The organism is Hafnia sp. HMSC23F03 (assembly GCF_001816025.1).
GTDB classification, from domain to species: domain Bacteria; phylum Pseudomonadota; class Gammaproteobacteria; order Enterobacterales; family Enterobacteriaceae; genus Hafnia; species Hafnia paralvei.
Window position 1 is genome coordinate 1 of the sequence record NZ_KV824217.1, and the last position, 57,463, is coordinate 57,463.

At 48.7% G+C, this 57,463-nt stretch carries 56 protein-coding genes and 1 pseudogene (1 of these 57 cut by a window edge); 15 read left to right on the plus strand and 42 right to left on the minus strand.

Features of this window, described 5'->3' with window-relative positions; translation table 11 throughout:
* Positions 1-146: 146 nt before the first annotated feature.
* Positions 147-1,805, minus strand: a complete 1,659-nt coding sequence (locus HMPREF3091_RS09095) for a putative transporter (protein WP_070715411.1) — start codon at positions 1,803-1,805, stop codon at positions 147-149.
* Positions 1,806-2,229: 424 nt separating this feature from the next.
* Here HMPREF3091_RS09095 and inaA point away from each other — a divergent pair, with 424 nt between their 5' ends.
* On the plus strand, positions 2,230-2,880 hold the full coding sequence (inaA, locus tag HMPREF3091_RS09100; protein WP_070715412.1) for a lipopolysaccharide kinase InaA: 651 nt from the start codon (positions 2,230-2,232) through the stop codon (positions 2,878-2,880).
* A gap of 62 nt (positions 2,881-2,942) precedes the next feature.
* Here the strand turns inward: inaA and ghrB are convergent, their stop codons facing one another.
* The 6 genes from ghrB to glnA form a co-directional block, all read right to left on the minus strand.
* Positions 2,943-3,923 carry a glyoxylate/hydroxypyruvate reductase GhrB gene (ghrB, locus tag HMPREF3091_RS09105; RefSeq protein WP_070715413.1) on the minus strand — a complete coding sequence of 327 codons (981 nt, stop codon included), beginning with the start codon at positions 3,921-3,923 and terminating at the stop codon, positions 2,943-2,945.
* 210 nt (positions 3,924-4,133) lie between these two features.
* Entirely contained in the window at positions 4,134-4,256 is a 123-nt protein-coding gene (locus HMPREF3091_RS22495) for a YshB family small membrane protein (protein WP_004096782.1), read from the minus strand.
* A 145-nt stretch (positions 4,257-4,401) separates the two neighbouring features.
* Positions 4,402-5,823, minus strand: a complete 1,422-nt coding sequence (gene glnG, locus HMPREF3091_RS09110) for a nitrogen regulation protein NR(I) (protein ID WP_070715415.1) — start codon at positions 5,821-5,823, stop codon at positions 4,402-4,404.
* Positions 5,824-5,869: 46 nt separating this feature from the next.
* Positions 5,870-6,946 carry a nitrogen regulation protein NR(II) gene (gene glnL, locus HMPREF3091_RS09115; protein ID WP_070715418.1) on the minus strand — a complete coding sequence of 359 codons (1,077 nt, stop codon included), beginning with the start codon at positions 6,944-6,946 and terminating at the stop codon, positions 5,870-5,872.
* Positions 6,928-7,182 carry a hypothetical protein gene (locus tag HMPREF3091_RS22740; protein WP_070715419.1) on the minus strand — a complete coding sequence of 85 codons (255 nt, stop codon included), beginning with the start codon at positions 7,180-7,182 and terminating at the stop codon, positions 6,928-6,930. The genes glnL and HMPREF3091_RS22740 overlap by 19 nt, the downstream gene beginning before the upstream one ends.
* Positions 7,183-7,206: 24 nt before the next feature.
* Positions 7,207-8,616: a glutamate--ammonia ligase gene (gene glnA / locus HMPREF3091_RS09125; protein ID WP_004096786.1), complete on the minus strand. Its 1,410-nt coding sequence runs from the start codon at positions 8,614-8,616 to the stop codon at positions 7,207-7,209.
* A gap of 366 nt (positions 8,617-8,982) precedes the next feature.
* On the opposite strand from glnA, the gene typA reads away from it, so the two are divergent.
* Entirely contained in the window at positions 8,983-10,806 is a 1,824-nt protein-coding gene (typA, locus tag HMPREF3091_RS09130) for a ribosome-dependent GTPase TypA (protein ID WP_004096787.1), read from the plus strand.
* 97 nt (positions 10,807-10,903) lie between these two features.
* On the opposite strand, the gene HMPREF3091_RS09135 is transcribed toward typA, so the two are convergent.
* The gene (locus HMPREF3091_RS09135; RefSeq protein ID WP_070715421.1) at positions 10,904-12,535 is read right to left on the minus strand and encodes a methyl-accepting chemotaxis protein; all 1,632 of its coding nucleotides are present in this window, start codon (positions 12,533-12,535) and stop codon (positions 10,904-10,906) included.
* Between the two features lie 299 nt (positions 12,536-12,834).
* Between HMPREF3091_RS09135 and yihX the strand changes: the two genes are divergently transcribed.
* The 4 genes from yihX to fabY all read left to right on the plus strand — a co-directional run bounded on the left by yihX (position 12,835) and on the right by fabY (position 15,909).
* Complete coding sequence (gene yihX / locus HMPREF3091_RS09140) at positions 12,835-13,422, plus strand: glucose-1-phosphatase (RefSeq protein WP_004096789.1); 588 nt, start codon at positions 12,835-12,837, stop codon at positions 13,420-13,422.
* Between the two features lie 132 nt (positions 13,423-13,554).
* Positions 13,555-14,451, plus strand: a complete 897-nt coding sequence (locus HMPREF3091_RS09145) for a virulence factor BrkB family protein (protein ID WP_070715422.1) — start codon at positions 13,555-13,557, stop codon at positions 14,449-14,451.
* Between the two features lie 9 nt (positions 14,452-14,460).
* On the plus strand, positions 14,461-14,898 hold the full coding sequence (dtd, locus tag HMPREF3091_RS09150) for a D-aminoacyl-tRNA deacylase (RefSeq protein ID WP_004096793.1): 438 nt from the start codon (positions 14,461-14,463) through the stop codon (positions 14,896-14,898).
* A gap of 81 nt (positions 14,899-14,979) precedes the next feature.
* A complete protein-coding gene (fabY, locus tag HMPREF3091_RS09155) occupies positions 14,980-15,909 on the plus strand; it encodes a fatty acid biosynthesis protein FabY (RefSeq protein WP_004096794.1) in 930 nt (309 codons plus the stop codon).
* 51 nt (positions 15,910-15,960) lie between these two features.
* Here fabY and HMPREF3091_RS09160 read toward each other — a convergent pair whose 3' ends face one another.
* The gene (locus HMPREF3091_RS09160) at positions 15,961-17,193 is read right to left on the minus strand and encodes an MFS transporter (RefSeq protein ID WP_039186060.1); all 1,233 of its coding nucleotides are present in this window, start codon (positions 17,191-17,193) and stop codon (positions 15,961-15,963) included.
* 274 nt (positions 17,194-17,467) lie between these two features.
* Between HMPREF3091_RS09160 and HMPREF3091_RS09165 the strand changes: the two genes are divergently transcribed.
* Positions 17,468-18,463, plus strand: coding sequence for an acyltransferase (locus HMPREF3091_RS09165; protein ID WP_070715424.1), 996 nt, complete (start codon positions 17,468-17,470; stop codon positions 18,461-18,463).
* A 50-nt stretch (positions 18,464-18,513) separates the two neighbouring features.
* Here HMPREF3091_RS09165 and HMPREF3091_RS09170 read toward each other — a convergent pair whose 3' ends face one another.
* From HMPREF3091_RS09170 to xylE, 3 genes are all read right to left on the minus strand, one after another.
* Positions 18,514-19,515 carry a lysozyme inhibitor LprI family protein gene (locus tag HMPREF3091_RS09170; RefSeq protein WP_070715426.1) on the minus strand — a complete coding sequence of 334 codons (1,002 nt, stop codon included), beginning with the start codon at positions 19,513-19,515 and terminating at the stop codon, positions 18,514-18,516.
* A gap of 504 nt (positions 19,516-20,019) precedes the next feature.
* Positions 20,020-21,201: a D-xylose utilization transcriptional activator XylR gene (gene xylR, locus HMPREF3091_RS09180; protein ID WP_070715427.1), complete on the minus strand. Its 1,182-nt coding sequence runs from the start codon at positions 21,199-21,201 to the stop codon at positions 20,020-20,022.
* 113 nt (positions 21,202-21,314) lie between these two features.
* Positions 21,315-22,790 carry a D-xylose transporter XylE gene (gene xylE / locus HMPREF3091_RS09185; protein ID WP_070715429.1) on the minus strand — a complete coding sequence of 492 codons (1,476 nt, stop codon included), beginning with the start codon at positions 22,788-22,790 and terminating at the stop codon, positions 21,315-21,317.
* A 377-nt stretch (positions 22,791-23,167) separates the two neighbouring features.
* Between xylE and xylA the strand changes: the two genes are divergently transcribed.
* On the plus strand, positions 23,168-24,487 hold the full coding sequence (gene xylA, locus HMPREF3091_RS09190) for a xylose isomerase (RefSeq protein WP_070715430.1): 1,320 nt from the start codon (positions 23,168-23,170) through the stop codon (positions 24,485-24,487).
* Between the two features lie 77 nt (positions 24,488-24,564).
* Positions 24,565-26,028, plus strand: coding sequence for a xylulokinase (gene xylB, locus HMPREF3091_RS09195; RefSeq protein WP_070715432.1), 1,464 nt, complete (start codon positions 24,565-24,567; stop codon positions 26,026-26,028).
* A gap of 163 nt (positions 26,029-26,191) precedes the next feature.
* Here xylB and lafU read toward each other — a convergent pair whose 3' ends face one another.
* The 10 genes from lafU to HMPREF3091_RS09245 all read right to left on the minus strand — a co-directional run bounded on the left by lafU (position 26,192) and on the right by HMPREF3091_RS09245 (position 34,519).
* The gene (lafU, locus tag HMPREF3091_RS09200) at positions 26,192-27,151 is read right to left on the minus strand and encodes a putative lateral flagellar export/assembly protein LafU (RefSeq protein WP_070715434.1); all 960 of its coding nucleotides are present in this window, start codon (positions 27,149-27,151) and stop codon (positions 26,192-26,194) included.
* Complete coding sequence (motA, locus tag HMPREF3091_RS09205) at positions 27,151-28,014, minus strand: flagellar motor stator protein MotA (protein ID WP_004096831.1); 864 nt, start codon at positions 28,012-28,014, stop codon at positions 27,151-27,153. Before motA ends, lafU begins: the two co-directional genes overlap by 1 nt.
* A 13-nt stretch (positions 28,015-28,027) precedes the next feature.
* Positions 28,028-28,714 (minus strand): FliA/WhiG family RNA polymerase sigma factor, encoded by a 687-nt coding sequence (locus HMPREF3091_RS09210; protein WP_035504297.1) that lies wholly within the window; start codon positions 28,712-28,714, stop codon positions 28,028-28,030.
* Positions 28,715-28,744: 30 nt separating this feature from the next.
* Positions 28,745-29,215: a flagellar basal body-associated FliL family protein gene (locus tag HMPREF3091_RS09215; protein ID WP_070715437.1), complete on the minus strand. Its 471-nt coding sequence runs from the start codon at positions 29,213-29,215 to the stop codon at positions 28,745-28,747.
* A 19-nt stretch (positions 29,216-29,234) separates the two neighbouring features.
* Positions 29,235-30,308: a flagellar hook-length control protein FliK gene (locus HMPREF3091_RS09220; RefSeq protein WP_070715439.1), complete on the minus strand. Its 1,074-nt coding sequence runs from the start codon at positions 30,306-30,308 to the stop codon at positions 29,235-29,237.
* A complete protein-coding gene (locus HMPREF3091_RS09225; RefSeq protein ID WP_004096836.1) occupies positions 30,308-30,613 on the minus strand; it encodes a hypothetical protein in 306 nt (101 codons plus the stop codon). Before HMPREF3091_RS09225 ends, HMPREF3091_RS09220 begins: the two co-directional genes overlap by 1 nt.
* A complete protein-coding gene (fliS, locus tag HMPREF3091_RS09230) occupies positions 30,606-31,001 on the minus strand; it encodes a flagellar export chaperone FliS (protein ID WP_004096838.1) in 396 nt (131 codons plus the stop codon). Before fliS ends, HMPREF3091_RS09225 begins: the two co-directional genes overlap by 8 nt.
* 15 nt (positions 31,002-31,016) lie before the next feature.
* A complete protein-coding gene (gene fliD, locus HMPREF3091_RS09235) occupies positions 31,017-32,339 on the minus strand; it encodes a flagellar filament capping protein FliD (RefSeq protein WP_070715441.1) in 1,323 nt (440 codons plus the stop codon).
* 230 nt (positions 32,340-32,569) lie between these two features.
* Positions 32,570-33,439 (minus strand): flagellin N-terminal helical domain-containing protein, encoded by an 870-nt coding sequence (locus tag HMPREF3091_RS09240; RefSeq protein WP_070715443.1) that lies wholly within the window; start codon positions 33,437-33,439, stop codon positions 32,570-32,572.
* A gap of 189 nt (positions 33,440-33,628) precedes the next feature.
* Positions 33,629-34,519 carry a flagellin N-terminal helical domain-containing protein gene (locus HMPREF3091_RS09245; protein ID WP_070715445.1) on the minus strand — a complete coding sequence of 297 codons (891 nt, stop codon included), beginning with the start codon at positions 34,517-34,519 and terminating at the stop codon, positions 33,629-33,631.
* Between the two features lie 824 nt (positions 34,520-35,343).
* Here HMPREF3091_RS09245 and HMPREF3091_RS09250 point away from each other — a divergent pair.
* On the plus strand, positions 35,344-36,312 hold the full coding sequence (locus HMPREF3091_RS09250; protein WP_070715447.1) for a winged helix-turn-helix domain-containing protein: 969 nt from the start codon (positions 35,344-35,346) through the stop codon (positions 36,310-36,312).
* Complete coding sequence (locus HMPREF3091_RS09255) at positions 36,287-36,754, plus strand: hypothetical protein (RefSeq protein ID WP_083321398.1); 468 nt, start codon at positions 36,287-36,289, stop codon at positions 36,752-36,754. The genes HMPREF3091_RS09250 and HMPREF3091_RS09255 overlap by 26 nt, the downstream gene beginning before the upstream one ends.
* 40 nt (positions 36,755-36,794) lie before the next feature.
* Here the strand turns inward: HMPREF3091_RS09255 and HMPREF3091_RS09260 are convergent, their stop codons facing one another.
* From HMPREF3091_RS09260 to flgB, 12 genes and pseudogenes are all read right to left on the minus strand, one after another.
* Positions 36,795-37,820, minus strand: coding sequence for a hypothetical protein (locus HMPREF3091_RS09260; RefSeq protein WP_004096859.1), 1,026 nt, complete (start codon positions 37,818-37,820; stop codon positions 36,795-36,797).
* 5 nt (positions 37,821-37,825) lie between these two features.
* Complete coding sequence (gene flgL / locus HMPREF3091_RS09265) at positions 37,826-38,743, minus strand: flagellar hook-associated protein FlgL (protein ID WP_071778751.1); 918 nt, start codon at positions 38,741-38,743, stop codon at positions 37,826-37,828.
* A gap of 13 nt (positions 38,744-38,756) precedes the next feature.
* Positions 38,757-40,127: a flagellar hook-associated protein FlgK gene (gene flgK, locus HMPREF3091_RS09270; RefSeq protein ID WP_004096863.1), complete on the minus strand. Its 1,371-nt coding sequence runs from the start codon at positions 40,125-40,127 to the stop codon at positions 38,757-38,759.
* A 137-nt stretch (positions 40,128-40,264) separates the two neighbouring features.
* A pseudogene (locus HMPREF3091_RS09275) lies at positions 40,265-40,546 on the minus strand (rod-binding protein); the annotation flags it as partial.
* 11 nt (positions 40,547-40,557) lie between these two features.
* Entirely contained in the window at positions 40,558-41,652 is a 1,095-nt protein-coding gene (locus HMPREF3091_RS09280) for a flagellar basal body P-ring protein FlgI (protein WP_035504301.1), read from the minus strand.
* Between the two features lie 17 nt (positions 41,653-41,669).
* Positions 41,670-42,335, minus strand: a complete 666-nt coding sequence (gene flgH, locus HMPREF3091_RS09285; protein WP_004096868.1) for a flagellar basal body L-ring protein FlgH — start codon at positions 42,333-42,335, stop codon at positions 41,670-41,672.
* 35 nt (positions 42,336-42,370) lie between these two features.
* The gene (gene flgG, locus HMPREF3091_RS09290) at positions 42,371-43,156 is read right to left on the minus strand and encodes a flagellar basal-body rod protein FlgG (RefSeq protein WP_004096869.1); all 786 of its coding nucleotides are present in this window, start codon (positions 43,154-43,156) and stop codon (positions 42,371-42,373) included.
* A 107-nt stretch (positions 43,157-43,263) separates the two neighbouring features.
* Positions 43,264-43,995, minus strand: a complete 732-nt coding sequence (gene flgF / locus HMPREF3091_RS09295; RefSeq protein ID WP_004096871.1) for a flagellar basal-body rod protein FlgF — start codon at positions 43,993-43,995, stop codon at positions 43,264-43,266.
* Positions 43,995-45,188 carry a flagellar hook protein FlgE gene (gene flgE / locus HMPREF3091_RS09300; RefSeq protein WP_004096873.1) on the minus strand — a complete coding sequence of 398 codons (1,194 nt, stop codon included), beginning with the start codon at positions 45,186-45,188 and terminating at the stop codon, positions 43,995-43,997. Before flgE ends, flgF begins: the two co-directional genes overlap by 1 nt.
* 55 nt (positions 45,189-45,243) lie before the next feature.
* The gene (flgD, locus tag HMPREF3091_RS09305; RefSeq protein ID WP_004096875.1) at positions 45,244-45,939 is read right to left on the minus strand and encodes a flagellar hook assembly protein FlgD; all 696 of its coding nucleotides are present in this window, start codon (positions 45,937-45,939) and stop codon (positions 45,244-45,246) included.
* Positions 45,940-45,941: 2 nt separating this feature from the next.
* Positions 45,942-46,367: a flagellar basal body rod protein FlgC gene (flgC, locus tag HMPREF3091_RS09310; RefSeq protein WP_004096881.1), complete on the minus strand. Its 426-nt coding sequence runs from the start codon at positions 46,365-46,367 to the stop codon at positions 45,942-45,944.
* Between the two features lie 22 nt (positions 46,368-46,389).
* On the minus strand, positions 46,390-46,740 hold the full coding sequence (gene flgB, locus HMPREF3091_RS09315; protein WP_035504302.1) for a flagellar basal body rod protein FlgB: 351 nt from the start codon (positions 46,738-46,740) through the stop codon (positions 46,390-46,392).
* A gap of 100 nt (positions 46,741-46,840) precedes the next feature.
* Between flgB and flgA the strand changes: the two genes are divergently transcribed.
* The 4 genes from flgA to HMPREF3091_RS09335 all read left to right on the plus strand — a co-directional run bounded on the left by flgA (position 46,841) and on the right by HMPREF3091_RS09335 (position 49,759).
* Entirely contained in the window at positions 46,841-47,662 is an 822-nt protein-coding gene (flgA, locus tag HMPREF3091_RS09320; protein WP_083321399.1) for a flagellar basal body P-ring formation chaperone FlgA, read from the plus strand.
* A gap of 164 nt (positions 47,663-47,826) precedes the next feature.
* Positions 47,827-48,099: a flagellar biosynthesis anti-sigma factor FlgM gene (locus HMPREF3091_RS09325; protein WP_070715449.1), complete on the plus strand. Its 273-nt coding sequence runs from the start codon at positions 47,827-47,829 to the stop codon at positions 48,097-48,099.
* Between the two features lie 8 nt (positions 48,100-48,107).
* Positions 48,108-48,545, plus strand: a complete 438-nt coding sequence (locus tag HMPREF3091_RS09330) for a flagella synthesis protein FlgN (RefSeq protein ID WP_004096889.1) — start codon at positions 48,108-48,110, stop codon at positions 48,543-48,545.
* 80 nt (positions 48,546-48,625) lie between these two features.
* The gene (locus HMPREF3091_RS09335; protein WP_070715451.1) at positions 48,626-49,759 is read left to right on the plus strand and encodes a capsular polysaccharide export protein, LipB/KpsS family; all 1,134 of its coding nucleotides are present in this window, start codon (positions 48,626-48,628) and stop codon (positions 49,757-49,759) included.
* A gap of 59 nt (positions 49,760-49,818) precedes the next feature.
* Here the strand turns inward: HMPREF3091_RS09335 and HMPREF3091_RS09340 are convergent, their stop codons facing one another.
* The 8 genes from HMPREF3091_RS09340 to fliF form a co-directional block, all read right to left on the minus strand.
* Positions 49,819-50,643 carry an FkbM family methyltransferase gene (locus HMPREF3091_RS09340; protein ID WP_070715453.1) on the minus strand — a complete coding sequence of 275 codons (825 nt, stop codon included), beginning with the start codon at positions 50,641-50,643 and terminating at the stop codon, positions 49,819-49,821.
* Between the two features lie 90 nt (positions 50,644-50,733).
* The gene (locus HMPREF3091_RS09345; RefSeq protein ID WP_070715456.1) at positions 50,734-51,678 is read right to left on the minus strand and encodes a hypothetical protein; all 945 of its coding nucleotides are present in this window, start codon (positions 51,676-51,678) and stop codon (positions 50,734-50,736) included.
* Positions 51,679-51,716: 38 nt separating this feature from the next.
* Positions 51,717-53,168 (minus strand): glycosyltransferase family 2 protein, encoded by a 1,452-nt coding sequence (locus HMPREF3091_RS09350; RefSeq protein ID WP_070715458.1) that lies wholly within the window; start codon positions 53,166-53,168, stop codon positions 51,717-51,719.
* 16 nt (positions 53,169-53,184) lie between these two features.
* Positions 53,185-53,622 carry a flagellar export protein FliJ gene (gene fliJ / locus HMPREF3091_RS09355; RefSeq protein WP_004096897.1) on the minus strand — a complete coding sequence of 146 codons (438 nt, stop codon included), beginning with the start codon at positions 53,620-53,622 and terminating at the stop codon, positions 53,185-53,187.
* Positions 53,623-53,649: 27 nt separating this feature from the next.
* Positions 53,650-54,966 carry a flagellar protein export ATPase FliI gene (gene fliI, locus HMPREF3091_RS09360; RefSeq protein WP_070715459.1) on the minus strand — a complete coding sequence of 439 codons (1,317 nt, stop codon included), beginning with the start codon at positions 54,964-54,966 and terminating at the stop codon, positions 53,650-53,652.
* Positions 54,963-55,742: a flagellar assembly protein FliH gene (fliH, locus tag HMPREF3091_RS09365; RefSeq protein ID WP_083321400.1), complete on the minus strand. Its 780-nt coding sequence runs from the start codon at positions 55,740-55,742 to the stop codon at positions 54,963-54,965. Before fliH ends, fliI begins: the two co-directional genes overlap by 4 nt.
* Positions 55,743-55,747: 5 nt before the next feature.
* Positions 55,748-56,782, minus strand: coding sequence for a flagellar motor switch protein FliG (locus HMPREF3091_RS09370; RefSeq protein ID WP_004096903.1), 1,035 nt, complete (start codon positions 56,780-56,782; stop codon positions 55,748-55,750).
* Positions 56,754-57,463 carry the 3' end of a flagellar basal-body MS-ring/collar protein FliF gene (gene fliF / locus HMPREF3091_RS09375; RefSeq protein WP_070715462.1) on the minus strand. 946 nt of this gene lie beyond the right edge of the window, so the window shows 710 of its 1,656 coding nt (coding positions 947-1,656); the start codon falls outside the window, past its right edge — the gene reads right to left on this strand; it ends in the stop codon at positions 56,754-56,756. Before fliF ends, HMPREF3091_RS09370 begins: the two co-directional genes overlap by 29 nt.

Below are 57,463 nucleotides of genomic sequence, written 5' to 3' on the forward strand. Positions count from 1 at the left end.
CCTACGCCAGCGGTGTCATGGACACATAAATGCTAACGGGCGGACGAAACCACTCACCATTCTTACATAGAAAGATTCTGACGCATTTCCGTGTTGAAAGAATGCATGATAGAACCCACTTCCACCCTAGCCCCATGCTTATGCCACTACATTGTCCAAAAAATCACTGCTAACAGCTGTGGAGACATAATCCTTAAGAACATCGCCAATGGGTAAACTGTTGCATATGACAGCGCTGCTGCGCCGCTAGTGGGGTGTAGGCCATTAGCAAAAGCCAGCGCCGGAGGATCGGTCATTGAGCCAGCTAACATACCGCAGATAGTCAGGTAGTTCATTTTCGCCATGGATCGGGCCAGAATGCCTGCCGTGAGCAGCGGGATGGCGGTGATCAAAATACCGTAGCCAATCCATGAAACTCCATCGCCGTTAACCAGCGTATCGATAAAGTTCCCACCCGATTTCAGCCCCACAACCGATAAGAACAGCACAATCCCCAGCTCGCGCAGCGCAAGGTTAGCGCTTGGAGGCATAAACCAATACAGTTTACCGATGCTGCCGATACGTCCCAAGATTAATGCCACGACAAGAGGGCCACCGGCCAATCCTAGCTTCAGCGCTGCTGGAAACCCTGGGATAAAAAGTGGGATAGAGCCAAGCAAAACACCGAGCCCGATACCGATAAATACCGGTAGCATCTGCACCTGTTGCAGCTTCTGCTGAGCATTCCCGACGATATCCGCAACCTGATCGATAGATTCAGGTCGCCCTACCAGATTCAAAATATCACCAAACTGGAGGCTGGCATTGCTGCTCGCCACCAGTTCTACACCGGATCGATTAAGGCGTGAAATAACGACGTCATACTTTTGCTTTAGATTCAGATCACGGATTTTCTTGCCCAATACTTTTTCGTTAGTCACCACGACGCGGCTAACCTGAAGCTCCGTACCACGTGTGGAAAGCGAAGCATCGACCTGATCGCCGATCACCAAACGCGCGTTTTCCAAATCCTGTCGTTGCCCTACCAGATGGATAAGATCTCCCAGCTCCAATATTGTATTAGGCATGGGAACCATCAAATGTTCACCCCGTTTTAGGCGTGAACAAACAATTTCATCACTGTTGATAATAGGCACATCACGGATAGGCAATCCCACTAAATTTGGATTTCGCACCGAGATATTCATCGTTTGTAGCAGCTCATGCTTCAATCCATTTTTTGAATCAAAGTCTTTAGCTTCAGCATCAACGCTGATGCGAAATATTAAGCGCAGGATCCACATCACCAGCAAAATGCCACAAATCCCGAACGGATAAGCCATGGCATAGCCCATCCCCATTTTATCGACTAACGCGGGGTCCGAGCCTAAATCGGTCAGGATTTGTTGCCCAGCGCCTAGCGCTGGTGTGTTGGTTACCGCGCCAGAAAATACGCCTAAAATGACAGGCAGAGGAACATCAAAAATCTTATGGACTAACGCAGTGACAATACCGCTCAAAACCACCATAAGAATGGCAAAGCCATTCAACCTCAGTCCAGATACACGCAGAGAGGAGAAGAAGCCAGGACCGACCTGAATCCCAATGGTATATACGAATAAAATCAGTCCGAATTCCTGAATGAAATGCAGCATATCGCCGTTAAGACTGAGATCATACGATTGTGCAAAATGACCAACCACAATCCCACCAAACAGCACACCACCGATTCCGAGCCCCACACCATATATACGCCAATTGCCGATCCACAATCCCAGAACAGCAACGAGCGCCAGCATACTCACCGTAAGGGCGATATCGCTCATCGTACACATCCTTGATTAACAGGTAATAAAAGGCGGCATATGACTTGCTCGCCGGTGGCCCATGAAAATGTCATAACCACTTATAGTTACTGCAGATTCTCGCAAAAGCCGCTGCAGACAACTGTGGTGTAAACCACATAACCGCAGCCATTATGAAACGATTCACCTATTAAAACTGCAAATTGGATATTTGGTGTCCGCTAATTCATTTTCTCTTCCTCCAATCACATGCCTCATGCATTACACAGCGCAAATTATCTACAAGGCCATAAATAGCGAGGACAACACTGGTAAACACCGCTTTTTAAGCTAAGTTAACTATTAGTTGTTGTGATTATTATTTCATTATGGAGTATCTTCCGCGTTGGATTTTGGGATGTCCAAACGGTGATTAAGTGAAGAAAATTTCTCGCAAGGGGCGGGTATGGCATCGAAAAAAGAGTTAGAAGAATTTCAGCGCTGGTGGGCAACCGAAGGTGATTGGGTCGAAGAACCCAACGAACGGCGCAAAGGTATGAGTGGCGTTCAGCGCATCGAACGTGACGGAAAAACACTCTATGTAAAACGTCAGGTAGCGCATCTATTCCACTCGCTACGTTATCCGTTTGGTCGCCCAACGATTGTGCGTGAGATTCAAGTCATCGATGAACTCGCTGCGGCTGGCGTGATTGTTCCCAAAATCGTTTATGGCAAAGCGTTGCAAATTAACGGTGAGTGGCGAGCATTATTGGTGACGGAAGATATGAAGGATTTCGTCAGCATTGGAGACTGGTATGAACAAAATATGCATCTCGACTGCAGTCCTGAAGTAAAGGCAGAAATGTTTAAACAGATCGCCGTTGCCTTCAAAAAAATGCACAGCGTTAATCGCCAGCATGGCTGCTGCTACGTGCGTCATATTTATGTGAAGAGCCGTGGTGAAGTATTGGCTGGATTTTTGGACTTAGAAAAAAGTCGCCGCCGCTGGGTGAGACAAAAAGCAGTGCAGCATGATTTTAAGCAGTTAGAAAAATATTTGTCGCCTATCCCTTCTGAAGACTGGCAGCAGGTCAAAGAGCACTATTATTCTTTATAGATAGCTCGCCGATTTAGGTAAAGCAAAGCGTTATGGGCAGGTTATACCTGCCCTGATGATTTCTATTTTTTATGTGCCGCCTGCGGATTCACGCAGTTTTCCTTTACTGTTCCCGTTAATGCCGCAATCAGGTTATCTACCGCACATTCCGCCATCCCATAACGGGTTTCGTGTGTCGCAGAGCCGATATGGGGTGCTAGCACGACATTTTTGAGCGTCATTAGCTCAGAGTCTTTTGGCAAAGGTTCCCGCTCGAAAACATCTAAGCCAGCCGCAAGGATTGTTCCATCTTTAAGCGCTTCAACCAGTGCATCTTCATCAACCACAGGGCCGCGCCCCGCATTGATTAAAATGGCGCTCTTTTTCATTTTGTCTAATTGCTCACGCCCAATCATGTGGTGCGTTTGTGGCGTCAACGGCAGCGTAATGCAGACGAAATCAGACTGCGCCAACAGGGTGTCCAAATCGCAATGCTGAGCCGCATATTTTTGGTTGGCTTCCAGATTTGGCGTACGTGTGTTGTAAAGTACCTTCATACCAAAGCCAAAGTGGGCGCGCTGCGCCAGCGCCATACCGATGCGCCCCATGCCAAGAATACCGATGGTTTTATGGTGAACGTCGGTTCCGTAATACTTCGCATCCAGGCTGTCATTCCAATGACCTGCGCGTATCCATGCATCCAACTCAGGAATGCGGCGAGCGGTTGCCAACATTAAGCCCATCAGCGTGTCTGCTACGGTTTCAGTTAACACCGTCGGCGTATGCATCAGTAAAATATGGCGACGCGTCATCTCGTCGACATCAAAATTATCGTAACCCACCGATATCGTTGAAGCCGCTCGCAGTTTTGGCGCCTGAGCCAGCAGATCTGCATCAATGCGTCCACCCGAGCCAATCAGCCCTTCAGCATTTTTCAGCGCCTGTAAAAAAGCGGGATAGGTTTGGTGAGAAAGCTCGTCAAAGGCGGTTACGGTGAAATGTTGGTCGAGCTTCTGCCGTAAATCGGCGGGCAATGTTTTATACAACACGATGGCAGGTTTCATGTTCGCTCCTTGGAGATACGCGATTTTATAATGAGGGCCGCGTCAAGATTGTCTGATAATTCAGCCCCTTTTATTTCAGCATAACAGCGAAAGGCACACACAGGGTTCCGAATTACGTCTTAATCAGGGAGCATTTTAAAGATTGTGCCAACAAAAAAGGGCGTTGTTCTAACAACGCCCTTTCAGAGATGGGGAAGAAAGTGAAATTGATTAACCAAAAAAATTAAATAGCGCAGCGCATAATACGGCAGCAAATGCAGTCTGCGAGGTGTGCCCAGCCGCAGCGCTTAATTCAGTACCATGCGAGATCATGGCAAGCAGTGAATCGATCATCATAATCCTCCAAAAACGGTGTCGACGATCATACCGATCCACACGGTGCGGTGAAAGATCTGACCAGCCCTTTTTTTGTGCGCTCGATTGTGTTTTTATTAACCAGATACAGTTCATTAACACACAGCCGATAGATCATGACATATTACTCCATGCCCAACTCTTTTAACTTACGCGTCAGGGTATTACGTCCCCAACCAAGCAGTCTCGCGGCTTCCTGTTTATGCCCTTGGGTGTGGCGCAGAGCCGTTGTTAACAGAATACGTTCCATCTCTGGCTGGGCTTCAGATAACAAATCTTGATGCCCTGAACGTAAAGCATGTTCTGCCCATTGAGCTAATAAGGCTGACCAGTGACCAGAAGGAGACGTTCCGCCCGTGGTTTCCGGTACGCTTGTTTCAAATAGCTCGCTTGGTAAATCCTGAACAAGCAGCTCCTGCCCCGCCGCCATCACCGTTAACCAGCGACAGGTGTTTTCTAACTGACGCACGTTACCAGGCCACGGCAGGCGCGTTAGCGCCAGCTCGGTATCTGGATGCAATACTTTGGCCTCCACGCCTAATTCGGCAGCGGCTACTTTTAAGAAGTGACGCGCCAGACGTGGAATATCCTCACGGCGTTCACGCAACGGCGGAAGATGTACACGGATCACATTTAGCCGATGGAATAAATCCTCACGGAATTTCCCCTCCTGAACGCGCTGTTCAAGATTTTGATGCGTTGCGGCAATAATACGCACGTCCACTTTTACCGGCGCATAGCCCCCTACGCGATAAAACTGACCATCGGCCAGCACACGTAACAAGCGGGTTTGAACATCCAACGGCATGTCACCGATTTCATCCAAAAACAGCGTGCCGCCATCGGCTTGCTCGAAGCGCCCTTGGCGGATTTGATTAGCGCCAGTAAATGCCCCTTTTTCATGGCCAAACAATTCCGACTCAATCAGGTCTTTAGGGATTGCCGCCATGTTCAGTGCAATAAAGGGCGCTTTTCCACGTGGGCTGTGACGGTGCAGAGCATGGGCAACCAATTCTTTACCAGTACCCGACTCGCCGTTAATCAGCACGCTGATGGAAGAGCGAGACAGGCGGCCTATAATGCGGAAAACATCCTGCATAGCAGGTGCTTCACCGATGATATCCGCCGCAGGATCGTTTACGGGTTGGCTACGTGCTGGCTGCTGTTGTTCTTGATAATGACTGATTGCACGTTCAACAAGAGCTACCGCTTCATCAATATCAAACGGTTTTGGCAGATAATCGAAAGCCCCTTGCTGATAGGCACTGACCGCAGCATCCAAATCAGAATGCGCCGTCATTATGATGACCGGAAGCATCGGATGGCGTTGTTTAATTTGCTTAAGCAATGCCAAACCATCCATTCCCGGCATGCGAATATCAGAGAGTAAAACGTCTGGCGTTTGGGTGGCTAAGGCATCTAACACCTGATTTCCGTTCTCAAACGTGACACAGCGCATGCCCGCGCCGGTCAGTGCGCGTTCCAGCACCCAGCGAATGGAACTGTCATCATCTACGATCCAGACGATTCCCTGTTGCGTTGTCATAGTCGTCACCTCTGTTTACAGATGGGCTATACGCCGGTTTTGTCAGTTACTTGCGAATTGGCAAATAAACTGAAAATTCGGTGTGGCCCGGCCAGCTATTAAATTCAATTTTACCCTGATGCTGATCGATAAGATTTCGCGCAATCGACAAGCCAAGTCCAGTACCACCTTCACGGCCGCTGACCATCGGATAAAATAAAGTATCGTGCAGATGAGCGGGGATCCCCGGGCCATCATCTTCAATATCTATACGCGCCGCGAGGCGATAGCGCTCGCCATGCAGCGTGAGTTGAAATGCGGTGCGCGTGCGCAGCGTTATAGTGCCGCCAGCATTACCTAGCGCCTGTAGCGCGTTGCGTGTGATATTCAGCAACACCTGCTCTATTTGTTCTGGATCGTGCTCTAGCTCTGGTAGGCTGGGATCGTAATCTCGCACCAGCGTGACATTATCGGGACACTCCAACGACACCAACTGGCACACGCGTTCTGCTACCTGATGAATACTCTGCGTCACATGCTGACCCGGACGCTGTGGCCCCAGCAGACGATCAACCAGATTTCTCAGTCGATCGGCTTGCTCAATAATCACCTTGGTGTATTCAGTCAGTGACTGATCCGGCAACGCTTTAGCCAACAGTTGTGCTGCACCACGTAATCCTCCAAGCGGGTTTTTAATCTCATGTGCCAAACCGCGGACTAAATCACGAGCGGCAACCTGCTGGGCGTGTTGCAGTTGTTCTTGGCTAAGGCGACGCTGGCTATCCATTGGAGACAGTTCCAATAAAATAAAGTCATCGCTCATTGGCTGGGCGGTCAGCGCCATGATGTGCGCATGCCCGTCGATCACCAGCGTCACTTCGTTATCGGTAAATCCCTGCCCCGCATGTAAGCTGTCGTGCATCAAGCGCACATTCAGTGAAAAATACCCCAACAAATCCGGCAGCGGTGTACCAAATAATTTGCGTGAACTTTGTGCCAGCAGTTGCTGAGCTGCGGGGTTGGCATAGTGCACCGCCAGATTACGGTCGAGCAGCAAAACGCAGGTAATAAGAGAATTGAGGATCTGCCCAGGATCAGGCTGTTTACGTGCGGTTTGCGCATCGGTCAGGGATTGGTCAGCCATACTACGAGCTCCTGCACTGTTTTGGTGCAAATAAGATAAATGCACTTTAGCATGCTTTCAAAATCTTGGGATTTGGCGAGTAAAAATTTCTCTGCTGCCGCCCAGAAGTTGAGTTGCTCAGAAAAGTGGAGAAAAAAACCCATCCGAAGATGGGTATAAAGTTTCCACGGCAACAAAAAATCGACGAACCAATTTGAATCTTTTAACGGCACCTCGCCAAGAGGTGCCAAGCGCATAAACGAGTGTCATTAAACGCTGTTTTAGACGCTGTAATACAGTTCGAACTCAACAGGGTGTGGAGTCATGCGCACACGTTCCATCTCTTCCTGACGCAGTGCAATGTAAGCATCAATCGCGTCATCGGTGAACACGCCACCACGGGTCAAGAATTCACGGTCTGCATCCAGACAGGCCAGCGCCTCGTCCAGAGAACCCGCCACGGTTGGGATCTCTTTCGCTTCTTCTGGCGGCAGGTCATACAGGTTTTTATCCATCGCATCGCCCGGATGGATTTTGTTTGCAATGCCGTCCAAGCCAGCCATCAGCAGTGCCGCGAAGCACAGGTATGGGTTAGCCGCTGGGTCTGGGAAACGCACTTCGATACGACGTGCTTTAGGGCTTGCAACCACTGGAATACGGATAGAAGCAGAACGGTTACGGGCTGAGTACGCCAGCATAACTGGAGCTTCATAGCCTGGAACCAAACGCTTGTATGAGTTAGTGGTTGGGTTAGCCAACGCGTTAATTGCTTTAGCGTGTTTGATAACGCCGCCGATGTAGTACAGCGCCATTTCAGACAGGCCGCCGTATTTGTCGCCTGCGAACAGGTTAGTCCCGTTCTTGGAGAGAGACATATGGCAGTGCATACCAGAACCGTTATCACCAAACATTGGCTTAGGCATAAAGGTGGCGGTTTTGCCAAACGCGTGAGCCACGTTGTGAACCACGTATTTGTAAATCTGAATTTCGTCAGCTTTTTTGGTCATGGTATTGAAGCGGGTTGCCACTTCGTTCTGACCAGCGGTTGCCACTTCGTGGTGATGCGCTTCAACCACCAAGCCCATATCTTCCATAGTCAGACACATGGTAGAACGAATGTCTTGCGAAGAATCGACTGGAGGTACTGGGAAATAACCGCCTTTCACCGCAGGACGATGGCCCTTGTTGCCGCCTTCGTACTTGGTGCTGGAGTTCCATGCGCCTTCAATATCATCGATAGCGACGTGGGAACCACGGATGCTGCTGCCGAAGCGAATGTCATCGAACAGGAAGAATTCTGGCTCTGGCCCAAACAGAACGGTGTCCGCAATGCCAGAAGAACGCAGGAAATCCTCTGCACGTTTAGAGATGGAACGCGGATCACGATCGTAGCCCTGCATGGTGCCTGGCTCAAGAATGTCACAACGGATAATCAGAGTTGGCTCTTCAAAGAAAGGATCCAGAACCGCAGTGCTGGCATCAGGCATCAGCACCATGTCGGATTCGTTGATACCTTTCCATCCACCGATAGAGGAGCCGTCAAACATTTTGCCTTCTTCAAAGAAGTCAGCATTGACTTGATGAGCAGGGATCGTAACGTGCTGTTCTTTACCTTTAGTATCAGTAAAACGCAGGTCTACGAATTTGACTTCATGCTCATTCAGCATTGTTAATACGTGTTCAGCGGACATACTCTACTCCCGGTTGCCTAAGGTCGTCGTGGAACGAATCTGTATATTTAAATGGTTTATTCACCATAAATTTATACAAGCTAAAACCATGCCAACTTTACAAATCGCTCGGAAAGCGCATAATTGGCGTATCTGGTGGTAGGAGACTATGCACTAGAATAGAATTCCGCACCAGAATGGTGCAATGTAAGATTTCATATGCACCATTCCAGTGCAAATTGTTCATTCCCGCGCCGTTTGGCATCGTGAATAGGATCACAAACTCACCTTTTTACGGTTGTTTATAAGAGATGCTTGTGATCTTGTTTAGTCCCTCGCTTATTACGTGTACAATAGCGCGCTATTTCTAATGCCTGAGGCAAAGCTGTGATCGAAAATCTGCGTAACATCGCCATTATTGCGCACGTTGACCATGGGAAAACTACCCTGGTTGACAAGTTGCTACAACAATCCGGTACATTCGGTGAACGTGAAGAAGCAACTGAACGCGTAATGGACTCCAACGATTTGGAGAAAGAGCGTGGGATTACCATCCTCGCGAAAAACACCGCTATTAATTGGAAAGACTACCGTATCAACATCGTGGATACCCCGGGGCATGCTGACTTCGGTGGTGAAGTTGAACGTGTAATGTCTATGGTTGACTCGGTACTGCTGGTTGTTGACGCAATGGATGGCCCTATGCCGCAGACCCGTTTCGTGACCAAAAAAGCATTTGCTAATGGTCTGAAACCTATTGTGGTTATCAACAAAGTTGACCGTCCTGGCGCGCGTCCTGACTGGGTTGTCGATCAGGTATTCGACCTGTTCGTAAACTTGGATGCAACCGACGAGCAGTTGGACTTCCCAATCGTTTACGCTTCTGCGTTAAACGGTATCGCGGGTCTGGACCATAACGATATGGCCGACGACATGACTCCGCTGTATCAAGCGATTGTTGACCATGTATCTCCGCCACAAGTTGAAGCTGACGCACCTTTCCAGATGCAAATCTCTCAGCTGGACTACAACAACTATGTAGGCGTAATCGGTATCGGCCGCATCAAACGCGGTAAAATCAAACCTAACCAACAGGTGACTTTGATCGATAGCGAAGGCAAAACACGTAACGGTAAAGTCGGTAAAGTTCTGACCCATATGGGTCTGGAGCGTATCGAAGCTGACGTTGCTGAAGCTGGCGACATCATCGCAATCACCGGTCTGGGTGAACTGAACATTTCTGACACCATCTGTGAAGTCGGTAATGTTGAAGCTCTGCCTGCGCTGAGCGTTGATGAACCAACCGTGACCATGTATTTCTGCGTAAACACCTCTCCGTTCTGCGGTAAAGAAGGTAAGTACGTGACCTCCCGTCAGATTCTGGAGCGTCTGCAGAAAGAACTGGTACACAACGTTGCTCTGCGCGTTGAAGAAACCGAAGATGCTGACGCATTCCGCGTTTCAGGCCGTGGTGAACTTCACCTGTCGGTTCTGATCGAAAACATGCGTCGTGAAGGCTTCGAGCTGGCAGTATCTCGTCCTAAGGTTATCAACCGTAAGATTGATGGCCGTATGCAAGAACCATTTGAAAACGTGACTCTGGATATCGAAGAGCAGCATCAGGGTTCAGTCATGCAAGCCATGGGTGAACGTAAGGGCGACGTTAAAAACATGGTTCCAGATGGCAAGGGTCGTATCCGTTTGGATTACATCATCCCTGCTCGTGGCCTGATCGGCTTCCGTACTGAATTCATGACTATGACTTCTGGTACTGGTCTGCTGTACTCCACTTTCAGCCATTACGACGATGTACGTCCGGGCGATATCGGCCAGCGTCAGAACGGCGTGCTGATCTCTAACGGTCAGGGTAAAGCGGTTGCGTTTGCTCTGTTCGGTCTGCAGGATCGCGGTAAGCTGTTCTTGGGTCACGGTGCTGAAGTTTATGAAGGCCAGATCATCGGTATTCATACTCGTTCTAACGACCTGACTGTAAACTGCCTGACCGGTAAGAAACTGACTAACATGCGTGCTTCCGGTACCGATGAAGCAACCACTCTGGTTCCTGCGATCAAAATGTCTCTGGAACAAGCTCTGGAATTCATCGATGACGACGAACTGGTAGAAGTTACTCCAGTATCAGTACGTATTCGTAAACGTCACCTGACAGAAAACGACCGTCGCCGCGCAGCTCGTGGCCCTAAAGAAGACTAATCTTCTTTAACGATCGTTAACGTCTGATATCAGGGCACCTTAGGGTGCCCTTTTTTACGTTTAAAATTTAAAACCTCTGACGAAAAATAGGTGGCGCTTAAATCCAGTTTTCTTCTAAATCTGTAACGTCAGTCGCCGTTTGCTTAGTAGTAAGCTTGTCACTCATCCCCTTAATCTGGAATACCGCTACTGCATTGGTTAATGAGCCAGAAAGCTCTTCCACATTGGCCGCCGTCGTTGCCACCTGTTCTACCAATGCGGCGTTCTGTTGCGTCACCTGATCCATTTGAGTGATCGCCACGCGGATCTGTTCTACTCCACGGCTTTGTTCTTCAGACGCATAAGAAATGCTATCCATCATCGTGCTTGCCTTAGTAATGGCGCCTGTCATTTCCGCAATGGTTGACCCGGTTTTGTCTGCCAGCTCCGCACCTTCCTGAATATGGTGGGAAGACTCAGAAATTAGGCTATTAATCTCCTTAGCTGACTGCGCAGACCGCTGAGCAAGATTGCGAACCTCGCTAGCCACCACGGCAAATCCGCGACCAGCCTCTCCAGCCCGAGCGGCTTCCACCGCCGCATTCAGCGCCAGAATATTGGTTTGGAACGCAATACTGTCTATGACGCTAATAATGTCACCCATTTTCTGCGCATTGGTTTTAATCACGTGCATTTTGCTATTCATCTCTTTCATCTGCTGCTCACCTTCATTGGCGATGGTGGCAGAAGCTTGGATCATTGATGAAGCCTGCACGGCGTTATCGGCGTTAAGCTTAACGGTAGATGAAATCTGCTCCATGCTCGCAGCAGTCTGCGCTAAAGCAGAGGCTTGCTCCTCGGTTCGGCTAGACAGATCGGTGTTACCCGCAGAGATCTCTTGAGTGCCAATGTTGATAGATTCCACGCCGTCTCGGATGGATTTCACCGTCTCGATCAATTCATACTGCATTTCTTGCAACGAGGCACACAACCGACCAATTTCATTATTGTTTTCGACTTCAATCGTATGGCGAAGATCGCCTTTACCAATTTGCTCAAAATAGCCAGAAACCTTGCTTAAGGGTTTCACTAAAATACGATCTAGCCAGAAATAGGCTGCCAAGAATAGTAGAGCGACCACCACCAAAATCGCACACATCACCAAAATAGAGATTCGATATGAAGCCTTACTGATGTTGCTGATCTTGACCAGATTCTCCTGCCGCAGCTGTTCATAATTTTTGTATTTTTCATCGTAACCGCTACGAGCCTTCTGGCGAGCATCCTGATAGTCCGCCATGCTCTTTTGCAACTGCTCTGGAGTGGTGAAATTCTCGAAGATACCAATATTGGTTAATGCGCTTGCCACCTGATCCTCCTGAGCTTTTTTCATGATCTTACCCAGCTCGGGTTGCTCCATGGTTAGCCCTGGAATTTTCATAAACAGTTCAAAGTTCTGCTGCGAGGTTTGCAATTCATGACGCAAAGCTTTAACCACTTGGGGAACATTAACCGGCATGCGATTAGTTAACTGAATAAACGTGCTATCGATAATCGATCGCAGACGCAATACGGCATCACGAGAATCGGATAAAGCCTTCTGTTCACTGGCCGTCGTTTCAAGAAAGTTAATATCCTTATCATTTTGATTAATAAAATATATTCCCATACCGCTAGCGGCAAGTTGAAGAATGGAAAATACTGCTAGCAGCAGTAACAATCCTGTTCTGATTTTTAGATTTTTAAACATAGTGTCCTTGCCTTGTCTTGGGTAAAAAATATGCACTCAGATTGGCTATCGGCGTAAGTTAGAAAAGCCTTATACCCACAGTGAGATAAAGGTTTTACTGCTAATGAATTTGGGTTTGGCAGCAAACAATTGTGATCTATGTCCAATTTTTACGCGTTTAGAGACCAAGTTTTGCTATAGGGGTGTTGTGAAAAAGGAGATAACAGTGGAATTTGGGTTAAAGCGTTTATAGTTGGTGTCTATTCCCACCCGCGGTTTCAAGCTAAAGTTAAAAACTCACAAAAAATCAGGAGCGTCACATGTTGTACATCTTTGATTTAGGGAATGTGATTGTTGATATAGATTTCAAACGTGTACTTGGGGTGTGGAGCAAGTACAGCGGCGTACCGTTGGCGACGCTCTCTGAACGCTTCAAGATGGGAGAGGTTTTTCAACAGCACGAACGTGGAACCATTACCGACGAAGAGTTTGCTGAAAAACTCTGTGCAGAAATGGGCATCGCACTCAGCTTTGAACAATTTGAGCTGGGCTGGCAATCGATATTCGTTGGCCTGCGTCCAGAAGTCATTGAGCAAATGAAGAAGTTGCGTAGCTACGGCAATCGCGTTGTCGTGCTGTCTAATACCAACCGACTGCATAGCAACTATTGGCCGAAACACTATCCTGAAGTTGAAGCCGCAAGCGACCACATGTATCTCTCTCAAGATATCGGCATGCGTAAACCTGATGCTGAAATTTATCGGTATGTACTGGAGCAGGAGCACTGCCCCGCAAGCGATGCCGTATTCTTCGATGACAATGAAGAAAACGTGACAGCAGCGAGAACATTGGGGATTAAGTCTATTCTGGTGACGGATAATAAAGTGGTGCCAGAGTATTTTGCGTAACGCGGTATCTACATTTATTTTGTCGATACCGTCGCAATTTTTTGCGCAACCCTAAGAAAACGTTAACATTAAAAGATGTTTAATCGCTCAGGCAGCAATTTCGTTGTCTGGGCGTTGTTTTCAGGAGGGGTTATGTCCCTGTTTTCTCGACAGTCTGCTAAATCCTGCGTCTCCTTTGGGCGTTTGCTATGGGCCAGAGTGAATCATGATCGGGTGAGTATGATGGCGGGCAGTCTGGCCTATATCTCTCTGCTTTCGTTGGTTCCGCTCGTCACGGTTATTTTCTCCCTATTCGCGGCGTTTCCGATGTTTGGCGAAGTTTCCGAGCAGCTAAAGCACTTTATCTTCACCAATTTTGTCCCTGCGGCCGGTGATGTGGTGCAGTCCTATCTCGAACAGTTCGTTGCAAACTCCAGCAAAATGACCGCCGTGGGTGCCGTTGGGCTGATTGTGACCGCATTGCTGGTGATCTCTTCCGTCGATGGCGCACTCAACCACATTTGGCGCAGCCGTACCCAGCGCCCTATTGTGTATTCATTTGCCATCTATTGGATGGTACTTACGCTTGGGCCGATTCTGGTCGGTGCCAGTATGGCAATCAGCACCTATTTATTATCGATCCGCTGGCTAGCCATGACCGGCGTGTATTCACTGGTCGATCAGATACTACGTATCTTCCCGTTGCTATTGTCATGCGCCAGCTTCTGGTTAATTTATTGCGTGGTGCCGACTCAAAGAGTCCCTGCCCGTGATGCTCTATGTGGTGCGATAGTCGCAGGATTGCTGTTTGAACTCGGTAAAAAAGCCTTTGGCTTATACGTAACAATGTTTCCGTCGTATCAATTGATTTATGGCGTGTTGGCCGTGATCCCGATACTGTTTGTGTGGGTCTATTGGAGCTGGTGTATTGTCCTGCTCGGAGCGGAGATCACCGCTTCATTGAGCGAATACCGCGCGATGTACCAGCGAGAAAGGCGAGAAGAAAGTAAGCAAATTCAACCAACATCGCCAGAAAACGATAAGGAATAGAGAAACGAAATGATAGCGTTAATTCAAAGAGTCACCCATGCCAGCGTTGTTGTTGAGGGGAATACCGTGGGTGAAATTGGCCCAGGGCTACTGGTATTACTGGGTGTTGAAAAAGATGATAACGAACAGAAGGCTCAACGACTCAGAGATAAAGTACTCGGCTACCGCATTTTCAGTGATGAAAACGACAAGATGAATCTTAACGTTACACAAGCTGGTGGCAGTGTACTGGTGGTCTCTCAGTTTACGTTGGCAGCTGATACCCAAAAAGGCATGCGCCCAAGTTTTTCTGGTGGGGCGGCTCCAGACGAAGCCGAACGCCTGTATGAATACTTTGTTGGCCAGTGCCGTGAGACCGGGATAAATACCCAGACAGGGCAGTTTGCGGCAGATATGAAGGTTTCGTTACTTAACGATGGGCCGGTCACTTTCTGGCTTCAAGTTTAGGCTATTTAGCGCTCAGGCTGTGTGTTCAAGCCATGATGTTTATCTGTATCTTTGCGATTGTACGATGAGAGAGAGCAAGTCATGTATCACCTGCGAGTTCCAGTTACAGAGCAAGAGCTAAAAGATTATTACCAGTTCCGCTGGGAGATGCTGCGTAAGCCGCTACATCAGCCAGTGGGATCGGAGCGAGATGCCTATGATGCCATGGCGCATCATCAAATGGTGGTCGATGAGTCGGGAAAGCCCGTGGCGATTGGGCGCTTGTATATCAATGCCGATAATGAAGCCTCAATCCGCTTTCTCGCCGTAGATCCTGCTGTACAGGCCAAAGGCCTAGGAACGCTAGTGGCAATGACGCTGGAGTCCGTGGCACGCCAAGAAGGGGTTAAGCGCGTAGTATGTAGCGCGCGTGAAGATGCCGTAGAGTTTTTTGCCAAGCTCGGTTTCGAAAATCAGGGCGAAATTACCGCTCCGCAAACGACACCCGTGCGCCACTTTCTTATGATTAAACCCGTAGCGACATTAGATGACATCTTGCACCGCCCCGACTGGTGCGCGCAGCTGCAAAAAGCTTGGTACGAAAATATTCCGCTCAGCGAAAAAATGGGCGTACGTATCAGCCAATATACTGGTCAGCGTTTCGTGACAACCATGCCCGAGTCAGGCAATCAAAATCCTCATCAAACGCTGTTTGCAGGGAGTCTATTTTCACTCGCCACGCTCACAGGCTGGGGACTTATTTGGTTATTGCTGCGTGAACGGCATCTTGGGGGAACGATTATTCTGGCAGATGCCCATATTCGCTATAGCGCGCCGATTACTGGCCGTCCACGAGCGGTGGCCGATCTCAGCTCTGTCAGCGGCGATCTTGATCGCTTAGCGCGTGGGCGTAAGGCTCGAGTGCAGCTTTCAGTTAACTTATACGGTGATGAACACGCCGGCGCTGTGTTTGAAGGCACCTACATGGTGTTACCAGCAACAGAGGATGATGAAGAGGGAAATATTCAGTAACTTTCCTGATATCGCCCCTCTCCAACCAAGGCGAGGGGGATAACAAATCGCTTATGCTGCCTGCGGCATACCCACCTGTTTATTCCGCAAGAATAGCACCACCAGCGTCAGCCAGATGATTCCGCTCATTAGATTAAACAAGCTAAACCAACTATTACCGCCCAGCAGATAAGCGTGCTTGGTTAACTCAATGCCAACGGTAAATATCAGCATGCTCAGCATCCCCATTGCGGCAGACACTGTCCCTTTGCTCATATCGCTGGAGAACAGCGTTAAGCGATACAAACCGGCGTTAGCAATACCGATACCGAAAGCATAGATGCTCAGGCCAGCCGTCATCCACAGATAGGCATGAGAAGCATGAACCGTCGCAATAGCCGCCAACGCTAACCCAAACATCATGGGCCATGCGCCCAACTTGATCAAAGAGCGCACGCTGCGTTTGCTAGTCAATTTCGCTAACGTGAAGTTGCCCAGAATCAGCGCGCCAAATACGGGCACCTGTAGCAAACCGTAATCGTAGCTGCTTAACCCTTCTCCGCTAATAATGATAACCGGAGACTGTGCGATCCATGCTAGCAGTGGCAGGCTAGCGAAGCCTGTCGCCAGTGCACCACACAAAAAGTGGCGGTTAGACAGTACCTGCTTGTAGTCCGAGCCTAATGCCTGTAACGAAAGCTTCTCACCGCGACGCGTTGCGGTTTCAGGCATGGCACGCCACAGCCCGTAAAACGCAAAAGCCGCCAGTGCGGCAAACATCACAAACATCATTTGCCACGGAAGCACATGCACCCAAGCCGCTCCGGCAAGCGGCCCAAGCAGAGGTGCGATAAGCGCTACGTTGGCCATCAGCGCGGTGATTTTGATACACACCGCCTCGTCGAAGGACTCCTGAATCGCGGCATAACCTACGGCACCGATAAAGCACAGGCTCACTCCCTGCAAAAAGCGCAGCAGCGTAAATTGCTCGATCGTTTGCGCCAGTAAGATCGCCAAACAGGTCACGACAAAATAGGCCACGCCGGTCAACATCACCGGACGGCGCCCAATTCGATCCGACAAGGGACCTAGCAACCATTGCAGGAACATTCCCCCAGCCAGATAAGCCGTCATGGAGGTTGGCACCCACTCTTGGCCAACATTAAATTCTTGCACCACGGTTAGCATACCGGGCTGAATCATATCGTTACCGATATAAGTGGTGAATTCATAGAGAACCAAACAAAGCGGAAATAACAGCGCCTGTCGGCCCAATCGCCCTGCGGCGGAAAGAGACTTTTGCATATTTATTAGTTATTTGAATATTCAGAAAAGAAAAAAGAAACCCGGCGATGTGTTGATTAACAGATTAAAGCTTACGAACAACATTAGGCTGGGTGGCTATTTTGCCGCCAATTGTCACTCTTGGCAATCAGTGATGTGTAACTCAAAACATAAATCCTGATTAAGCTTGAGCATTGTTCTGATTGCCGTTGCAGGGGATGGAAGGTTAACCTGTTTTTAACAAAAGGCACCGTGGACGGTAAGCGGAATTCAGGTAAGGGTTTGACGCACAGACATGAGTCAGAAAATCATTTGGATAGACAATCTACGCGCCGTTGCCTGCTTGATGGTCGTGATGATCCACTCTACGACATATTACGTCACCAATGGATTCAGCATTGGCATATTTAATTGGGGCGTAGCGAACATTCTGAATTCGGCTTCACGCGTGTGTGTGCCGCTGTTTTTCATGATTTCAGGCTATCTTTTTTTCGGTGAAAAATCGGCTCAGGGGCGACATGTTTTGCATGTTCTGCGCTGCTTACTGTTTTATAGCGCGTTGGGATTGCTGTATATCAGCACGCTTACCCATATAAATCCGTGGCTTTCGGTTCGCTATTTCCTTGTCAAACCGGTGTTTTATCACCTGTGGTTCTTCTACGCGATTTTAGCACTGTATATTATTTCACCACTGATTAGCGTTCGCGCCGTCAGCGCCCGCTATTTGGTCGTCGTGGTCGCGGTGCTCGCCGTTATCGCCAATCCTAACCTGCCAGCCTATAGCTATGCAGGTATAAAGCTGTTGCCCGTAAATCTTCATATTTCCGGCGACATGTTTTACTACCTGCTGTATGCGCTCATGGGACGTGCTTTAGGCATGCTACATACCGAAAGAGCACGTATTTCTTGGGGCGCTGCGCTGATATTCATTGGCTGCGTACTCGCCATTGCCTTCTCGACCTATCGCCAAACGCAGCACAATGGCGGCTTTGCTGATACCTATTATATGTACTGTGGCCCGCTGGTATTCATCGCCAGCTGCGCTATTTTGCTGTTCTTCAAAAATAACTTTAACCATTCTCAAGCAGGATGGATGGCATTTATTTCACGCCACTCCCTCGCCATCTATGGCTTCCATGCATTCTTTATCCACTTCATTCGCACTCATCATTTCGACATCAAAAGTTGGCCACTACTGGATATTTTCTTGGTCTTTGGGCTAGCACTGGCGGGAAGTTTGGCATGCAGTTGGGGGCTAGGAAAAATAGACAGAAAAGGATGGGTATCGTAATGGAATGAACCCCATCGCCACTCTGTGAAGATGGGGGTTAGGCAGACGTACTACTTCTCCATAAAATGAAGCTTCCATGATGCCAACGTTCTAGGCATCATCTGCTCACTTTTATTCTTCGAACTATAATAACGCATCGCTAATTGACCGTTTTTATCCGGTACGATACGGGCCGCCCACATATCGCCCTCAGGCGTATACATGATGATGGCGGCGCGCGTGTTAGATGCTCCACGCACCCACATTGAAATAACACGGGCTCCGATATTATCGAAATCCTCGCTGTAGATATAAACGTTCGCAGTATCAACAAAGTTTTGATAGTCGTCACCGACTAATTGGCGAAACTGTTGATCACGACTGGCTTCAGAAATTATCCCAATAGACTGCAAAGTAGGTTTAGGACGTGGATCTTTGGTCGCGCGAACATATTGACCATCGATATATACGCCGTTGGGCATCGTCATTCGACAGCCCCAGTCGGCATTGCTGTGAATCTGCAAAGAACCGTCTTTTTTAGGAATCAACAACAGCTTACAGTTACTGCTATCGATGACCCGATCGACAATGCCAACGCCGTAAAATTTACGCGCTTCTGCAGCAAATTCATCACCATTGACTCCTGCCCATACATGGATATCAATATGAAATCCCCACTCGTTGCTGCGGCTAAACTGAATAGTCCCGCCACTCATGTTAGCTGCACTTATGTTCCACCATGGACCATCCCACTTAAAGTGGAGATCGGCGTCCGACAAGGTGCTGATACCTTCATAATAAGCACGTTCAATACAGCTATCCGTCGTGCATTTTTCCAGCGATTTCTCCCACTGTTCATATAACTCATGCACTTTAAGTGAGTCATCTTTCACCAGCATAGCCCGATAGATGATGCTCATCGTGCTATCCAGCCAGTGGAGTTCATCATTGTTGCAGATGGTATTTGCAAGAGGTGTCGAGGCACGTTGGCAGTTAACCGCCATCGCTTGGCTGCTGGCTATCCCCAGTAACACAACGAAAAAGAACCTGATTAATGTGTTTCTAATACACATATAAAAACCTAGTAATATCAAATCGGATTATTCTCAACGATTATATTTGGCAATACATTAACCAACAAATCATTTATTAGTTTAGGGTTAACTTTATTAATTTAAGATTTTTCTCTTTCATGCCGCTTTTTCAAAGGCGTTCTTTCTTTTTATAGATTGAGGATGTCATGAGAATAGAAAGTAATAATTTTGCTTACTTATCAACTGAACTTGTATCTCAGAATCAAAACGAAATGACACGGAAGCCGCTCGGCATTCAGCGAGCAAGTGGACATGAATGTCCCCAAACAGGGGTATGGAGGATGATGAACTCAGCCTCACACCCTGTTCTTAATATTCAAAAAGGCACAATCATGCCTTATTACCAAGGTGCGCCAGTCAATTGGCAATTAGCGGATTACATCCTAAGCGGCGTGATAGACGATTAGAGCAATTAAGCCGCTTTGATGTGAAACCAAACTATCAGGGTCAGCTGATAGGCGGCACCCGAGATATCCCCTCTGATTAAGCCATATTATCGCCATAGCGGTCGCGATAGTCCTTTGGCGTCATCTGGTAGCCTTTTTTGAAAACCGAATAAAAATATTGCAGCGATGGATAGCCACACATTTGCGAGATCTCGTTGATCGACAGCGAGGTAGCGATCAATAAATTACGCGCGCGATCGAGTTTCTCTTCATGGATCACGGCGTGGATCGTATGCCCTGTTTCATCTTTAAAACGTTTCTCCAAATTGGAGCGAGACATCCCTACCGCATCCAACACCTGTTCCACCTTAATTCCCTTACAGGCGTGGTGGCGGATAAAATGCATCGCTTGAATAACCGAGGGATCGCGTAACGAGCGAAAATCTGTCGATCGTCGTTCTACGACTCGCATCGGAGGCACTAAAATTCGCTGCGGAGCTATCGGAGTGTCACTCGACAACAGCTGGTGCAGCATTTTTGCCGCACGGTAACCCATTTGGCGAGTCCCTTGCGCCACTGACGATAGAGCGACCCGCGACAAATAGCGGGTTAACTCTTCATTGTCGATGCCAATAACGCTGATTTTTTCAGGCACAGCAATATCCAAATGCTCACACACCTGCAATAGATGACGTGCGCGCGCGTCCGTTACGGCAATAATTCCGGTTTGTGGCGGCAGCGTTTGCACCCAGTCAGCCAAGCGGTTTTGTGCGTATTGCCAGTTATCTGGCGTGGTTTCCAGCCCTTGATACACCACGCCTTGATACTGTTCAGTAGCGACTAACTGGCGAAACGCATACTCGCGTTCCTGTGCCCAGCGTTTATCGCTGCTGCTAGGCAAACCGTAAAAAGCAAAACGGTTAATCCCCTTCTCTTTGAGATGCATAAATGCACTCTCGACCAGCGCATGATTATCGGTGGCAATATAGGAAACCGGCGGGTAATCCTCTTCACGATGGTAAGATCCCCCCACGCCCACGATAGGAACATCAACGCCGCGAAGCAAAGCTTCAATTTCGCGATCGTCAAAGTCAGCAATCACGCCATCGCCCAGCCAGTCTTTGATATTGTCGATGCGACAGCGGAAATCTTCTTCGATAAAAATATCCCAATCACACTGGGAAGCCTGCAAGTATTCGCCCACCCCCTCGACAACTTGGCGGTCATACGCTTTGTTGGCATTGAATAACAATGTAATGCGATAGCGTTTGGCAAACATGCTGACTCCATTGAACAGTGATGGCGATGAGAAAAGGTAAACCAGAATAAACAATGGGAAATGATGTTTGTAGAAAACTCACCCGGCTTTGTGCCGGATGAGTATGACCGATTTCACACTTTAATATCTTGCTCCTGCGCACGTGGGCGATAAGTCCAGAGTGACTCCAGTTCTTCCAAAGATTTACCTTTAGTTTCAGGCACAAACTTCCACATGAACAACGCCGCAAGAATCCCCATCACACCGTAAATCCAATAAGAAAAACCGTTATGGAAATGGGCGACCAGATAGGAGTTTTTATCCATCATCGGGAAACTCCAGGAAACAAAGTAGTTAGCTATCCACTGAGCAGCAACGGCAATTGCCAGCGCTTTACTACGGATCGCGTTAGGGAAAATTTCTGCCAGTAGAACCCAGCAAACCGGTCCCCATGACATGGCAAAAGCCGCCACATAAAACAGCATCGAAGCCAAGGCCACTACGCCAGAAAGTTGAGCATAGAATGCCGTTCCTAAGCCAAACATCCCCAATGACATCCCGAGTGCGCCGATAATTTGCAGCGGTTTACGACCAAACTTATCCACCGTCATGATAGCAATCACGGTAAAGGTTAGGTTGATAACGCCTACGATAATCGTTTGTAGCAACGCAATATCAGTACTCGCGCCGAGGGTCTTAAAGACTTCTGGTGCGTAGTACAACACCACATTAATGCCGACAAATTGCTGGAATACCGAAAGCATGATGCCAATAACGATCACTCCAGCACCAAACATCATCAGGCGTCCACTGGTATGTTCTGTATTATTCAACGATCGCGTAATATTTTTCAGCGCTACATCGGCCTGTAGTTTCCCCATAATGCGCGTTAATACATCGCCTGCACGTTGAGTTTGACCGCGAGCGATGAGCCAACGAGGACTTTCTGGCACGGTAAACAAAAGACCAAAAAAGAGGATCGCAGGGAGGGCCTCTGAAGCAAACATGTAACGCCAGCCGATGCTGTTGAGCCACAACGCATCGCCAGAGCGGGCGATAAAATAATTAACGCAATAGACCATGAGTTGGCCAAATATAATGGCAAACTGATTAAATGAAACTAACTTCCCGCGAATATCGGCCGGTGCAACTTCTGCAATATACATAGGTGAAAGCATCGAGGCCAATCCCACACCCACGCCACCAATAATTCTATAAATAACAAACTCTGGTATATAGCCGGATAAATAAACGGGGATCCCGCCATCGGGGTTAATATCGCTAAGCCCCAATTCAGGCCAGCCAGAACCGATAGCAGAAATAAGAAATAGCAATGCTGCTATCATTAACGAATTGCGGCGACCAAAGCGATTGCTAAGATATCCCCCCATAGCGCCGCCAATAATACAGCCAATCAGTGCGCTAGCAACACAGAAGCCAAGCAGCGAGTTAGCCGCCGCCTCACCTAAGCCTTGAGGCTGTACAAAGACTTGGTTAATGGAATCAACGGTACCTGAAATAACGGCGGTGTCATAACCAAATAGCAGCCCTCCCAAAGTGGCGACAAGCGTAATTCTAAAGATGTAGGATGAGTTGTAATGCTGTTTCATGTTAATTGCCCTGCCTTGATTTTTAGACATGCAACATCTGATTTTTAATAAAAATTCTTTTTATTTCTGTCCATAGAGTGAAATATTAATAAATCAGATAAGAGAGTATTCTTCGAGAGTAATAAAACTCGCCATTAATCCTCCGGTGGTCGCAGACTTAAAACAATTGCCATATTTTACTTCTCAGTTATGAATTGTGTTTTTTATGACAATCATCATGTTTTGTTGCTAATTTTATTATTTTAGGAATTTTTGCGATATGGAACACACTTAATAATTCTCTTAACGGCAGTGTGAAATATCGTAATTGAGCTGTCGTAAATAGGCTTTCAAGATGGAGGGGTTGAGTACATTGAACCTATTTTGAGGGCATCACCATGCAAGCTTATTTCGATCAACTAGAACGTGTCCGTTTTGAAGGAACTAACAGCACCAATCCTTTAGCCTTCCGCCACTACAATCCAGACGAAATTGTTCTTGGTAAGCGCATGGAAGACCATCTGCGCTTCGCCGCATGTTACTGGCATACCTTCTGCTGGAACGGCGCCGATATGTTCGGTATCGGCTCATTCGATCGCCCATGGCAGCAGCCGGGTGAGGCTCTGGCTCAGGCGAAACGTAAAGCGGATGTGGCCTTTGAGTTCTTCCACAAACTCAATGTGCCGTACTACTGCTTCCACGATATCGACGTCTCTCCGGAAGGCGCGTCGCTCAAAGAGTACATCAACAACTTTGCCGCAATGACCGATGTGCTTGCCGAGAAGCAAGAAACCAGCGGTGTGAAACTGCTGTGGGGCACGGCTAACTGCTTTACCAATCCGCGCTACGGTGCAGGTGCGGCAACTAATCCCAATCCTGAAGTTTTCGCTTGGGCCGCCACTCAGGTTTGTCAGGCAATGCAGGCCACCAAAAAACTGGGCGGTGAAAACTATGTGCTGTGGGGTGGCCGTGAAGGTTATGAAACATTACTGAACACGGATTTGCGCCAAGAGCGCGAGCAGTTAGGCCGCTTCATGCAGATGGTTGTCGATCACAAACACAAAATCGGCTTCCAAGGAACACTGCTGATTGAGCCAAAACCTCAGGAGCCGACCAAACACCAATACGATTATGATGTCGCCACGGTCTACGGATTCTTGAAACAGTTCGGCTTAGAGAAAGAGATTAAGGTCAATATCGAAGCCAACCATGCCACGCTGGCGGGTCACACCTTCCATCATGAAATTGCTAACGCGATTGCCTTAGGTATCTTTGGCTCCGTCGATGCTAACCGCGGCGACGCACAGTTGGGATGGGACACCGATCAGTTCCCCAATAGCGTTGAAGAAAACGCGCTGATTATGTTCGAAATTCTCAAGGCGGGCGGCTTCACCACCGGTGGTTTAAACTACGACGCGAAAGTTCGCCGCCAGAGCACGGATAAATATGATCTGTTCTATGGTCATATTGGCGCGATGGACACGATGGCGCTGTCATTGAAGATCGCAGCAAAAATGATTGAAGATGGCGAATTAGATCGTCGTGTGGCTAAGCGTTATGCAGGCTGGAACGGTGAGTTTGGTCAGCAAATCCTGCAAGGTAAACTCTCTCTGGACACAATTGCGCAATACGCTCAGCAAAACCAGCTGGCACCACAGCACCAAAGCGGGCATCAAGAGCTGCTGGAAAACGTGGTTAATCGCTATATTTTCGGCTGATACGTATCGCTCCCTTAACCTCTCCCCAGTCAGGGAGAGGTTTTTGATGAACACCAAACCATGACAGGAGTTTCACCATGTATCTGGGTATTGATTTAGGGACTTCCGGCGTAAAAGCCATATTACTCAGTGAAGACGGCAAGGTCATTGCCAGCCACGGCGAACCGTTGCAGGTGAATCGACCGCACCCGCTGTGGTCGGAGCAAAACCCTGATGCCTGGTGGCAGGCCACTGACGCAGCGATTCAAGCGCTAGGCCAACATCGCTCGCTCAGCGCTGTACGAGCGATTGGCCTGACTGGTCAAATGCACGGTGCGACACTGTTAGACAAACAGCACAAAATTCTACGCCCAGCGATCTTGTGGAACGACGGACGCAGCGCACAGGAATGCCGAGAGCTAGAGCAGTGTGTTCCTAATTCTCGCCAGATAACCGGCAACTTAATGATGCCCGGATTTACCGCACCCAAGCTAAAATGGGTGGCTAAACATGAGCCGGAGATCTTTGCGCAGGTCGATAAGGTACTGCTACCGAAAGACTATCTACGTTGGAAAATGAGTGGCGTATTCGCCAGCGATATGTCTGATGCGGCCGGAACCCTGTGGCTAGACGTTGGCAAGCGTGACTGGAGCGATGAATTGCTGGCCGCCACAGGGTTAAAGCGCAGCCACATGCCTGCACTATTCGAAGGTTCACAAATCACGGGTGAACTGCTTTCAACTCTCGCAGAACGCTGGCACATGCCTGTGGTACCGATTATCGCCGGCGGCGGCGATAACGCGGCAGGTGCCGTCGGCGTTGGCCTATACCAGTCAGGTCAGGCCATGCTGTCGCTGGGAACATCCGGTGTCTATTTTGCCGTGAGCGACGGTTTTTTGAGTAACCCTGAAAGCGCGGTACACAGCTTCTGTCATGCCTTACCGAATACATGGCATTTGATGTCAGTGATGCTGAGCGCGGCCTCTTGTCTCGACTGGGTGGCTAAACTGACAGGTATTCGCAGTGTGGCTGAACTGCTAAAGGAAGTAGAAAATAGCACTCCGGCTGAAGCTCCACTGTGGTTTTTGCCATATCTCTCAGGGGAACGCACACCGCATAATAATCCGGAAGCCAAAGGCGCATTCTGGGGGTTAACCCATGAGCACCAACGTGCAGATTTGTGCCGTGCGGTGTTGGAAGGTGTGGGTTATGCGCTCGCAGACGGCATGGATGTCCTGCACGCTACGGGACTCAAACCGCACAGTATTACACTCATCGGCGGCGGCGCTCGCAGCGCATATTGGCGGCAAATGCTGGCTGATATCAGCGGGCAAACGCTGGAATATCGCACCGGAGGAGACGTGGGGCCCGCTCTTGGCGCGGCGCGTTTAGCCCAGATAGCACTGCATCCAAATACCCCGCTTGCAGACCTGCTGCCTGAGCTTCCATTGGAGCAAATGCATAAGCCTGACGCTGCTCGCCATGCGTGCTATCAGAAAAGACGCAAAGTTTTCAGAGAGTTGTATAAGGTATTGGAACCATTGACAGCGCCAACGATGTAGGGATGATGTGCTTTTGCTAAAAGTTGGGAAAGGATGTGTCCGCTAGTTTCAATTGCATAGAACCCTAATAGTATAGGTGTCAGCGGTTAAAGCTTTCACCTATACGATTTCATCCATACGGTTTTATTTTATATATACGACGAAGCGACCAGCCAGCCAAAAGCTATCGCTTACTCAACTTATCCGCTATTGGCTTCACCACATTCTCACCGTGGTTGCCAAAAAACTGATACAGAGAATCAGAAGCTGTACGTGTCAGCACCATAATTTCAATTCGACGGTTGGCGGCACTCAGGGGCTTATCGTTGTCTAATAGCATCTGGTCAGCCATGGCGTTAACCTGCAATACCTTACTCATATCCAAGCCACCGCGAGCCAACGCTTTGCGCGCGGCCATTGCACGATCGCCCGACAGGTTCCAGTTATTATACATCTCCTGATCTCGATAGCGGGAAGCATCGGTATGACCCGTGATGATGATTTTGTTATCCAGCTTATTAAACACTGGCGCTAAATCTCTCAGCAGATGGTTAAAAAACGGTGTCAAAATAGCACTGCTGCGTTGGAACATTTCACGTTTTTGGTCATCTTGTACCAGAATACGTAGCCCCTGTGGCACAATCTCCATCTTCATATTGGTCTGGGCATTATAAGCCGAGGTCACCTGCATGATGATGCGTGCCAGCTCTTCCATTTCTTGTTGTGAGCGTTTGTTGATCTCTTCAAGGGATTCCGTTTTATTGACCATATCAGCTACAGCCTGTTTTTGCTTATCGCTCTGAACGCCTCCCTCATCAGGCCCTGAGCCGCTACCGTCTTCCTCATCATCGCCGCTGCGCTTACCTTCAAGAATAGGATTACGTCCCCCACCGGAACTTTTTTGGGCAATAGGATTTAGCGACATCCCATCAAAAATAGACTCGCCGTTTAGATTGGAAACAATTTCTTTGCGCTCTTCCTCGGTGACTGACCCCATAATCCACAGCACCATAAATAGCGCCATCATTGCTAGAGTAAAGTCAGCGAAGGCAACCTTCCACGCCCCACCGTGAATCGCATCATGCGATTTACGTGCAGAACGTTTAATGATTGTAGTGTGACCTTTACCTTTTGGGGCTCGCATCAGTTATCCCCCACCATCTGATTAACCCAAGAGTCCAGAGTGGCGAAGGTCGGTTTGGAATCCATTGGCAGCATTTTGCGTCCGGCATCTACGGCGAGCAATGTTGGTTTTCCAGCGACATGGTTAACCAACACGGTACGTACACACTCCAGAATCGCCATCTGCGTTTTAGCACGCTGTTCCATGGCATTGGCCACGGGATCCATCAAGCAATAACAGATAAACACGCCTAAGAAAGTACCAATCAGCGCCGCGGCCACCTTAATACCGATAATGGCGATAGAGCCATCGATAGACTGCATGGTAATGATAATCCCCAGCACCGCCGCGCAGATACCAAAGCCCGGCATCGCTTCTGCAGTACGCTGCAACGAACGAGAAGGTAGTAGAAGCTCTTCTTCCATTGCTCCCAACTCTTGCTCAAGGATCCCCTCCAGTTCGTGCTCGTTAATTTTTCCCATCGCCATCAAACGGAAGTTATCAGAGATAAAAGTCACCAGATCTTTATCACGCAGAATCAGCGGGTACTTCTGAAATAGCGAGCTGCTTTCTGGTACTTCAATATGTTCGTCCAGCACTTTCAAACCACCGTCCTGAACCAATTCCAGCAGCTCATACAACAGCATTAGCAGCTGACGCTGATATTCGTCGGTATATTCTTTTTTCCGTAATACGCCGCGGAATTGGTGCCACATCTCAATCAAAACGTGTTTTGGATTTGCCAAAACCATCGCACCTAAGCCCGCGCCAAGGATGATCACAATTTCGCCAGGTTGCCAAAAAGAAGCCAATCGTCCACCCGACATGATGAAGCCGCCGATAACACAGACGAAAATAATAATCAGACCTAATAATTTCTGCATAGTGATTCCACTTCTAGAAAAAGCTTTTAATTTTTTCTGTAATTTTCTTATTGAGCTGACAGACTCTGGCTTCGGTAAGATCCAGCACCAGTGCAATCTCTTTCAGACTCATTTCATGCTGATAGTAGAGGCTCAAGATAAGCTGCTCACGTTTGTCGAGGCTGGCCAACGCTACGCGCAACGCATTGCTGACCATCATCTCTTCTTCCAACGGACGGCTATTGAGCGCCGAGCCCACGCCGTCGTTAGAAAGTAAATCATCTAGGCTTTCGAGTGATTTAGCGCAATCGAGCAGCAGGTATTCCTGATACTCCTGCGCGGTAATATCGAGTCGTGCTGCAATCTCTTCGTAGCTAGGTTCTTTGCCCAGCTCTCGCGCCAATTCACGAATGGCGTCATTAAGTTTGTGGGTCTTTTGACGTAATCGGCGCGGACGCCAATCTAGCTGGCGCAGTTCATCCAAAACGGCTCCGCGGATCCGGTGAATAGCATAAGCCCCGAATTGCTCGTCAGGATGACCATAACGACGCAAGGACGAGAGCAACCCCATTAGGGCGATCTGTTCCATGTCCTCACGGTCGAGAACGCTGCTGGTCTGATAAGACAGCTGCTTTACCACGCGCTTAACCAGCGGCAGATACGCCGTGAGATACTGCGTTTCCTGCGCTGGTGACAGCGACTCATTGGCCATAAAATCCATTATTTCCATTGATCGTGTTTCTATTGCTTTCTATTGAAAGACCATCTTGCTGATGATGACGTCATGGAACGGTACCCCCGCATTCAGTGACTTAAATTTCTTCACATATGCCGCCATCAGTTGCTCACGCAGTTCAGTCACGTTCATGCCACGGATATGTGCATATTCCATATCGGATAACAGACCCACGGTAGCGCCACGGATTGCGGGGATCATCGCTTCGGTACGGGCAGTTTCTTTAGCATCAGAGGTTGCCAATGCAAGCTCTAACAACAGGTAGCGCTCTTTTTTGCTATCGTTTTTCAACGTGATAACTACGTTCTTAATCTCGACAAACTCAACGCTGGCATCGGAATCAGAAGAGAAAATTTTGGCAATTTTGTCGCCAACACCGTTTTCCGGTTGGGCCAGCAGATGGTTACCCATCACGGCCAAAAACGCGGCGAGCACCGCGGCAACCAACGCAATTACCAAACCAAGTGAAAATGTTTTTACGGTCATAGATGTCTTATTAAGTCGATCAAATTGTCATAAGGACGGATTCGTCAGCACGCGGCTGCGTCTGTTCGGTGGTATCACCTTCCAGTTGTGCTCCCGCGAGAATGAAGGGCTGCGAAGCATCACCCTGATGCCCGTGCCCTGATTGCTGTTGTGAATTCTGTGAAGAAACCTGAACGTTAACCTGCAAAAAGTTCTGGTCAGTCAAACTTTGGCGCAGCTCATTGCTGACCTGCTGTAGCGCACGATAAACCTCGCCTTGGCTGGCATTGATGTGCACCTGTAAGCGGCCAGACTCAAACTGGATAGAGATATCGATCTTACCCATATCCGGCGGATCGAGGCGGATCGTGGCGTGTTGCACCTGATTTTTTACCTGAACCTGCAAACGCTCACCCAAGGTATTCTGCAATTGCTGCGGCCAACGATCGTCACTTGCGTCAACCTGAACGGGCACAGCATTATTGGCTGCACTCTGTACCGATTGAGTCACGTTGTTGCCCACATTGGCTAATGATGGCGTTGCAAACGACGTATTCAGCAGGTCGGTAGATACCAACGCGTGCTGGGTCATCGAAGCGCTAAACGGCTCTGCCGTTTTAGTCATGGCGGGAGAAATCACTATTTCAGACGGCGTGGCGTTTAACGCTGCGTTGATAGCCAGAGAGGAAAGTGGCTTGGCCGCCGCATCAGATACCATCGGCTGCGCAGAGGGCATCTGTCGGTTTAGCATCAGCAATTCAGCGGCTGGTGACTGTTCAGTCAACGAAGTCACTAGCGGTTGGGTCGGCGGTTGGTAAACCGTAAGCAACGAATCCAACATCTGCTGACGACTTTCCGGCGATGGCATAGCCAGATCATCACTCTCAGCATCTTGCTCATCAGTAGGTAACATTGCATCGTTCCCTGCCTGATGGCGTAAACCGACGACACCAGACTGTGACAACAACGAACCCACCACGCTAAGCAACTCATTGCTAAATTGCGCCGTGTTATCAGGTGGCGTGCTGATGCTACCAATGACTGGTGGCGCGCTGGTGTTGTCATCCAACGCTACCGTAGGTAGCGCTGTGGACATCAGATCCATCATGCTCATTATTCGCTATCCCCATCGCCACCGAAGAGGGAGTAAGCCACCGCGCCTTCACGATTATTACGGTGTTGAACCATCTTGCGCTCCAACTCTGCACTTTGCTGGCAACAGATTTCGTTCACTCGATGGTGGGTATCTCTCAGCATGATTAGCGCCTGACGTTTTTGTTCACTCAGCGGCTGCCCGCTGAGTGAACTCAGTAAAGACGCTATTTGCTTATCGATATTGCGAACCTGAACCCAATCACGCTGCTGAGTCGCACTCTTCAACGCGTTGGCAAGGAACTGGATCAGTTGAATATCATCCATTCTGCTTGCCCATCTCTTCCCAACCCGAACGTAGGTTGCTGAGGATGGCTTCCACTTCGTCGATGTATTCCACGGAAAGCTTATGGCTGGCGTCATACAGACGATAAACGCAGTAGTCATATAGATTTGCTAGGCTCAACGCTAAATCGCCGCCCTTTTCATAATCCAGCGCACTGGTCAGTGCATTGAGAATATCAATGCACTTATTGATGCTCTGAACCTTACGCTCGTAGCGTTTGGCCACGATGTGGCTCTTAGCACGAACCAATTCATCCATGAGACCACTAAACAGCATAAGCACCAGCTGATGAGGAGTCGCGGCGGCGGCCTGAATCGCCAGATCTGAATCCTGATAGAGGCCGTATCCTTCCTGTTGAGTTCCGTACATAAAAACTGCGTTTCCTTAAACTAAACCAAACATACTCATCGTATTGTTCATCTGAGCCATCACCTGCTGCAGTTGGGTGAACTGCTTCAGATAACGGTTATAAGAGTTGTCATAACGGGTATTAATTTTGTCGCTACGGTCACCCAACTGAGTCTCTTGGCGATCCAATGACTCTTGACGCGTCTTAATCACGCCGTTAGTGCTATTCAGATATTTATCTAGCGACTTATCCATCTTCTTGATCAGGCCGTCTTTACCGTTAAACAGCGCTGTTAGCTGCGATGGGTTATCTGTCAGCATTTTTTCCAGCTTTTCGCTATCCAACTCCAGCTTGCCGTCTTTATCCGCTGTGATGCCGAATTTGGTCATGTCCAAACCATCGATATTGGTACGAACCATGTTATTCAACTCACGCTCTAACGAAGCAATTCCGGCATCACCAGCAAACGCACCGCGATCGGTGCCACCGCTGCCGCTGGCAGTTAGCTTGCCGAGCGAGTCACGCATGGTGTTATAGGCATCGATAAACGCTTTTACCTGTGTTTCCGTCTCAGAGGTATCGGTATTCACGTTGATACGTAGCGGAGCATCACCCGTTTTCTGTGCCTGATTCAGCTCGATGGTTACACCGTCAATAATGCCGTCTAGCTTGTTGGTGCTATTGCGGATCTCAAGACCCGAGTCTCTGCCGCCCAGATAGACAACGGCATCCTTGGGTTCGGAAATAACCGTTGCCTTGCTCATGTCCATTTCAGAGGGAATGTCACCGCTTAGTTTAATTTCGTTCTCTTCACCCGTTTTATCACTGCTCAACATCAGCTTCACTTCACCGTTGGTACGGATCAATGATGCCGTGATGGCTGGACTATCTTCAGAACCATCATTGGTTTTGTTGATAGCACGGGCCAGGTCGGACATGGTTTCTAAACCATCCATCTCGATATCAATGGATTTGCCATTAACCTCAAGCGTGAATGTGCCTGTGGCACTCTTCACTGCGTCATCGGTCATATCGCCGAAAGCCACCTGATGTGAACCCGCCAACTGCTCGACATAAAGGTTGTACGTTCCTTTCATGGCGTTGGAGTTGGCAGTCACATTTGCGATGTTATCAACGCTGGTCGTCACCTTATTCGTCAGCAGACCGTTATTGGTTTTATTCAGCGCCGTTAATGCGGTGCGGAAATCCGTCATCGCAGTTTTCAGCGCTTTTAATGCATCTTGCTGACCAGTCAACGACGTTTGCTGTTTTTTAAGTGCGGCCTGTAATGCCATAACATCGTAGCCGGCCAGCTGCGTTGCTATAGTCTGTGGGTCAATACTCGCGAAATCTGACATGTTGATCCTCCTGGCGCGCCGACTAGTTGAAATGGCTCAATGTGCCTTTTCTCAGTCTAATCAACTTTACTTAGCAAAGTGCGTGCCAACTTTTAATTTTAAATAAATCAATAAGATAAATAGAGGCCGGAAAGATTTTTTCCTGATAATGGCGGAGAGGGGAAGTATTCCGGCCGAAACAAAAACACCGCCCAAAAGCGGTGTTTTTTGCACTATGGCGTCATAGCTGATTAACCCAGCAGAGACATCACCATGCCTGACATGCTGTTAGACTGCTTCAGCATCGACATGCTGGTCTGTGCTAACATCTGCTGGCGTGTCATGGTTGACGCCTCGGATGCGAAATCCGCATCGCGAATATTACCCAGCGCCAGTTCGGTGTTGTCCTGCATGTTTGCTAAGTTTGCAGAGGTGTGGCCCAAACGGTTGATGTTGGCCCCCAGAGATGAACGCAGAGTACCCACTTCTTTCAACGCACTCTCCAAATCAGCAATTGCACCTGATGCGCTCGTTGCAGAGCTCAGCTTCAATGCACCTAGCCCAGAAGCAGAACCACTCGCATTGCTGCCAATAGTCTTAGTCAAATCTTTCAGTTGGCTAGCGACATTCACATTCAGTGTTTCTGCATTGCTAGAGCCGATTTGGAAGTTCAGACCACCAGAAGCAGATAAGCCCGTGCCGTTGCTCAGCAACTTAGTACCACCGTAGCTGGTGTTGCTCATGATATTGCCCAGTTCAGAGTTCAACTGATCAAACTCAGACTGCAGTGAATCACGGTCTTCTTTAGAGTTGGTGTCGTTCGCCGCCTGAGTCGCCAGATCTTTCATGCGATACATGATGTTGCTGACTTCATCGAATGCACCTTCAGCGGTTTGCAGCATGGAGGTTGCATCGGCGATGTTGCGTTTCGCTACGGTCATGCCGTTGGTCTGACCCTGTAAACGGGAAGCGATCTGCATACCCGCGGCGTCATCTGCCGCAGAGTTGATACGCTTGCCGGTACCCAGTCGTTCCATCGACGTAGACAGCAGGCTGTTGGATTTATTCAACGCGTTCGTAGAAGCCATGGAAGAGGCATTGGTAAAGATAGATAAAGCCATTGTGTCGTCTCCTTCAGGGAATCCACCTATTTAGATTCCGCATCTCTCGTACAGATACAAAACGACACGCCTGCCAGCAAAATTAAATCGGGAGGGGAAATTAAATAAAAAAATATGCTCGCTAATAATATAACCCGCCAACAAAAACACCGCCCGAAGGCGGTGTTTCACGAGAGTCATGCGAGAATCTTAGCCCAGCAAAGACATCACCATGCCAGACATGCTGTTAGACTGTTTCAGCATCGACATACTGGTCTGTGCCAACATCTGCTGGCGCGTCATGGTTGACGCTTCAGACGCAAAGTCTGCATCACGGATGTTACCCAGCGCCAGTTCGGTGTTGTCCTGCATGTTTGCTAAGTTTGCAGAGGTGTGGCCCAAACGGTTGATGTTGGCCCCCAGAGATGAACGCAGGGAACCGACGTCTTTCAGCGCGCCTTCCAAGCTAGCGATAGCACCAGAAGCGTTAACCGCGGAATCCAAAGTCAACGCCCCCAGACCGGTACCAGCAACTGAACCACCACTTGGGTTGGTCGTTGCCGCTTTACCGATAGTCGCGGTTAAACCTGATAGCTCTTTAGATACATTAACGTTCAGTGTTTCTGCATTGCTAGAGCCAATCTGGAAGTTCAAACCGCTAGTACTAGCCAAACCAGTACTACCACTCAGCAACTTATTACCGCCGTAGCTGGTGTTACTCATGATGTTACCTAATTCTTTATTCAGCTCATTGAACTCAGACTGTAATGAGTCACGGTCTTCTTTAGAGTTGGTATCGTTCGCCGCCTGAGTCGCCAAATCTTTCATGCGATACATGATGTTGCTGACTTCATCGAATGCACCTTCAGCGGTTTGCAGCATGGAGGTTGCATCGGCGATGTTGCGTTTCGCTACGGTCATGCCGTTGGTCTGACCCTGTAAACGGGAAGCGATCTGCATACCCGCGGCGTCATCTGCCGCAGAGTTGATACGCTTGCCGGTACCCAGTCGTTCCATCGACGTAGACAGCAGGCTGTTGGATTTATTCAACGCGTTCGTAGAAGCCATGGAAGAGGCATTGGTAAAGATAGATAAGGCCATTGTGTCGTCTCCTTCAGGGAATCTACCTATTTAGATTCCGCATCACTTGTACAAAGAGAGAACGACACGATTGAGACGGGAGTTAAATATAAATTTGAAAATTTCCTACCACAAATTTAAATGAGGTACGTTCTCATTCTACCTATTGCGAGAAAAACCTATATCACACTCAACCTTTTACTATGCATCATAAATAGCACCATAAATAAAACTATAGTTAAGTTATATTAATAAGGAATCTTTTGACTTAAACCACACTGTCTAGTGAAACGAACTCACGGTAACAATGCAATAATTAAAAAATCAAAAATTTTATTAAAAGCGACACAAATCAGAAAATTCTTAAATGGTATTTCTATTATTTTAGGATTATTTTTGATGACAATTAGCAGACTAATAAAGATGAAAAAACCACACTAAATTAGATCAATGAACACAAAAAGATCACATATTTCACAATAATAAAATAAAGGTATCATAAAGGTACTAATCATTTACTTATAGACATAATTAGTCATAGATAGCGTGCAGAAATACATCGACAAACCTTGCACGTTGATATTTTATCGCGTAAAACAGTGCTATCGGAAGAGAATCTTCCTAAAAAGATTGATATAGACCAGACGCATTCCTCTACAAAGGAGTCGTTCTGAGAGCTCTAGGGCATAAGAACAAGGCGTTCTTCAGTCCCCCCGCAGCGAGCGGCAGTTCATTGACGAATTATAAAAGGAATTTTTTAACCTTATTTGCGTTAAGAGAAGCTCATCTGATCTCTCTAAATACACTTATTTTACACATTGATGGTTTAATGCCTCTGTAATTAAATGAATAAACGCTACTGTTCTGTTAATGATTGGCTTCTAGATATATCTACTGGTTCAATTCTTCATCTAAAAACCGGAGAAAGAAAAAGACTAGGTGAATATCAGCTAAAATTATTAGATATCCTGACTCAACATGCTGGAGAGATCCTCTCGCGTGAAGAACTGACCAATATGGTCTGGGAAAGACGAGTTATTGGTAATAATAGTTTACCAAATGCTATTCATGCTCTTCGTGCTGCGCTTGAAGATGATGGAAAACAGCAGAGAATAATCAAAACCATACCTAAAAAAGGGTATTTGTTAGAATCTTCCTACTGCCGATGCATTGATAAAGACCCTACTAAAAACAATGATAATAATGACGAAGACAGCGATGAAAATACAGCTAATGCGTTAGAACCCAATCAGTCGGGAACAGAAATCACGGTTGCAGAATCGGCCAGCCCCCTATTATTGCCGCCTATTGATGCACCATTACCATCATCTCAGATAGAAGCAGCCCCTAAAAATCTTGAAGAGCCGCATAAAAAGCACTCTTGGTTAGCCTACGTCGTTTTGGCCTTGGTCGTGGTATTGGTCAGCGGTACGGTTGCGTATAAGTACCTGACTGTATGCGATAAACCGGTGATTGCCACCCAGCAGGAAAACAACGTCTATAGCAATATTCGTCTATATCAAATCATCCCTAAAAGCGGTAACTCAAACTCTAAAGACTCGTTGTACACCAAGCTAAAGGGGACGCTATACCAGCTCAACCAGCGACTAAAAACAAAAAATATTTATATGGACGTTTACTATCAGGTGTCAGATCAGGCGCTGAGCTATACCTTTTCGGTGGAAACTACCTGTGAGAGTAAACAGCTAGCGATGACGATATACCATTGGCGAATTGACACACGACAGCTTAACACCCTGATTTTTCGCGAAACAGTGAGAAAAATAAATGAAATTCCAACCTGTCAGAAGTAACAAGCTGATATGGATACTCAGCTTATTTGTTTTGCTGATCGGCATCTTAGGATATACCGCCCTATCGCTGGCAACGCCAAGCCTACAGCCAAGGAAGGGCACTGTGCAGATGGGATTTTATGACCTCATGTCTCAGCAAAAAGAGCTTTACGACTCTCATCTCACCTCGGTGAACGGTACGATCCTCAACACCATCACCGATCCAAACGACACTCGCTTTGTGGTTAAAGGGAAATTTACCGAAACCAAACGTGAAATGGGGAAGGTGTATTACCTCTACTCACAGATCTACTATAGCAATCCTTATCGACGCGTGATGATCGATGGGCTAATTGATTTTATGCAGAATAACGAATTGTGGATGATCCCACTCGAGCTTGATGGTCAGCCACTGGTGATAGGCCAAACCGGAATGATATTTTTATATCCGCTCAATCACTGAAAACAGGCCTCTCGCGATGAGAGGCCAAACAATTTACCACTTACCCTAACAGATTTTTCACCGTACCTAAGCGCACATTTGCCTGCGCACTTAATGCCTGAGTGAGACGAGAGAACTGGCTACCGCTATTTTGCAAATGCTCTCCGAGCGTTTGAGAAACGGACAATGCCTGTTGAGGCTCATAGGGTGTCGCCATCCCTTCAATGCGCGTGCGCACACGTTCTTGTTGGAAACGTAGCTTCCCTCGCTGAAAGGTAATTTGCTCCAGCGCGGTTAACATTTCGGCTCCTCGCTCACGCAACCGCTCTGGTTGAGCAGCAATCTGCATTAGCGTATCGCCGATCGCAGGTTCCACCTGTGGCGTTAGCGCCGAAAAGGAGGTATTAAAACGCTTATCCTCACCGCGCACGCTTAGGTGGGAACTCACTCGAGCCCAACGCGATTCATCGACGCTAAAACTCACGCTGCCGTTGCCGTCTTGGCGGGCATGCACACCAAACCGGCCCAGCCCCTGATTCAAATGCATAACGACCTGACGCTCAGAGCCATTTTTGGGTAGCGTAACCGCCGCCATCTCCCGCTTATTGCCACCAAGGGAGAACACCAGTGTTTCCGCTTCACCGCTCTGAAGCAATTTATCGCTATCCGGCAGCGTAAAATTCACCTGCGATTTCCCTTCTAACGTAACGTTGAAGTGACGATCGACCGTATTACCGGAAATCTGAGCGCGATTATCCAATAGATTCAACAAACCTTTTGCCTGCTGACGAAGGGTATCCGGACGCGCTGAAGCGTGCGCCGCAGAATGGCGTAGCTGCAATAACTGGCTTTCGGTTTGGGATAAAAAACTATCTGCCTGCTGAACCGCTGTTAGCTGCTGATTGAGCTGAACGTTATAGCGCAGTGGACGCGCTGAAATCAGGGGCGATTCAGGAAAACTGGCCGGTAACGCAGTGGTATCAGCGACCCCGCGATTGCGAACCGACTGTGGTGCATCAATACTTCCCCGCGTCAGCGGGGAACTGGTTGAAGTCTGTAACGAAGAAGTACTAAGGCCAACTTGCATATCAGTTACATCATGCTAAAAAGTGAGAGCTGACTAATCATGCTGTACGCTTTATTCGAAATCTGCATTGAGTTCGAGTAAAGCTGCAAGTTAATCGTCGCAGTGGCTATATCAAGCCCCGACAAATCTTTTGCGACCAGATCGTTAGCGGTTTTAACATCGGTATGTGCATCATCAAGCATGGTTAAACGATTTTGGCGTCCGCCGAGGTCAGTGTAAATCGCCGACACTTTATCTGATGCACCTTTCACCGAGCCCATTAAGGCATTCAGTTCATCGGAGTAATCAGATACCGGAATGCTGGGATCCTGCATTTTCTCGCTGATAGCTTTTAAACGATTCAATACATCCAAATCGTCACCACTGCTGGAGAATGCGTGGCTTAGATTGGTGTTTTCAGTGATGTTTACGCCATTAGCCACCGTCGTTTCACGCGTACCGTTGTTGCCCTGATATTCATAGCGCTGCTCGGTTTCATTCCACATCACCGGCTTTTGATCGGTTTTGGTGCCCGCAAACAGGTAGCGACCGTCTTCGTTTTTCGAATTCATGGTTGCGACCAGAGAATCCAGCATGGAGCCGATCTCTTTGCCAAAGCCAGACATATCCTCGCTGCTATGAGTTTCGTTGGCGGCGGCAAGCAGTTTATCATTGAGAGAAGTCAGCTGATTATCCAGCGCCTTCACGTGTGATTCTTGCATCGACAAGTTGCCAGAGAGTCGCGAAATATTGCTCTGATATTGGGTGATTGCCGACTGTTCACGGTTGATTTGCACTAGGCGACTGCTGGCGATCGGGTCGTCAGAAGGGACGTTAACACGCTGCAACGTAGACAATTGCTCCATCAGTTTATTCATTCGGGTGCCGTTCTGCCCCATCTGATAAAGCATTGCATTAGAGTTATAAAGGCTGCTGACTCGCATTTTTATTCCTTAATCAAAGAAGATTTAATAAATCAGAGAAGATCTGATTACCCGTCGCAATCACCTTCATGTTTGACTGGTAGGCATTCATGTAGACCTGCAGATTCATCGCCTCTTCATCCTGATTGACCGCGCTCAGGTTATCTCGCTGGTTTTGTGCCTCGACATAAACGGACATCGCCGCATCGGCTTCCGTTTTATTCTCTCGGCTAGCAATACCGATGGTGCTAATAATGGCAGCGGCACCTTCATTGATACTCATGTTGCCCATTCCACCGATATCTACTTTTTGGTTTTTCAACTCGATAAGTAAATTCAAGTTATCACCATTACCGGTTTCATCAGCCTTGCCAGAGAGCGCCAACTCATCCGGTTTGATGTCGGTCACAGTCAGCATGCCAGCTGGATTATTAAGATCGAAATTAAACAACGGCTTACCCGGCTGACCATTGAGATCGAAACCTTTGCCCAGTTGGTCATTAAACATAGTCGCAATCGCTTCAGCCATGCCCTGAACCGACTCCTGCATCTCTTTCAGGGAGCCCTGCTCATAATCATTCAACGCGCCTAACTGCCCCCCCACTGACGAGTTCAAGGTAAATTCCGATCCCGCATATTTCAGCGTCAACATTTGGCTACCGTCAGACTGCGTTGTCGAGGCTAATTGTCCCGAACTGCGACCATTAACCAACGGCTGTCCACTTGGAAGCGCAACGATGTAGTTGCCTTTACTATCTTCCGTGACCTTCACATCAACCATGCCGCTCATCTGCTTCACTAACTCATCACGCTGATCGCGCAGTACGCTAGTGTTACCACCGGTTGACTCCAACTCAGCTATCTTTTGGTTATAGCCCGCAATGTTTGAGCTCAATGTATTGATGCTCTCGACCGTAGAATTGCGCTGGCTACTAATGGACGTTTTTTGGCTATTAATAAAATTGTTAACGTTATTAAAACGCGTCGAAAGGGACTGTGCTTCATTAATCAGTTGCTGGCGCAGCGCGGGGGAATCTGGCTGAGTCGTCAATTCGCTTAGTGAAGCGAAAAACTTATCAATACCGTTGCCAAGGCTCGTGCTGTCCGTACCGACCACCGACTCCAACGCACCGAGATATTTCTGGCCAGCATCGTAGTAATTAGCCTTACTGTTGGTGCTCCAAACTTGGCTGATCAAATATTGATCGGAGATACGTCGAATACTATCTACCTGAACCCCATTCCCAGCAGACAGACCCACTGCCCCCATTGGCCCAATAGCGCTTTGAATTATACCCTGACGGCTATAGCCCGGCGTCAGCAGATTATTGATGTTCATGCCGGTCGTATTCATACCCGCTTGTGCGGCCTGCATGCCGCTAAAAGCGTTACTGATTAAGCTCATGATGATTCCTGTCCACGGCTAATTACGGGGATAACGGGAGTAGAAAGCTCTACTGGTGGTTGTGTCTCTTGATTATCAAAAGCGACATTCCCCTTCTGAAACTTAAGCGAACGTTCCATCCCCTGAACCTGAGGGTCAAGCTGGCTAATCAACATATTGGCAATGCCGCTGCTACGCTGCGAGGCCAACTGCGAGGCCAGCTTGTCATCGTAAAAGTCACGCATCATGCGCTGCTGTTTACTGTTGAACGGATCATTATCCGCCGCCAGCGCATCTGACGCCTTACGCATCTGCTGCATCATGGAACGCAAAAACATCGCCTCAAACTGTTCGGCGGCCTGCTCTAGATTCTGAGCCTTCAGCGTGCCAGTGAAATCTCCGGGTAACACAGTGCTTTGGCGATTAACTGCATCAATCATGGCGTTTATCCTTAAATAACCACGAGTTCAGCGTCTAACGCGCCGGCTTCGTGTAATGCCTGTAAGATTGCCATGGTGTCGTCAGGTGCCGCCCCCAAGCTGTTGATGGTATTAACAATACTGCGCAGGCTTGTTCCTGCCGCAACGGTGACCATCTGGCCTTGACCGCGCTGCACGTCGATATCGCTCTGTGGCGTGGTTACCGTATTACCATTGCTGAAGGCATTTGGCTGGCTGACATTACGGCTCTCACGAATACTCACGGTCAGATTGCCGTGAGAAACCGCAGCCGCGCGCACTACGACACCATCACCGATAACAACGGTTCCAGTTCTAGCATTGAACACCACGCGCGGTGGCTGTTTACCCGCGTTAATCTGCACCTCTTCCAACATCGACATAAAGGCCACGCGAGCACCTGCATCTTGCGGCGCACGCACGACTACGTTGGTGGCGCTTTGCGCCGTGGCAGTATTGGCACCAAACGCCTGATTGAGCGCTACGGCAACGTTATTAGCCGTTTTAAAACTGGGACGCTTCAGATTTAGCGTCACCAAATTACTCACTTGAAAATCGCTGGGAATTTCACGTTCAATAGAGGCACCGTTCGGCACGCGTCCCACAGTTGGGGTATTCATAGTGATACTTGAACCGCTATCACCTTCGGCTTTGAACCCACCCACGACAACGTTGCCCTGCGCCAAAGCATAAACTTCACCATCGGCGCCACGCAGTTGGGTCAGCAACAAAGTGCCCCCGCGCAGGCTTTTCGCGTCTCCAATCGAGGAAACCGTGATATCAATGGACTGCCCACGGGCATACATCGGCGGCAGCGTAGCGCTAATGGCGACCGCAGCCACGTTTTTTACCTTCGGATCTATCTTGGCCGGAAGCTGCACACCAAACTGGCGCAGCATATTGGTGACCGATTGGCTGGTGAACTTCACCTGATTTTTATCACCAGTACCGTCTAAACCCACCACCAGACTGTAACCAATGAGCTGGTTGCCACGCACGCCTTGCACATCGACCAACGAGCCTAAAGGCTGTGCCATAGAAATAGCACTCCATACAAGAGTGACAACCAGCGTAAGGAATCTGCACATGTTGAACATCTCCTGAGTTAAATAGGGAACAGCGGATGGTTAAAGATCCGTGTTAGCCAACCCGCAGCGTTGGAATCACTCAACGCTCCGCGACCTGCATATGAGATGCGCGCATTGGCAATTCGCTGCGAGGAGATAGTGTTATCACGCTCAATATCATCGGTACGCACCAGCCCCGTCACTCGCATATACTCATCGCCCTGATTCAGCGTCAGCCATTTCTCACCGCGCACCACCAAGACGCCGTTTGCCAATACTTTGTGAACTGCCACGGTGATAGAACCACGCAGCATATTTTGCTGGGCGGAAGAGGCATTACCGTTAAAGGAACGATCTGCGCCAATAGCACCACTCAGCTTTTCTACTGAGTGACCAAAGGCTTCCGGTGCAGCGATAGACGCGTCATTCTTCTTGCCGAAGTTGGTGCGAGCCTGTTTGCTGGACTGCGTAGACTCATCAAGTCGTACCGTCAGAATATCCCCCACCCGATAGGCGCGGCGATCCTGAGTCAGAGACCAGTTGTAGCCGGCGTTGTATAGCCCGCCCCCCTGAACTGCAACAGGCTGCTGCAATGTATCCTCTGGCGGCGCATAAGCCGCATCATCCTTGTGTACCAGCAGCGCTGGACTTTCACAGCCCGCTAGCGCCATCAACAGGACACACATCAACATCTGCTTTTTCATAACGTTCTTCGCTTTACTCTTTCAATCTGACGCCGTTACAGCGACTGAGTGACAAACTTCAACATATCATCCGCAGCCGAAACCATTTTCGCGTTCATTTCGTAAGCGCGTTGAACGGTGATCATATCGACCATCTCTTCAACGACTTGCACGTTTGAACCCTCTAATGTTCCTTGCTCCAACTGACCCAATGCATCTTCGCCAGGGACCCCTTCGACGGCCTCACCACTCGCCGCCGTTTCACGATAGAGATTGCCCCCCATGGCCTCTAAACCAGCCGGATTAACAAAGTTCACCAGCGTAATTTGCCCAAGCTCAACCGGATCGGTTTCGCCCCCAACGGTGGCGGAAACCGTGCCGTCTTTGGCAATAGAAAGTTCTTTCGTATTCGCAGGCAATTCGATAGCGGGCACCAGCGGTAAGCCTGCAGCATTGGTTACAACGCCGTCGGCGTTAACCTGTAAATTGCCTGCGCGGGTATAGGCAATGTCGCCATCGGGCGTTTCGACCTGAAAGAAACCTTGACCCGTGATTGCCACATCCATCTGCTGCTTGGTGATTTGCATACTGCCGACGGAGAACTCTTTTTGCGTTCCGACAATCTTCACACCGGTACCGTACTGAATACCGGTTGGGGCCACGTTGTTCTGATCGAGTTGCGCACCCGGCGCGCGCTGTGTTTGATAAAACAAATCATCAAACATGACGCGATCGCGTTTAAAACCAGTGGTATTCACGTTCGCTAAGTTATTAGAGATAGCGCTCATTTTTGCGTCTTGCGCCGCAAGTCCGGTTTTACTAATCCATAACGCTGGATTCATAGCTTTCCCTTAAAAGAAGTATTTCCTTTAAAACCCAAAAGATGATCAAACATCCACTTCGATACCGCCCTATAAAGACAGCGTCGGAGTAGAGTGAGTGGATAAAATTAGCTGCCACGGATGAGGCGATTTCCAGCCGTTGCCAAATCTTCAGCCGCCTTCATCATCTTGATTTGGGCTTCAAATTGACGGTTTAACGCAATGCTGGAAACCATTTCGCTGATAGCCGAAATATTGCTGCTTTCCAGGTGTCCTGCTGCAATCTCAACGGCATCGCTACGCGGGTTATTCTGAGCCGCGCTAATCAGCAAACCATCAGCGTTCTTAGAGAGCTGATCGGCAGGAATATCAACCAGTTTGATACGGTCGACATCCATAGCGGCATTGACATCGCCGTCTTGCGGAACGATGGTGATGGTGCCGTCATCGCCGATAGAAAGATCGGAAAACGGAGGTAAAATAACCGGACCGGTTTCGCCAATCACAGGGCGACCGTTGATGGTGAGATCTCCATCGGGGCTTACGTCCATCTGACCGTTACGGGTGTAAACCTCACGTCCACCGCTACGCACCGCGATCAAGCCATCGCCTTTAATAGCGATATCCAACTCACGTCCGGTATCTCTTACCGCGCCCGGCGTCATATCAACACTGCTGTTCTGCTGCTGCACCAGATAGCGCGAGTCATAGCCCGAACCTAACACCTGTTGTGACATAGCGCTTTCTAAGTCGCCGCGAAACCCACTGGTATTCACGTTCGCCAGATTGTTAGAGTGGATCTGCTGTTGAGACAGGCTGCGATTAGCCCCACTGACGGCGGTATAAATTAAGTGATCCATTAGACCGCCTGGAACAGTGCCGACATCATGCTGTCATTGGTGCTGATCACTTTGGTATTTGCCTGATAGTTACGCTGCGCGGTCATCAAGCCAACCAGTTCAGAGGTCAAATCAACGTTAGACTCTTCTAGCGCACCAGATTTAATAGAACCTAATAGGCCAGAACCCGGAGCGCCAGTCAGAGGCGTGCCTGAAGCCGAAGTTTGCGCCCATGTGGTGCCATCCTGTGAAGCTAAGCCGTTAGGATTGGCGAAGTTCGCCAAAACCAACTGCCCTTGCAACATACGTTCACCATTCGAGAAGGTGGCATACACAAAACCCTCCTCATCGATTTGCTGACCGGTTTTTTCACCGGAAGCATAGCCATCACCCTGATTTTTGGTCACGGAGAAATCAGAACCATACTGGCTGGTGCCTGCGTAGCTCATTTCTATTTTCAATGGCTGTGCACCTGGAATATCCAGATTTAGGTCGATAGAACCATTTGGCTTTGACAGTACGCCTTGTTCGTTAAACGTGATTTCTTGGCTTGCCGGACTGGTCATCGCGACATCATCCATGTAGTAGTAGCTTGTCCAAGTGTTTTCACCGGTTTTAACAAAGTACTGAGACAGCGTGTGCTCGCGGCCTAGAGAGTCATAAACCTGTGTGGTATAGGTATTGTTATAAGAAGTGCTGTCTTTGGGATCGAACGTTGTGGTTTTCGGAACTTCCGCGTTAGCATCCAGATTCGCGGTAAAGTCCAGTGAGCCCGTCGCCTTCGCTGGAATGGCGCCACTGCTGATAGACAAATTACCGACGTTCCCCACTTGCAGTACGCCGTTAGCATCAACCGGATAGCCTTGCAGGTTCATCCCTAGGTTATTGATCAGGTTCCCGTTGCTGTCAGTGCCAAAATAACCCGCTCGGGTATATGCCTCTGTGCCCGCGCTATCGCGAACCACGAAGAAACCGTTACCTGAAATGGCCAAATCCAACGCGCTCGCAGAAGCTGTAATGTTGCCACCACGGGTAATACTTTGGGTCACGCCGCTTACGCCCACACCCAACGGTTGAGACTGTGCATACAACGCAGAAAACTCGGCGCGACCAGATTTAAACCCCACAGTGCCGGAGTTAGCGATGTTGTTACTGATTGCACTGAGCTGCTGAGTAATGGCATTCAAGCCAGTCGTTGCGATACTAAAACTCATAGAATCTTTCCTGCTCCAAAATAGGTTAGTGTCCGAAAAAGTTCCGTTTCGAAAATTACGCTTTGCGAGTGTCGGGAGTAGACGATGGGCTATTTGCGCCAAACTGGCTGATATAGTTGTAAGGCACCTCACCCAAACCGGCGATATTAAGCATGGTGGCACTGCCATCGAGTGGAATACGCACGTTGTTCACCACACCGCCAACCTCAATGGGAACCGATTCTTCGCCGGTGTCAGTCACCACACTCAGCGTGTATTTCCCTTCAGCCAAGCCCAGTTCTTTCGGATCAATTTTGAAATCGACCTGACCTGCTTCCTGCTTGCCTAGTTCAATCTTGTGCTCTGTACCGGCTGAGTCTTTGACGTAGACCGTGACCACTCCCGCAGCATGTTCCAGCGATAAACGGCCGTCGATCACAGTGCTTCCATCGGTTTGAACTTTGTCGGTTTGCACCATCACCTTTTGTCCGACCAGATTGCCGGTAGACAGGGTCTGCAGGTTTGACATCAGCACCGCATTGTTTTGCATCAGCGCGGACATGGACTCCATCGACTGCACCTGAGAAAGCTGTGCCAACTGGCTGACATACTCGGTGCCATCGGTTGGGTTTAACGGATCCTGATTCTGGATCTGAGCCACCAACAACGTCATAAACAGATTATTCATACTGGCTGCGCTGTTATCGTTATCGGCTACGCGGCGGTTATAGCTCGAGGTATCCGCATAGCTTTGTGCATCATTTACATTCATGCTTAGGCCTCTCCAAGTCTCAGTAGACTCTGCTGCATACTTTTCACACTGTTAAGAACTTCGACGTTGGTTTCAAAGCTGCGGGTTGCCGACATCATGTCTGCCATTTCTTCCACCACGTTGACGTCAGGATAGAAAACGTAACCCTGCTCATTGGCCATCGGATGATTCGGTTCATAACGCTGTACCGCACTCCCCGTTTCAACCACGTCCATAATTTGCACACGCGCTCCGGCCAACGCTCGGTTGTCCATCAGCTCACTGTTTTGATACACCGCAGCAAATACTGGGCGGCGAGCTTTATACACGGCCCCTTCGTTGTCCGCAGGCGATTCAGCGTTCGCCAGATTACTGGCGATCGTGTTCAGCCGAACGGTTTGCGCCGTCATCGCCGAACCTGAGACGCGATAAATATCCGTAAATGCCATTGTCCATTGCTACCTAAATCAGTTACTTACCGTCAATTGCCTTTTTAAGGCCCACAAACTTCATGTTTAAAAACGCTAAGCTGGTTTGGTAATCCAGTGCGTTTTTCGAGAACTCAGCCTGCTCGACATCGAGGGCAACCGTATTGCCATCACTAGCGGGCTGATAAGGCACGCGATATTTCAGCTCTGCTGCATTGCTAGTCGAAAAGTTCAAACTCGAACGTTGCATCTCAGCGGCAAAATCAATATCTTTAGCCTGAAAGTTTGGGGTATCGACGTTAGCTAAGTTCGCCGATAACAGCTCTGCTCGGGAAAGTCGAAGCTGTACCGCCTGTGGATGAACACCTAACGCTCTGTCAAAACTTAAGCCCACTAAAACTTCCTCTGATCGTATCGTTGTAAGACGTTGTTTCTCTGCCATTTGCTGCTGTCCACTTCTGATATAGCAATTACCATGCCAGAGTTATAACGATATGATTAATAAACAAATTAAACCTCTAATTAGCGGCGCTAGGAAAAATCTCTTCCTTCCGCAAAATACCCTCGGTAAAGCCTTACTGATCCTTGGGTTATGCACCCTTCCGCTCGCCACTGGCTGGGCGATGAAAGCCAATTCCAAACCCAGCACTTCCAGTGCGCGTAAGCAGATCTATGCCCTTGCGGTAGACGTTGCGACAGCCGATATCAACCGAGAAGCCAAGCGCAAAAACTGGAAGGACTTCAACGCCAAAATGAACGTATTTATTCCTTCAGAGGTCAGTCGTTATCGCGTATGTAGCCAGCCATTGCAGGCAGCGTTGCCGACCGGCGATAAACGTGACCTTAGCCGTCTGCGTTACGATATCCGCTGTGAAGATGCCAACGGTTGGGAAGTTGACGTCACCGTCAAGCCTGACATCTATTTGCCGGTGATCGTGGCTAAAAATACCCTCGAACGCGGCACCGTGATTTCCCCCTCCGACATTGAGCTAAAAAAACGCAATATCTCCAGCAGTCGCGCTGGCGTTATCACCAATCCTGATGAGGTTGTCGGTTTGACGGTCAAACGGCGCATTCGTGATTTACAGCCAATTAGCCCTGCTCAGCTCGAGCAGCCGATCATGGTTGAACGCGGCCAACGCGTCATGATGATTGCCGAACAAGACGGTATCGAAGCGCGCACAATGGGAGAAGCGATGAAAAAGGGTCGTAAGGGCGACATGATCAAAGTAAAAAACGAGAGTAGCCAACGAGTCGTGAGCGCCGTCGTCGATAACATGGGCGTGGTACGCATGCTTTATGCACCGGGGCAATAAAGTTTCGACTTAGATAATTAAGTTTTGCTGTTTGCGGGTCGCTATAGTTCGGTATGGAAGGAAGACTTCCGCTTCTAGCCAATATCACGAATCGATAGGACTAGCGGTTAAACTTGCGCAGCCAAACAAAATGACCCACGGGATACCCGTTTCGGAGAGATGCAATGAAAGTAACCCCAAGCCAGTACAACCTGACTCAGGCCGTAAACAACGCCGCAAATACCCAAAGTGTCAGTGCGGAATCTACGACCCCGCTACGTACTCAGGCTGCTGCTCCGGTTGATCCGGTATTGGGTGAAGCGCAATCACAACTTGCTGCGATGCCGGAAGTGGATATGGCACGCGTAACCGCGATGAAAGATGCCATCAGCGCCGGAAAAATTGACATCAATCTGGACGAACTCACGCTCGCCATAGAGAAATATTACAAAGGGTAAAAAGGACTATGACTACGCCTGCGCAAAAGGTTAATACGCTAATCCAAGATATCGTCAGCGATCGCAAAATCTACATTGAGCTTATCGCTCTGCTAGAGCAACAGCGCACCTTGATCGTCGCACACAACGCAGCCGACCTCTCCACGCTAAATGAAAAGCTGGTTGCCCACTACCAACGCTTAACGGAAAGTGCGCAAAAACGTCACCAAATTTTGCAGTCACTGGGTGTCACCGGTGGGCGCAAAGGAATTGCCGATTTGTTCGCTCGTCTACCAGAACAGCACCAGTCAAAGGTAAATGCGCTTTGGTTAGATTTGGAACAGCAAGCAAAGCGCTGCAAAGATATCAACGAACGCAACGGTATTATGCTGCACATGCAGCAAGACATTCTGAACAATCTGCTCAACGCCGACCAACCGGAAGCGTATTTGTATCAGGCAGGGTGAGCCTCGACAGACCTTAAAATACTTATCTAAATCTGCTGTAGGATTATCATGCTAGACAGTCAAACCATTTGGACGACTTCATGAAGGGTTTTGTGATCGAAGGCTTGGGCTATGCCAATTTTTTTGCTCGTATTACGGCAGGGTTAAGTGAAAGTGAGAGGCGAAAAATCGTTTTCTTTGTACGTGATGATGAGGCATTTAATTTTATCGCCCAAAGAGCGCCAAGTTGCCAATTATATCGAATCCCCGATAATGCCAGTGCCCCTGAGCCAGAAAATATAGCGCAAAGCAAACCTGCGTTATTCAAAAGAATTCATCGGGATATAACCCAGTCTTTTGAACACCTGATAGGCGGCGTTGACTACGAATCGTGCTGGCGGTGTTATTTTTCTACCCTAATGTATTTCTCCTATGTCATAAAAGAACTCAATATTACCAAACTCATTATGTGTAGCGGATGCGGCCTTTACTCAAAAGCAGCGGCGACTGCTAGCTATATTCTTCAAATTGAGACTCGCTTTATCGAGCTGGCTAATTTACCTGGGAAGGTTTTTATCGATCCACAAGGAACCAACGCGAGTTCAAGGCTCGCTTCTCGGCCTGAATTACTCGATAGCTATCCCGATGTTGATCCCGTAAAGCATCATCGCTGGATGAAAAAATACGTCGAGGAAAAACGTAAAACACTTCCACAGGCGCAGGGAAACCCACTTTCTTCACTTATCGCACATATATCGCATCAGACGGTGTTAGATTCAGGAAAAGCCTTCATTTTCCTACCATTACAAGTTTCCAATGACGCTCAGCTTTGGATGTATGCCAAGCATAAAAATCAAGATGCCATTGCCCATGCCGTAAAACGCGCAACTGAATCAGGCTGTATGCTTGCGGTAAAGATACATCCTGCTGAAATGTCAGAAGACGAAATAAAACATATTGAAAGATTACGTACTGAGTTAGGTTTTTATTTAACCCTAGAAAGTACTAATGAGCTCATCCAGCAAGCTGAAAGCGTTATTACCATTAACTCAACGGTGGGATTAGAAGCGATGCTGTATGACAAGAAAGTTGAAATACTGGGTGAGTGTTTCTATAAACATTTTAATGCCTCACGGCTGAAAAAATATATCCATCATTATCTGTTTTCTGACGTTCACTTCTTTGGCAACTCAATCATTAATCGCAAAACTGCGCAGGCATTTTTAGCTCGATAATTTCCCCGACAATGGTATGCCCCACACCATTACCGGGGAGATCTTGTTAGTTTTCTGTATTAGAAAACAATCTCTTGCTGAGAAAAAACATACATCGGACTGGTTTGATAAAAACCGTCTACATTTTGCAGCGTAGGGTCACACAGGTGTAGCTGGTAGCTTTGTATATCAATGAGTGCGCGATATACATGAGGATGTGTCGCACTCACTAATTGGTAAAAGCCGACGAGAGCATCAGCATACAATTCAGCAAAGATAATCCGAGGAGGGCACAATTTTAGCGTACTGATAGCACCACGCAATGCGTCTATTTCTGCACCTTCAATATCCAATTTCCACACATCAAATCGACCATGCTCCTCCACTAAACGGTCAATTGTTGTGGTATTAATCTGCATTTTTTTGAGTTCTGTGCCGTAAACCTCTGGAAATATTTCCACCAGCTCGGGTTTAATACTCGAGCCTTGATTATGACTTTGGGAGAGCATAATTTCAGCTTGACCGTCCTCTGCAGAAACTGCTTTTTCTACCGTAATCAGATCGTTGCCAGCCAGCGTGCTTAGCCTGTCGAATAGATACGGTACCGGCTCCAATGCCACGACTTTCTTTGCCCCCAACGCCAAAAAAGTCAGCGCGGTATAACCAATATTTGCGCCAGCATCCAATATATGATCTTCCGGTTGAATAAAGCGTTCAAATAGCAAGTTATCTACATCGGACTGTGGATGACGTACCTTTAATAAGCACTTAGCTGCATACATACGCTCATGAGCGTTATTCAGTTCAAAGATGATCTCTCGGTTTGCCAATGGAAACGAGACATAACCTTGCGGCTGGATGATGGGTTCTAAATCCCAAACGTGTATAGTCGACACGGAACGCATATAACAGGCTCTCTGGTTAACCAAAAAATCTTAAATAAAAAGCATCCTCTGAACCACAAACGAAGCAATTAGCCAGAGGATGGAAAACGATCAGAGCAACGCCAGTCCCGTCAATAAGCTGTAATCCGCGGTATGATCCGCATTTGACGGTATAGCCTCATTCTGATGCCAAGCAAAATAGGCACTGAACAACGTCACGATATTGCCTTCGGTAAGTTCAGCGTTATCAGTCAGCCACATTGCACATAACATTTTCAGGCGGAAGAAGTGGCGAGCGAGAGCTAAGAAAGATTCACCGTAATTATTGGTGGAGGAGCCTGGGAACACCGAGTGATACAGGCAGTACAACAGCACATTACGCAGAATATACGGATGCTGAACAAACAGCGTCTGGGTTTGCCACGCAGCGTCCAGTTGCTGTAATCGTTCGGCTAAACGTGCGGGCTGCATAATGGCTAACTCACTCAGTTTCAACATCATCGACATTTTTTGGGCTAACGGCAGATTAAGATTCAAACGCATTGCCCCCATGCCTTGCAGCGCCTCTAGACGGCTTTCAACAATCGGTGGCAGCATGCCCAGCTGTTGTTGTAATACGTTTTGCTCGGCCAACAGCGTCAGTTGCTCACCCATTGATGCAATCTGTTCACACGACTTATCACCCTGATCGGATAGCGCCTGCGCTTTGCTTATCAACACGCCTATGGCATACAAGCTGCATGATAAATCCATCTTTGGATGGATCGCCAAGTTAATACACTGCTGATTCATCTGCTCAAGCCACGGACTTAGCGCTTCTTCAGCCATTGCCTGCGCCTGTGACGGATGCAAGATAAAAGCGTCTGGGTTAAACAGTGTCTCACGTAAGGCACTTTCGCAGCCCAGTAGCAAGCTTTCACGCTCCTGATTCAGGAAACGTTGGGTCACCATCGGAAACTCCCCCTGCGCGGTTTTACATGCAGGGCAACCGCAAGACTCATCACGAGCGGAAAAACGAGCGACGTACTCAGGCTGATAACTCTCAATCAGTTGCATTTAAATCTTCTCCCAAACAATGCCGACGGCACCGTTCTTCATTTAGGTTTTCTAAAGAACCAATGGGTGCAGTCGATCTCTTTATCCTGCAGGTAATCCCAATCACGGTTCAGATAAGCAAAGCTGGGATGAAACGCCAGCCAACAATGTTGTTGCATCAGCTCTTTCCAGCGCATATCCATACGTCCAGCTTTGGGTTCTGTACCCTGTTGCAACGCGGCTAAACATTCGCGGTAGTGAGCCAGTAGCAGGGGGTAATAAGTGCCGTTAACCGCATACGCACAGCCACATAGCGCATCACGAACGCGCCCCACAGAAGGCAAGCTTTCCATCATCTGCATATCAAAATGCTTCGCGCCGAGTAACAACACGTTCCATTCAATATTTGGCAAGGCCTGAAGCAAGCCGTTCACATTCGCCACGGTGTTTTCTTTTTTTACAAACTGGATAGCAGCATCCAATATCAGTACGTTACCCCAGCCTTCCTGCTGGGCTTGTTCTAGCAGCGCACAATGTGTCTCTAACTCAGCAATTTCACGAGATGAACCCGCCCGTTTCGGCAAGCAAACCAGCCGTTCGGCCGGTATGCCAAAAGCAACCAATGCCTGACACTGCGCGATCAATACTTCTTCTAAAGCGGAATCGAACAGCACGACAATTTTCTCAAAACATTCCCAGTAAACAGGCTTGGTTGAAGGGGTATGGCTTAAACGTCGATAGTGCGCCAGCAAGTTGGCATCCTTCACAAAATCTTCCAAAGTCAGCTCAACCGGCTCGCAGCTGGCCATAATGAAGTCTTTGTCATAGGTATTAGCACTGTGGGACACGCACAAAATGGCGCGCAATGGATCAATCTGTAACACAGGGGCCGTAAAATTATTAAGAAACCCCTGTTCTTCGGCCAGCATGGCTTCGTGCTCATAGCGATGCTTTTTTAGAAAGTTTTTATGGTATGCAAAAGTGCCGTTTAGCGCGTGATTGGTTCCAAAGGGATGTGTGCGATAAATTTTATTCAAATGGCTATACCAGACGTAGATCTGATCAGAGCCAGAAAATAGCGCATTATTTCGTTGTAACTCGCCCACTTGATACGAGATTTTTTGCGGCGAATAGTAGTCATCGTCGTCGAAACAGACGATATATTCCCCAACAGCGAGGTCGTTTAGCATGTTGCGCTTTTCGCCCAGCATCAAACTATGCTCACTGTGGATATAGCGCACGTTTTCTACACTGCTATCCACCAGCATATCGACTAAATCTTGGCTGCTGTGTGCTGAATCATCCAGAATAATCAACTCGCGGCGGTCGGCGGGATAATCCTGATACTGATAGATGTAAAGCAGATAGGGCAAAAACTCACGGCGGTTGAAGCTGGGGCACACTACGCTAACGAAAGGCTTTTTCCCTTCGACTCGTCCACCGCTTTGCCGCTGAATCAGCGTGCTCATCAGATTAGCTGAGGTGTTTTTTGGGCTTTTATTCACAATCATATTCCATTGACGTGGGTTAGCGTATTGCGGCCTGACGACGCAACCAACATTGAGCGGAGATACCGTCAGTGACTTTCTGCGCCTGCCGCTCACGTTCGCGCGTGGCTAAATCACGACGCTGTTCCAACACCAACTCCACACTTTTCTCACGACGAGCTTCATGAATTAATTCAGCCTGTAACTGCTTGGCCTGAATATCAGCTAATGCCTGTTCCTGTTTTTGCCATTCGATGACACGTTGAATATTTTTCTTGTAGCCAGACTGGTTGTTCATCAACAACGCCGAGCAACCTCCCACTGGCTGTACGCCCGCAGAAAGCTCGGTGAGCGCCGCAATATTGCGCTCATAGCGCTGGCAAAGTTGTTTCTGTGAGGAGAGCCGACCGCTGATGTCTTGCACCGCGCGATTACGCAGCTGACGCAGCTGTTCCAACGTCGTAATAATTTTGCTCATTGGGATAATCCACTAGTCATACCGATATCAAGCCCGCGCCAAAAGGCACAGATCGCTGATGGTGCCGTCGAGCAACGCCGCATCAGCGACTTCTTGCTGTAAGAAGCTGTGTATCGCCGGAGAGAGTTTTACCGCCCGATCTGCCGTGGAGTCTGCGCCAACAACATATCCCCCCAGAGGGATCAGCGGTTTAATGCTCATATATTCGGCATATAGCTGTTTCAGCGTTCGCGCAGCACGCTGATGCTCGCGCTGTGTGACCTGACTCATACAGCGACTGATCGACTGACCAATATCAATAGCGGGATAATGCCCGGCTTCAGCCAAATGGCGCGATAACACAATGTGACCATCAAGAACCGCGCGAGCGCAGTCGACGATAGGATCCTGCTGGTCATCACCTTCCGCCAATACGGTATAAATAGCGGTCATGGTGCCGTTACCCGTACTGTTACCTGCGGTTTCCACCAGCTTAGGAATAATGCCAAATGCTGATGGTGGATAACCTTTGGTGGCGGGAGGCTCGCCTAATGACAGTGCAATCTCACGCTGTGCCATCGCATAACGAGTCAGCGAATCCACCAGCAACAGCACGTCTTTGCCTTTGTCGCGGTAGTAGCTGGCAATGGAATGGCACAGTTCAGTCGCTTTAATTCGCATCAGCGGCGATTCGTCCGCTGGCGCTGCGACGATAACGGACTTTGCCATCCCCTCTGCGCCGAGCGAATTATCAATGAACTCTTTGACTTCTCGGCCACGCTCACCGATTAATCCCACCACCACGACTTCCGCTTGGGTGTAGCGCGTGATCATGCCAAGCAGCACGCTTTTACCCACGCCACTGCCCGCCATCAGACCAACACGTTGACCTTTACCAATCGTCAGCAATCCGTTGATCGCTCGCACGCCGACATCCAGCGGCTCTTCCACCGGACGGCGCGTTAGAGGATGAATTTGTGCAATCTGAGGTGGTAATAGAGTATCGCCGCCGAGCTTACCTTTGGAATCAAGCGGTTCGCCTAATCCGTTGACCACACGCCCTAGCCACTGGTCGCCAATCAGCACACCGTCGTCTTTTTCAGTTGGGAATACGCGCGCCCCCGCGATCAGCCCCGCCGGATGTTTGAACGGCATCAGATAGGTGACATCACGGTCAAAGCCCACCACCTGCGCATCCATTAAATCGTGTTCGGTGCTTTCCACGCGGCAGAGCTGCCCTATCGCTAAACGACACCCAACACACTCAAGCAAAATGCCGTTGACACGAACCAGACGCCCAGCGACCCGTGCCAGATTAATGTTTTCAATGGATTTAAGCGCTTGCTCAAAATCAGTGTTTATCATGCCGCTTGCTCATCGGTCGCATCAGGCAGCAAACTACTTTGCAGCACGTCCATACACTGATCGAGGCGGTGCTGACAGCCAATGTCCATCTCTGTCGTATCCGTCACTACGCGGCATTCGCCCGGCGCCATTTCAGCGTCAGCACACAGCCCCCATTCACGGGCTTTATCCGGTTCGGCCTCGCTAATACGGCGGAACTCTTCGGCGTTTAGATACACTTTAATCTGATCTGGGATCTGCGGCAGGCTACTGAGAGCCTCTTCCACCAGCGCTAGCATCTGGGTTGGTTGCAACGTTAGCTCGCAGCGAATGACCTGGCGAGTGACCTTTTCAACCAGTTGTAATAACTCTTCACGGCGGCGTAATTCATAGCTTTCGAGATAGCATTGTAGCTGTCTAGCCAAAGTATCGATGGGTTCTGCGGCCTCTAGAAACTGCTGCTTGCCAGCCTGCTTTCCCTCAGCAAGACCTTTACGCATGCCCTCTTCAAAGCCTAGACTTACGCCTTCCTGATAACCTTCCTCTTTGCCTTCCTCAATACCCTGAGCAAAACCGCGGTTTAAACCATCCTGAAAACCATCCATCAGTTGTTTTTGATACTCTGCCGGATCGAGTGACAATGCCGGTTCACCACTTTCACTCATCATGCTATTGGTCTTTTGCCAGCTTTTACGCAGGGGCGGAAATTTATGCTGGCGTGGAATTGTTTGACCCGAGGTAGCCACACGACGACTATTCAGCGAAGCAAATACTGATTTTTGATTTTCTTTATACATCGCGATTATTCCACGGTCTGTTCAGCAAATAGCTGCACCTGAATTTCGCCCTCTTCAGCTAACGAACGCACAGAGCTCATGATCTCTTTGCGCACCTGCTCGATACGGCTAACCGGAACCGGCCCAAGACGAGCGGTGGTACTTTGCAGTAATTGAACCTGGCGTTTAGGCATAACGTTGAAAATCGACTGGCGTAACACCGTTTCGGTACCTTTCAGTGCCACGGCCCAATCTTCAATCGGAATTTCATCCATCAAACGCTGCAGCGTGGCGGTGTTCTGGCGACTGAGGATGAAGAATTCGTACATTTCATCTTTCAGCTCATCCACAACGTCTTCGTCACGCTCACGCAGTTGATCCAATAAAATCTGCTGATTAGTAGGGATACGGTTCATTATGTTGGCCGCATGCTTAATGCCGGTGACTTTAGAACCGTGTTCAGATAGCACTGCCACGCCGCGTTCAATCAGACGATCGAGCTCATCGATCACGTCGCGATTAACGTCATCCAATTTGGCAATGCGATAAACGACTTCGTCCTGACGCTCTTCCGGCAGATAAGTCAGAATACCTGCGGCCACTTCAGGGGGCAGGAAGGCCAAGAAAACAGCCTGTAACTGTAAGTGCTCTTGCTCAATCAACGCTGCCAACTGTGGTATATCCACCCACTGTAGGCGAGCCATACGATAGCGGATCTCATCGCCATAAATGCCGTTGATAACGCTGCGCGCAATTTCCCCGCCGAGCGACTTTTCCAAGATTCCCTGCAAATAAGTGCGTGATGCACCATTGATACCGCTTTGCTCTTGATAATCTTGGAAGAAATTATTCATGGCCTGACGCGCCTGAGCCACTTTCACCCCATGCATGCGCGCCATAGTTTCGCTGATGCGAATGACCTCTTCACGACTAAGCTTTTGCATCACCGTCGCCGCAGCGGCTTCACCAATACTCAGCATCAAAATAGCTGCCTGTTCCAATCGGCTGCGCTCACCGTTGGCGATGGTTCTACTATGATTGTTTTGTGCTATCACGCTCATTACTGTTAATCCATTGTTTCAATACTTCAGCCACTCGCTCGGTTTCGCTCTGAGCCAGCATTTGCATATATTCCACCTTGATCTCCAGTCCGGAGCTTTGCGGCGGCAAATTGTTGTCTTCTTGGAAGGCGATGGCATTTGGTAGCCCTTGAGTTAGCCCTTCATCCGTGGTCACCATTTCGTTTTCCAGCAACTTGCTGTCTGGCGTTTCATCGGCAATGGCATCAACGGTGATCGGCTCACGTTGCTGACCCAATCGACGAGCTATCGGACGAATACCAAACAGCACGGCTAACAAGGCAAGAAAGCCCATACCGCCCATCTCACCCCAGCGCTGAATCGCCGGATCCTGCCACCAGGTCATCACCGGCAGATCAAGATCGTTTGGTGCGGTGAACGCCATCATGTCGAGCGTTAGCGAATCCCCACGATCGCGGCTGATCCCTGCGGCATCTTCAATCAATTTAGTAAGATTGGTAACCTGAGCGGGCGTCCACTCGGCCAATGCAGGAGCCGCCTTATTCAGCACAATGGCAACCGTCATTTTTTCCAACTTGTAACCCGGATGACGGATATGGCGAATATCTCGGTCGTAAGCATACGTACGCTGCGCCTGATTGCGCGTTGAGAGTGCCTGCTGATTATTGTTCTCTGTGGGAGCAGTGCCTGCCGCCGGAGCCG

Excerpts from the sequence above, each read along its gene's own strand:
- HMPREF3091_RS09095 (WP_070715411.1), bottom strand. The coding sequence starts at position 1,805 with ATGAGCGATATCGCCCTTACGGTGAGTATGCTGGCGCTCGTTGCTGTT.
- inaA (WP_070715412.1), top strand. The coding sequence starts at position 2,230 with ATGGCATCGAAAAAAGAGTTAGAAGAATTTCAGCGCTGGTGGGCAACC.
- ghrB (WP_070715413.1), bottom strand. The coding sequence starts at position 3,923 with ATGAAACCTGCCATCGTGTTGTATAAAACATTGCCCGCCGATTTACGG.
- HMPREF3091_RS22495 (WP_004096782.1), bottom strand. The coding sequence starts at position 4,256 with ATGATCGATTCACTGCTTGCCATGATCTCGCATGGTACTGAATTAAGC.
- glnG (WP_070715415.1), bottom strand. The coding sequence starts at position 5,823 with ATGACAACGCAACAGGGAATCGTCTGGATCGTAGATGATGACAGTTCC.
- glnL (WP_070715418.1), bottom strand. The coding sequence starts at position 6,946 with ATGGCTGACCAATCCCTGACCGATGCGCAAACCGCACGTAAACAGCCT.
- HMPREF3091_RS22740 (WP_070715419.1), bottom strand. The coding sequence starts at position 7,182 with ATGCGCTTGGCACCTCTTGGCGAGGTGCCGTTAAAAGATTCAAATTGG.
- glnA (WP_004096786.1), bottom strand. The coding sequence starts at position 8,616 with ATGTCCGCTGAACACGTATTAACAATGCTGAATGAGCATGAAGTCAAA.
- HMPREF3091_RS09135 (WP_070715421.1), bottom strand. The coding sequence starts at position 12,535 with ATGTTTAAAAATCTAAAAATCAGAACAGGATTGTTACTGCTGCTAGCA.
- yihX (WP_004096789.1), top strand. The coding sequence starts at position 12,835 with ATGTTGTACATCTTTGATTTAGGGAATGTGATTGTTGATATAGATTTC.
- HMPREF3091_RS09145 (WP_070715422.1), top strand. The coding sequence starts at position 13,555 with ATGTCCCTGTTTTCTCGACAGTCTGCTAAATCCTGCGTCTCCTTTGGG.
- dtd (WP_004096793.1), top strand. The coding sequence starts at position 14,461 with ATGATAGCGTTAATTCAAAGAGTCACCCATGCCAGCGTTGTTGTTGAG.
- fabY (WP_004096794.1), top strand. The coding sequence starts at position 14,980 with ATGTATCACCTGCGAGTTCCAGTTACAGAGCAAGAGCTAAAAGATTAT.
- HMPREF3091_RS09160 (WP_039186060.1), bottom strand. The coding sequence starts at position 17,193 with ATGCAAAAGTCTCTTTCCGCCGCAGGGCGATTGGGCCGACAGGCGCTG.
- HMPREF3091_RS09165 (WP_070715424.1), top strand. The coding sequence starts at position 17,468 with ATGAGTCAGAAAATCATTTGGATAGACAATCTACGCGCCGTTGCCTGC.
- HMPREF3091_RS09170 (WP_070715426.1), bottom strand. The coding sequence starts at position 19,515 with ATGTGTATTAGAAACACATTAATCAGGTTCTTTTTCGTTGTGTTACTG.
- xylR (WP_070715427.1), bottom strand. The coding sequence starts at position 21,201 with ATGTTTGCCAAACGCTATCGCATTACATTGTTATTCAATGCCAACAAA.
- xylE (WP_070715429.1), bottom strand. The coding sequence starts at position 22,790 with ATGAAACAGCATTACAACTCATCCTACATCTTTAGAATTACGCTTGTC.
- xylA (WP_070715430.1), top strand. The coding sequence starts at position 23,168 with ATGCAAGCTTATTTCGATCAACTAGAACGTGTCCGTTTTGAAGGAACT.
- xylB (WP_070715432.1), top strand. The coding sequence starts at position 24,565 with ATGTATCTGGGTATTGATTTAGGGACTTCCGGCGTAAAAGCCATATTA.
- lafU (WP_070715434.1), bottom strand. The coding sequence starts at position 27,151 with ATGCGAGCCCCAAAAGGTAAAGGTCACACTACAATCATTAAACGTTCT.
- motA (WP_004096831.1), bottom strand. The coding sequence starts at position 28,014 with ATGCAGAAATTATTAGGTCTGATTATTATTTTCGTCTGTGTTATCGGC.
- HMPREF3091_RS09210 (WP_035504297.1), bottom strand. The coding sequence starts at position 28,714 with ATGGATTTTATGGCCAATGAGTCGCTGTCACCAGCGCAGGAAACGCAG.
- HMPREF3091_RS09215 (WP_070715437.1), bottom strand. The coding sequence starts at position 29,215 with ATGACCGTAAAAACATTTTCACTTGGTTTGGTAATTGCGTTGGTTGCC.
- HMPREF3091_RS09220 (WP_070715439.1), bottom strand. The coding sequence starts at position 30,308 with ATGAGCATGATGGATCTGATGTCCACAGCGCTACCTACGGTAGCGTTG.
- HMPREF3091_RS09225 (WP_004096836.1), bottom strand. The coding sequence starts at position 30,613 with ATGGATGATATTCAACTGATCCAGTTCCTTGCCAACGCGTTGAAGAGT.
- fliS (WP_004096838.1), bottom strand. The coding sequence starts at position 31,001 with ATGTACGGAACTCAACAGGAAGGATACGGCCTCTATCAGGATTCAGAT.
- fliD (WP_070715441.1), bottom strand. The coding sequence starts at position 32,339 with ATGTCAGATTTCGCGAGTATTGACCCACAGACTATAGCAACGCAGCTG.
- HMPREF3091_RS09240 (WP_070715443.1), bottom strand. The coding sequence starts at position 33,439 with ATGGCTTTATCTATCTTTACCAATGCCTCTTCCATGGCTTCTACGAAC.
- HMPREF3091_RS09245 (WP_070715445.1), bottom strand. The coding sequence starts at position 34,519 with ATGGCCTTATCTATCTTTACCAATGCCTCTTCCATGGCTTCTACGAAC.
- HMPREF3091_RS09250 (WP_070715447.1), top strand. The coding sequence starts at position 35,344 with ATGAATAAACGCTACTGTTCTGTTAATGATTGGCTTCTAGATATATCT.
- HMPREF3091_RS09255 (WP_083321398.1), top strand. The coding sequence starts at position 36,287 with ATGAAATTCCAACCTGTCAGAAGTAACAAGCTGATATGGATACTCAGC.
- HMPREF3091_RS09260 (WP_004096859.1), bottom strand. The coding sequence starts at position 37,820 with ATGCAAGTTGGCCTTAGTACTTCTTCGTTACAGACTTCAACCAGTTCC.
- flgL (WP_071778751.1), bottom strand. The coding sequence starts at position 38,743 with ATGCGAGTCAGCAGCCTTTATAACTCTAATGCAATGCTTTATCAGATG.
- flgK (WP_004096863.1), bottom strand. The coding sequence starts at position 40,127 with ATGAGCTTAATCAGTAACGCTTTTAGCGGCATGCAGGCCGCACAAGCG.
- HMPREF3091_RS09280 (WP_035504301.1), bottom strand. The coding sequence starts at position 41,652 with ATGTGCAGATTCCTTACGCTGGTTGTCACTCTTGTATGGAGTGCTATT.
- flgH (WP_004096868.1), bottom strand. The coding sequence starts at position 42,335 with ATGAAAAAGCAGATGTTGATGTGTGTCCTGTTGATGGCGCTAGCGGGC.
- flgG (WP_004096869.1), bottom strand. The coding sequence starts at position 43,156 with ATGAATCCAGCGTTATGGATTAGTAAAACCGGACTTGCGGCGCAAGAC.
- flgF (WP_004096871.1), bottom strand. The coding sequence starts at position 43,995 with ATGGATCACTTAATTTATACCGCCGTCAGTGGGGCTAATCGCAGCCTG.
- flgE (WP_004096873.1), bottom strand. The coding sequence starts at position 45,188 with ATGAGTTTTAGTATCGCAACGACTGGCTTGAATGCCATTACTCAGCAG.
- flgD (WP_004096875.1), bottom strand. The coding sequence starts at position 45,939 with ATGAATGTAAATGATGCACAAAGCTATGCGGATACCTCGAGCTATAAC.
- flgC (WP_004096881.1), bottom strand. The coding sequence starts at position 46,367 with ATGGCATTTACGGATATTTATCGCGTCTCAGGTTCGGCGATGACGGCG.
- flgA (WP_083321399.1), top strand. The coding sequence starts at position 46,841 with ATGATTAATAAACAAATTAAACCTCTAATTAGCGGCGCTAGGAAAAAT.
- HMPREF3091_RS09325 (WP_070715449.1), top strand. The coding sequence starts at position 47,827 with ATGAAAGTAACCCCAAGCCAGTACAACCTGACTCAGGCCGTAAACAAC.
- HMPREF3091_RS09330 (WP_004096889.1), top strand. The coding sequence starts at position 48,108 with ATGACTACGCCTGCGCAAAAGGTTAATACGCTAATCCAAGATATCGTC.
- HMPREF3091_RS09335 (WP_070715451.1), top strand. The coding sequence starts at position 48,626 with ATGAAGGGTTTTGTGATCGAAGGCTTGGGCTATGCCAATTTTTTTGCT.
- HMPREF3091_RS09340 (WP_070715453.1), bottom strand. The coding sequence starts at position 50,643 with ATGCGTTCCGTGTCGACTATACACGTTTGGGATTTAGAACCCATCATC.
- HMPREF3091_RS09345 (WP_070715456.1), bottom strand. The coding sequence starts at position 51,678 with ATGCAACTGATTGAGAGTTATCAGCCTGAGTACGTCGCTCGTTTTTCC.
- HMPREF3091_RS09350 (WP_070715458.1), bottom strand. The coding sequence starts at position 53,168 with ATGATTGTGAATAAAAGCCCAAAAAACACCTCAGCTAATCTGATGAGC.
- fliJ (WP_004096897.1), bottom strand. The coding sequence starts at position 53,622 with ATGAGCAAAATTATTACGACGTTGGAACAGCTGCGTCAGCTGCGTAAT.
- fliI (WP_070715459.1), bottom strand. The coding sequence starts at position 54,966 with ATGATAAACACTGATTTTGAGCAAGCGCTTAAATCCATTGAAAACATT.
- fliH (WP_083321400.1), bottom strand. The coding sequence starts at position 55,742 with ATGTATAAAGAAAATCAAAAATCAGTATTTGCTTCGCTGAATAGTCGT.
- HMPREF3091_RS09370 (WP_004096903.1), bottom strand. The coding sequence starts at position 56,782 with ATGAGCGTGATAGCACAAAACAATCATAGTAGAACCATCGCCAACGGT.